General features: G+C 69.9%; 39 protein-coding genes and 2 pseudogenes (1 of these 41 running past the window's edge). 21 read left to right on the plus strand and 20 right to left on the minus strand.

Going from position 1 to position 57671, the window contains the following annotated elements:
• Nucleotides 1-392: 392 nt before the first annotated feature.
• The gene (locus D457_RS0122355) at nt 393-956 is read right to left on the minus strand and encodes an ATP-binding protein (RefSeq protein ID WP_017582905.1); all 564 of its coding nucleotides are present in this window, start codon (nt 954-956) and stop codon (nt 393-395) included.
• 225 nt (nt 957-1181) lie between these two features.
• On the opposite strand from D457_RS0122355, the gene D457_RS0122360 reads away from it, so the two are divergent.
• The gene (locus tag D457_RS0122360; RefSeq protein ID WP_026116911.1) at nt 1182-2042 is read left to right on the plus strand and encodes a helix-turn-helix domain-containing protein; all 861 of its coding nucleotides are present in this window, start codon (nt 1182-1184) and stop codon (nt 2040-2042) included.
• Entirely contained in the window at nt 2042-2284 is a 243-nt protein-coding gene (locus tag D457_RS0122365; protein WP_017582907.1) for a DUF397 domain-containing protein, read from the plus strand. Before D457_RS0122360 ends, D457_RS0122365 begins: the two co-directional genes overlap by 1 nt.
• Before the next feature lie 71 nt (nt 2285-2355).
• Here the strand turns inward: D457_RS0122365 and D457_RS0122370 are convergent, their stop codons facing one another.
• Genes D457_RS0122370 through D457_RS0122380 form a run of 3 tightly spaced genes read right to left on the minus strand, consistent with a single transcriptional unit; the run spans nt 2356 to nt 3981 of the window.
• Entirely contained in the window at nt 2356-3237 is an 882-nt protein-coding gene (locus D457_RS0122370) for a helix-turn-helix domain-containing protein (RefSeq protein WP_017582908.1), read from the minus strand.
• Nucleotides 3234-3764 carry a DUF6879 family protein gene (locus tag D457_RS0122375; protein ID WP_017582909.1) on the minus strand — a complete coding sequence of 177 codons (531 nt, stop codon included), beginning with the start codon at nt 3762-3764 and terminating at the stop codon, nt 3234-3236. Before D457_RS0122375 ends, D457_RS0122370 begins: the two co-directional genes overlap by 4 nt.
• Nucleotide 3765: 1 nt before the next feature.
• The gene (locus tag D457_RS0122380; RefSeq protein WP_026116912.1) at nt 3766-3981 is read right to left on the minus strand and encodes a hypothetical protein; all 216 of its coding nucleotides are present in this window, start codon (nt 3979-3981) and stop codon (nt 3766-3768) included.
• Nucleotides 3982-4169: 188 nt separating this feature from the next.
• Here D457_RS0122380 and D457_RS0122385 point away from each other — a divergent pair, with 188 nt between their 5' ends.
• Both D457_RS0122385 and D457_RS0122390 read left to right on the plus strand, forming a co-directional pair.
• Entirely contained in the window at nt 4170-5279 is a 1110-nt protein-coding gene (locus D457_RS0122385) for a HesA/MoeB/ThiF family protein (protein WP_017582911.1), read from the plus strand.
• A complete protein-coding gene (locus D457_RS0122390; RefSeq protein ID WP_017582912.1) occupies nt 5276-5764 on the plus strand; it encodes an HIT family protein in 489 nt (162 codons plus the stop codon). Before D457_RS0122385 ends, D457_RS0122390 begins: the two co-directional genes overlap by 4 nt.
• A gap of 476 nt (nt 5765-6240) precedes the next feature.
• Here the strand turns inward: D457_RS0122390 and D457_RS0122395 are convergent, their stop codons facing one another.
• From D457_RS0122395 to D457_RS33130, 6 genes are all read right to left on the minus strand, one after another.
• Nucleotides 6241-6786 (minus strand): NUDIX hydrolase, encoded by a 546-nt coding sequence (locus D457_RS0122395; RefSeq protein WP_017582913.1) that lies wholly within the window; start codon nt 6784-6786, stop codon nt 6241-6243.
• Between the two features lie 368 nt (nt 6787-7154).
• Nucleotides 7155-7622 carry an NUDIX hydrolase gene (locus tag D457_RS0122400; RefSeq protein WP_017582914.1) on the minus strand — a complete coding sequence of 156 codons (468 nt, stop codon included), beginning with the start codon at nt 7620-7622 and terminating at the stop codon, nt 7155-7157.
• A 118-nt stretch (nt 7623-7740) separates the two neighbouring features.
• Complete coding sequence (locus D457_RS0122405) at nt 7741-10434, minus strand: DUF4132 domain-containing protein (RefSeq protein ID WP_152514325.1); 2694 nt, start codon at nt 10432-10434, stop codon at nt 7741-7743.
• A 2-nt stretch (nt 10435-10436) separates the two neighbouring features.
• Complete coding sequence (locus D457_RS0122410; protein WP_026116914.1) at nt 10437-10832, minus strand: hypothetical protein; 396 nt, start codon at nt 10830-10832, stop codon at nt 10437-10439.
• A gap of 519 nt (nt 10833-11351) precedes the next feature.
• Complete coding sequence (gene pglW, locus D457_RS0122415) at nt 11352-15620, minus strand: BREX system serine/threonine kinase PglW (RefSeq protein ID WP_017582917.1); 4269 nt, start codon at nt 15618-15620, stop codon at nt 11352-11354.
• Nucleotides 15621-15792: 172 nt separating this feature from the next.
• On the minus strand, nt 15793-17373 hold the full coding sequence (locus tag D457_RS33130) for a sigma-70 family RNA polymerase sigma factor (RefSeq protein ID WP_083926830.1): 1581 nt from the start codon (nt 17371-17373) through the stop codon (nt 15793-15795).
• A 108-nt stretch (nt 17374-17481) separates the two neighbouring features.
• Here D457_RS33130 and D457_RS0122425 point away from each other — a divergent pair, with 108 nt between their 5' ends.
• Genes D457_RS0122425 through D457_RS34995 form a run of 3 tightly spaced genes read left to right on the plus strand, consistent with a single transcriptional unit; the run spans nt 17482 to nt 23656 of the window.
• Complete coding sequence (locus tag D457_RS0122425) at nt 17482-20682, plus strand: helicase-related protein (RefSeq protein ID WP_017582919.1); 3201 nt, start codon at nt 17482-17484, stop codon at nt 20680-20682.
• Entirely contained in the window at nt 20679-22544 is a 1866-nt protein-coding gene (gene drmB / locus D457_RS0122430; protein ID WP_017582920.1) for a DUF1998 domain-containing protein, read from the plus strand. The genes D457_RS0122425 and drmB overlap by 4 nt, the downstream gene beginning before the upstream one ends.
• On the plus strand, nt 22541-23656 hold the full coding sequence (locus tag D457_RS34995; protein WP_017582921.1) for an AAA family ATPase: 1116 nt from the start codon (nt 22541-22543) through the stop codon (nt 23654-23656). The genes drmB and D457_RS34995 overlap by 4 nt, the downstream gene beginning before the upstream one ends.
• A 207-nt stretch (nt 23657-23863) precedes the next feature.
• Here the strand turns inward: D457_RS34995 and D457_RS37220 are convergent.
• Both D457_RS37220 and D457_RS0122445 read right to left on the minus strand, forming a co-directional pair.
• Nucleotides 23864-24232 (minus strand): annotated as a pseudogene (locus D457_RS37220) (DUF6879 family protein); the annotation flags it as partial.
• A 109-nt stretch (nt 24233-24341) separates the two neighbouring features.
• Nucleotides 24342-25013, minus strand: coding sequence for a DUF429 domain-containing protein (locus tag D457_RS0122445; protein WP_017582922.1), 672 nt, complete (start codon nt 25011-25013; stop codon nt 24342-24344).
• An 822-nt stretch (nt 25014-25835) separates the two neighbouring features.
• Here D457_RS0122445 and D457_RS37225 point away from each other — a divergent pair.
• The 8 genes from D457_RS37225 to D457_RS0122485 all read left to right on the plus strand — a co-directional run bounded on the left by D457_RS37225 (nt 25836) and on the right by D457_RS0122485 (nt 37834).
• Nucleotides 25836-26105 (plus strand): hypothetical protein, encoded by a 270-nt coding sequence (locus tag D457_RS37225; protein WP_026116915.1) that lies wholly within the window; start codon nt 25836-25838, stop codon nt 26103-26105.
• On the plus strand, nt 26098-26709 hold the full coding sequence (locus tag D457_RS0122455; RefSeq protein ID WP_017582924.1) for a DUF6879 family protein: 612 nt from the start codon (nt 26098-26100) through the stop codon (nt 26707-26709). The genes D457_RS37225 and D457_RS0122455 overlap by 8 nt, the downstream gene beginning before the upstream one ends.
• Entirely contained in the window at nt 26699-29137 is a 2439-nt protein-coding gene (locus tag D457_RS0122460) for an ATP-binding protein (protein WP_017582925.1), read from the plus strand. Before D457_RS0122455 ends, D457_RS0122460 begins: the two co-directional genes overlap by 11 nt.
• Before the next feature lie 867 nt (nt 29138-30004).
• Nucleotides 30005-31423, plus strand: coding sequence for a GntP family permease (locus D457_RS0122465; RefSeq protein ID WP_017582926.1), 1419 nt, complete (start codon nt 30005-30007; stop codon nt 31421-31423).
• A 233-nt stretch (nt 31424-31656) separates the two neighbouring features.
• Nucleotides 31657-33195: a plasmid pRiA4b ORF-3 family protein gene (locus D457_RS34215; protein ID WP_017582927.1), complete on the plus strand. Its 1539-nt coding sequence runs from the start codon at nt 31657-31659 to the stop codon at nt 33193-33195.
• Nucleotides 33196-33263: 68 nt separating this feature from the next.
• Nucleotides 33264-33668, plus strand: coding sequence for a hypothetical protein (locus D457_RS0122475; protein ID WP_017582928.1), 405 nt, complete (start codon nt 33264-33266; stop codon nt 33666-33668).
• 316 nt (nt 33669-33984) lie between these two features.
• Complete coding sequence (locus tag D457_RS0122480; protein WP_017582929.1) at nt 33985-35607, plus strand: SWIM zinc finger family protein; 1623 nt, start codon at nt 33985-33987, stop codon at nt 35605-35607.
• A 118-nt stretch (nt 35608-35725) separates the two neighbouring features.
• Nucleotides 35726-37834 carry a plasmid pRiA4b ORF-3 family protein gene (locus tag D457_RS0122485; RefSeq protein ID WP_017582930.1) on the plus strand — a complete coding sequence of 703 codons (2109 nt, stop codon included), beginning with the start codon at nt 35726-35728 and terminating at the stop codon, nt 37832-37834.
• Nucleotides 37835-37862: 28 nt separating this feature from the next.
• On the opposite strand, the gene D457_RS33145 is transcribed toward D457_RS0122485, so the two are convergent.
• Together D457_RS33145 and D457_RS0122495 are read right to left on the minus strand one after the other, a co-directional pair.
• Entirely contained in the window at nt 37863-38606 is a 744-nt protein-coding gene (locus D457_RS33145) for an SWIM zinc finger family protein (protein WP_017582931.1), read from the minus strand.
• Entirely contained in the window at nt 38606-41842 is a 3237-nt protein-coding gene (locus D457_RS0122495) for a DEAD/DEAH box helicase (protein ID WP_239646184.1), read from the minus strand. The genes D457_RS33145 and D457_RS0122495 overlap by 1 nt, the downstream gene beginning before the upstream one ends.
• Nucleotides 41843-41954: 112 nt before the next feature.
• On the opposite strand from D457_RS0122495, the gene D457_RS0122500 reads away from it, so the two are divergent.
• The 5 genes from D457_RS0122500 to D457_RS0122520 all read left to right on the plus strand — a co-directional run bounded on the left by D457_RS0122500 (nt 41955) and on the right by D457_RS0122520 (nt 50822).
• Nucleotides 41955-43502, plus strand: coding sequence for a TIGR02677 family protein (locus D457_RS0122500; RefSeq protein WP_017582933.1), 1548 nt, complete (start codon nt 41955-41957; stop codon nt 43500-43502).
• Entirely contained in the window at nt 43499-44842 is a 1344-nt protein-coding gene (locus tag D457_RS33150; RefSeq protein ID WP_239646185.1) for a TIGR02678 family protein, read from the plus strand. The genes D457_RS0122500 and D457_RS33150 overlap by 4 nt, the downstream gene beginning before the upstream one ends.
• Nucleotides 44839-48957 (plus strand): TIGR02680 family protein, encoded by a 4119-nt coding sequence (locus D457_RS0122510; protein ID WP_017582935.1) that lies wholly within the window; start codon nt 44839-44841, stop codon nt 48955-48957. Before D457_RS33150 ends, D457_RS0122510 begins: the two co-directional genes overlap by 4 nt.
• Nucleotides 48954-50255 carry a TIGR02679 family protein gene (locus D457_RS0122515; protein WP_152514326.1) on the plus strand — a complete coding sequence of 434 codons (1302 nt, stop codon included), beginning with the start codon at nt 48954-48956 and terminating at the stop codon, nt 50253-50255. Before D457_RS0122510 ends, D457_RS0122515 begins: the two co-directional genes overlap by 4 nt.
• Nucleotides 50256-50486: 231 nt before the next feature.
• Nucleotides 50487-50822, plus strand: coding sequence for a hypothetical protein (locus D457_RS0122520; RefSeq protein ID WP_017582937.1), 336 nt, complete (start codon nt 50487-50489; stop codon nt 50820-50822).
• 15 nt (nt 50823-50837) lie between these two features.
• Here the strand turns inward: D457_RS0122520 and D457_RS0122525 are convergent, their stop codons facing one another.
• The 4 genes and pseudogenes from D457_RS0122525 to D457_RS35005 form a co-directional block, all read right to left on the minus strand.
• Nucleotides 50838-52097, minus strand: a complete 1260-nt coding sequence (locus D457_RS0122525; RefSeq protein WP_039831751.1) for a DUF5685 family protein — start codon at nt 52095-52097, stop codon at nt 50838-50840.
• A 143-nt stretch (nt 52098-52240) separates the two neighbouring features.
• On the minus strand, nt 52241-52999 hold the full coding sequence (locus tag D457_RS0122530; RefSeq protein WP_017582939.1) for an SEC-C metal-binding domain-containing protein: 759 nt from the start codon (nt 52997-52999) through the stop codon (nt 52241-52243).
• 37 nt (nt 53000-53036) lie between these two features.
• The gene (locus D457_RS0122535) at nt 53037-55208 is read right to left on the minus strand and encodes a hypothetical protein (RefSeq protein ID WP_239646186.1); all 2172 of its coding nucleotides are present in this window, start codon (nt 55206-55208) and stop codon (nt 53037-53039) included.
• A gap of 178 nt (nt 55209-55386) precedes the next feature.
• Nucleotides 55387-55551 (minus strand): annotated as a pseudogene (locus D457_RS35005) (aldo/keto reductase); the annotation flags it as partial.
• 146 nt (nt 55552-55697) lie between these two features.
• Between D457_RS35005 and D457_RS33155 the strand changes: the two are divergent.
• Complete coding sequence (locus tag D457_RS33155) at nt 55698-56453, plus strand: hypothetical protein (protein ID WP_204367467.1); 756 nt, start codon at nt 55698-55700, stop codon at nt 56451-56453.
• A gap of 331 nt (nt 56454-56784) precedes the next feature.
• Here the strand turns inward: D457_RS33155 and D457_RS33160 are convergent, their stop codons facing one another.
• A complete protein-coding gene (locus D457_RS33160; RefSeq protein WP_017582942.1) occupies nt 56785-57243 on the minus strand; it encodes a MerR family transcriptional regulator in 459 nt (152 codons plus the stop codon).
• A gap of 67 nt (nt 57244-57310) precedes the next feature.
• On the minus strand, nt 57311-57671 hold the 3' portion of the coding sequence (locus D457_RS0122560; protein ID WP_017582943.1) for a TetR/AcrR family transcriptional regulator. The gene runs 314 nt beyond the window's last position; 361 of the gene's 675 nt are visible here — the last part of the coding sequence; its start codon lies beyond the right edge, outside the window — the gene reads right to left on this strand; it ends in the stop codon at nt 57311-57313.

A 57671-nucleotide genomic window follows, 5' to 3' on the forward strand; every position in this document is an offset into this window, starting at 1 on the left:
GCAGGTCTTCCACCTCCACTCGATCTCGTGGCGCCTCGTGGCGCACGGACTCCCCAAACCACACGATCAGCCCCGGGTGGCGGGCCTGGATGGAGGCGGCCAGCGCGTGTTCGCGGGTGTACTCGGCCAGGTGTCCACCCAGGCGAGGTAGACCCTGGGCGCGACGTCGGCGGCAGGAGGGGTGCGAGCAGGACACGCATGCGGGACCGACGAGCGGCCCGCGCGGCGGGAGCGGCCTGTGGAGCGGGTCGCTGGAGGGGCGTGGTGCGGGGATAGGATGCGTCATCGATCCTGACTTTCTGACATGTCGCAGTGTGGATTTTCAGGGTTGTGTTGGGGCCCGGGAGAGCGCGGCAACGCTCTCCTGGGCCCTCTGTCGTTTCCGACGGGTGTTACTGCAGGGTGTTCCAGGGGTTGGCAGTCAGGTCGTAGGCCAGGAAGAACCAGACGCTGCGGTGGCTGGGACGGCCGTTGTCACCCCAGTCGGTGGCCAGGGCGTCGACCAGGGCCAGACCGCGCCCGGCCTCGGCAGCCGAGTTCAGACCGTTGGGATCGGGGGCCAGGTAGGCGTACTCGCGGATGGACAAGCGCGTTCCGGCCAGGTCGCCGTCGTCGCGGCAGGTGAGCTTCAGTCCGTCGCGGTGGCGTTCGGCCAGGAGCGAGTAGGTGCGCCCGGGCAGGCTGGAGCGGGAGTGGCGCAGAGCGTTGTTGGCCAGCTCGCTGCCGAGGAGGGTGAACAGGTACCGGTAGTCGGCGTCCTGCTGAATGGCGCAGGTGTTGAGGTAGGCGCGCACTAGCGGCATGTACTGCGGGCTGGAACCGAAGTCGTAGCGGCGGGTGGTGTAGTAGGGCCGGTCGGGGCGGCCGTTGAAGTAGTGCCGGTAAGTGGGCGGGACCAGCTCGTTGAGCGGGACGGTCACCTCGGGCAGGACCGGCACGGGGGCGATCGCGGGCATGACGGATCAGGCTCCTTCGCATGCGTGGAGGAAGACGGGGTTCGGTGTGCCCGCTGGGGGAGCTGTCGCGTTTCCCGGACACCAGGAAGGGGCACGGCGTAGCCTGACCTGCGTGGACCCTGAGTGAGACCCCAGTCACTGGCTACATCTTCAAGTTAATAGTGAATCTCACTCAAGTCAATATATCCATGGGAGATTCACTCATTCTGCGGCTACACTGTTCCCATGCAGCGTCCTCACAGCCCCACCCTCCGCCGTCGGCGCTTGTCCGCCGAGCTCAAACGTGCCCGCAGTGAAGCGAATCTGACTACCACTCAGGTGGTAAAGAAGCTCAAGTGGGCTGCTGGCAAGCTGAGCAAGATCGAGAACGCCGAGACTCAGACGGTCAAGGCCACCGACCTCGACAAGATGATGGACCTGTACCAGGTCACTGACCCTGCCAAGCGTGAAGCCCTACACGCATTGGCGAAGGATGCCAAGGTCAGGGGCTGGTGGTCCAAGTACCGGGAAGTGTTCGGACCTCAATCACTCCCTGACTTCGAGGCCGAAGCTTCAACCATCCGAACCTTCGAGTCCTCCGTTATCCCCGGGTTGCTACAGACTCCTGAGTACACGTCAGCCCTTCTCCAGGGCGGACGCTTTACAGAGCCGGAGGCCATCTCCCGACGTGTTGACGCCCGTGTTGAGCGCCGCCAGATCCTCACCCGGTTCTCACCAGTTCGGCTGCGTGTAGTCATGGACGAAGCCGCACTACGACGGCCGATGGGCAGCAGCGAAACCATGGCCGAGCAAATGAATCATCTGCTCTACATGGCCAAGCTGCCCAACGTCGATGTACAGGTGCTCCCGTTCTCTGCTGGCTCACATGCCGCGCTCGTCGCGTCTTTCAGCATCCTGGAGTTCCCAGAACCCTCAGATCTCCCCATCGTGTTCATCGAGACCGCCACCGGAGGTCTGTTCCTGGAAGACGTAGAGGAAGTTGAGCAGCATAGTGTTACCTTCAGCGATGCTCAGGGCTCTGCACTCAGCACCACCCAGTCCGCCAAGTTCATCGCAGACGTTCTGAAGCCCTTAGAGAGTGAATGATGATCAACGAGCTGGTGTTCCGGAAGAGCAGCTACAGCGGCCATGGCCAGAACTGTGTGGAGGTCGCCCACGTCCCTGCGGGCTTCCGGAAGAGCAGCTACAGCGGCCAGAGCCAAAACTGCATCGAGGTCGCCGACCTTCCCTGCGGTGCCGCCGTCCGGGACTCGAAGAACCCCGCCAAGGGACACTTCCCATTCCCCGCCGACGAGTGGACCGCTTTCCTCCACTCCGCCCGCAGCTGACCCCGCCACCACGCAAGACCTTCACCGACGCTGGTGCCCTACCCCTCCTCGGGCAGGGCACCAGCGTCGCGTCATGCTCGGGGCCCTCCCCCGGCGCTGTCACTCCCCGAAGCCGTCTCAGCAGCAAGCCCCCGCCGGACGCACTCCACCAGTCGTACGGCCTCCACACCCCACACCGCCGATCGGGCGAGCTCTCCGAACACCTTCTGGTAGTGCGCGACCGCGTCGGCGTCGGTCAGGCAAAGCTCCGCACCGATCGTCTCCACCAGCACCTGACTGTCGTCGTAGATCCAGAAACCGTGCATCGGCGACACGGTGAGTGCCGCTGCCAAGGGGACGATGCCGATCCCTCCCCGGCCTCTCCTGATGGAACCGGTCAGGTCATCCAACTGCTCAACGAGCACACTCAGCGAACACTGTCGCATGCTCAACGCGGGCTCCCAGATCAGCGTTCGGAACTCCCGGGTCCGGTCGTCCAGGATGCGGCGCCGCTCCATCCGTTTACTGACGCCCTCCGCCACGTCCCCTGGGCTCCCGTAGAGGCTGGCCGCTCGTTGGATCATGGATCGGGCGTAGGCCGGGGTCTGGAGCAGCCCGGGAATACAGACGGACTCGAAGATCCGGAAGCTCCTGCTGCGATGTTCCAGGTCCACGGCGTTCTGCTGGCGTGCCTGGTTTCCGCCCGAAAGCCGACGCCGCCAACTGGTGTAGTGCGTCTCCAGGGAACGCCGCTGCGCGATCAGCCCTTCGGCCGCTTCCGATCGTCCACACAGGTCGGCCCAGGTACGCAGGTCCTCCACCGACGCGGTCTGGTTGCCGCGCTCCAACCGGGACACCTTCGAGGGATGCCACCCCGCGCGTACCGCCAGCTCACGCCCGGACAGCCCGGCCTCACCCCGGAGTTCACGCAGACAAACTCCGAGGGAGACACGGGCGGTCTGGTAATCGGTCATACGGCTCGGGACGCCATGTACTCCGTGAAGGTCAGCGCGTGGTGCCAGGCCGCGTCCCGGGCCTGCAAGGCAGCGAGCACCTCTTTCGGCTCTTCGGTCAGAGAGGCGCCGAGCACCTCACCCTTCTCATCGAACTCAAGACGAGCGACTCGACGGCTGTCGAAGACCCAGAAGTCGAAGTCGGGCAGTTCCGCGACGATGGGGTGATCACGCGGCAGGTACCGGATGTCCTCGCCCACGCCCAGGTTGTAGGGGGTGCCCCACAGCTCCCATCGCAGGTAGTCCGAGGGCGGATCGTCGATCAGCCGCACTCGCTCCATGCGCTTGCCAGTAGCGAGCTCCTTGCTCATCATCCTCAGCCACGGCTGGAACCAACTGATGTCTGAGTCATCGCCGACCAGCCACCTCTGGAACGGTTCGTTCTCCTCCAGAACCCCGTAGAAAGTCCTGGTCTCCAAGCGCCAAGCGGTGTGGCGGTACTCGCGGAAGAGGTCGTTGAACCCTTCACCGGTGACGAGTTCGGTCACGCTACTCCTTCGTCCGGGGGTCCTTGGGGGCGAAACGGGTCAGGAGCTCACGGGGCACCACGACGAAGTCCTCGTGCGGAAGGACGTCAGCCAACTGGGACAGGGCCTCGGGGTCGGTCAGGCGATCACCCTGCACGACGATGTCACCCGAGTCGGTTTCGTACAGCGTCGGACAGTTCCCACCATGGGAGGTGGTACCGAGCATACGGAGCTTCAAGCTCTTCTCCTTCGGTAAGGGGGTACGCGGACCCAAGTATGGCGAACCGAACCGTTCCAGCGGCAGGCTTCGGCCCCTCTCCAGCCGCAATTTCGAGCAATCTCCTCACGTGCCGTCAGGACCCTGCCTACGCTCGCGCTGAACACCCCGACGAACTCGTCGCAGCGACGGGAAAGGCGGTCGCACCCATGAACCTCCCGAACGGGGCCATCGACGCCCCACGTGTCCTCGCCCCCTACGTCCGTATCGGCGTCCAGGGCGAGACGCTCTACCTGGGTTTCGGCTCCCTCCAGCAGGCCGTCAACGACCGGGCGCTGTGGCGTCCCCTGGTCCGGCTCGCCGCGTACTTTCGCCAACCCCGCACCCGGGACGAGGCACTGGGCTTCCTCCGTGATGCATGCCGGGTACGGGAGCCTGTCGCGCAGGCGCTGCTCCTCACCCTGGAGAGCGGCAACTGCCTGGTCCGCGCGCACGCCTACGACCCGGCGGACCGGTACAGCAGGCACGCCCTGTTCTACGAACTGTCCGGCACCGAAGCCGGACGGGTCCAGCGGCGGCTCGCCGAGTCCCGGGTGCTGCTGCTCGGCTGCGGCGGAATCGGCAACCTGGTGGCCGCGACCCTGGCCACCGCCGGGGTGGGGGAACTGGCCCTGGTGGACGGCGACCACGTGGAGCTGAGCAACCTCACCCGACAGTTCCTGTTCACCGAGGCCGACGTCGGTCTGCCCAAGGCCGAAGTGCTGGCCCGCGAACTCCAGCGGCGCGACTCCGGCTGCCGCGTCCGTCCGATGGTCGCGAACGTCCCTGACGCGGAAGGCCTGCGTGCCCTGCCGGAGGCCGACCTGGTCCTGGTCTCGGCCGACTCGCCGGGTATCACCAGCCTGGTCAACGCGCACTGCGTGGCCTCGGGGCAGGCCTGGCTGAACGCCTGCTACGTCAACGACATCGCGGTGTGGGGGCCGCTCGTGATCCCCGGAGAGACCGGCTGCTGGGACTGCCGACCACTCACCGCGCACCCGCCCGTGGACGATCCCGAACTCGCAGAGCTGATCAGCGGTGTCAACAGCCGCTACCAGGCCCCGTCCAACAGCCCCGTCAACATGCTCGCCTCCTCCCTGGCAGCGCTGGACGCCCTGCGTCACCTGGGCGGGTTCGGTGTCCCCGCCGCACGGAACCGGCGCATGGGTGTGTGGACACACGACCTGACCCTCGACCGGCAGAGCGCGGAACGCGATCCCGCCTGCCCCACCTGTGCCGACGTCCGACCTTCCGCACCCCGACTCCAAGGAGCACATTGAGCACCCCACCGCACGCCCCGGAGTGCGTCTTCTGCCGAATCGTGGCGGGTGAAGCACCCGCACACCGCATCTGGGAGGACGAAACGCACCTGGCGTTCCTGTCGATCTTCCCCAACACCGAGGGCTTCTCCGTCGTCATCCCCAAGGCCCACCGCACCAGCTACGTCGTGGACCTGGACCCAGCGGAGTACACCGCCCTGCACCTGGCCGCTCGCGGGGTCGCCCGCCTGCTGGACGCGGCCTTCCCCGACGTGGCGCGCACCGGGATCATGTACGAGGGCTACGGCGTCGACCACGCGCACGCCAAGCTCTTCCCGATGCACGGAACCACGGGCAACGCGGGCGAGAACTGGCGCGAGGTGGCCTCTCCCATCGACGGTTACTTCGACCGCTACCAGGGCTACCTGTCCTCCCACGACCACCACCGAGCCGACGACGCCCGGCTCGCGGCCCTCGCCAAGCGCATCCGGGAGGCCACTCCCTGACCGGCATCGCCGGTAACGCCCACGCGAAGGGGCAGGGAAGGCATCGCTGTCCTTCCCCGCCCCTCGTCACGTCAGGTCACCGGTTCAGTTGTTGCCGTCGTCGTTCATCGCGGCCTCCTCTGCCGTAGGGGGTCGTGTGCACGAAGGCCAGGTCCGGGCCCGGGGTTCACCCTGGCTTCGTCATCCATCAAAGCCCCGGGTACCGGCTCCTGCCAACGGCATTGCTCGACATTGCTCCCGATCCGGTGTCAGCAGACGGGGCGGTCTCAAGCAGCGGCTGCTCATCCAGAGTCCGGGCCGTGGGCAGTCAGCGGAGGGGGCCATGCCGCTCCCGGTTGGGAACCGGCTGTTCAGAGGGCAATCGGGGACCTCCTGCGAGTTCGGGAAGTGGTCTTTGCGCTGGGGCTCGAACGCGCTGCGGCCAGCCGATCCGCCAGCGTTCCCGATCGGCCCGCTTGCTCAGGCGGAGCACCCTGTCAGGAGGCGAGCAGGTGGAGCAGGGCGACCAGGGTTCCCGAGCTCTGTACGCGCCCCTCGGCGATCAGGCTGCGGACCTTGGCCAGGGGCACCCACTCGTAGGTGCCCTCGTCGAACTCCGTGGGTTCCGCGACGAGCTCGGCGTCCCGACCGACGAACACGTGGTGCGGGCTGCGGACGGTGCCGATCATCGGTTCGAAGGTGGCCACGTGTTCGACCGAGCCCACTCGGTGACCGGTCTCCTCCAGCGCTTCGCGGACCGCTGTCCGCTCCGGGGACTCCTCAGGGTCCAGGAGCCCGCCAGGCAGTTCCCAACCCCACACGTCGGGCACGAACCGGTGGCGGTAGCTCATCAGCACACACTCGCCGGACCGGCCCAGGATCGCGATCACCGCAGCCGAGGGCAGCGCGACGGTGTGGTGCTCGAACCTGTTTCCCGAGGGTGTGGTGATGTCCGCCTTGCCCAGCCGCACCCACCGGTTGTCGTACAGGGTGCGCTCACCGTGCACCACCCAGCGTCCCTGGCCGTCCTCACTGCTGTCCATGCCCCGAAACTACCGACCCACCGCACACAGCAGATGCCAAGGCGAGATTCCGGGAAGTCGGTGTCACGCGCAGCGCCGGACAGTGGAGGGGCCGCCGCTGCGGGGAGGCCGTCATGGACGCCCTCCCCGAGGACTTCGCGGGTGCCTCCGCGTTCGACTCCTCCGGTTGAGGGCCAGTCCCCTTCACTCTGGAGGCGGTGGCAGGGCTCGCGTGCGGGCCCTGCCACCACCTGCCGTCGCGCGAAAAGTCCTCAGCCGTCCAAGCCGCGACGGGTCTTCCCGGTGATGCTCTGCAACCGTGGAACTCCCCAGCGTCCCGAGCCGGGTTCCCCTCGCGGAACCCGGCTCGTCATTCGGTGGCTCCTGGATCACCCGAGGTGGGGAAGCCCGCCCTTGACCGCGTGGTCCACGCGCAACCGCTGGGTGTGGTGCATGGACAGGCCGTCCAACTCCGCCGAGGTGAACCAGCGCACCTCGTGGGACTCCCCGCTCACCCTCAATTCCCCTCCCACCAGTACCGCGCGGAAGCAGATGTTGAACTGGCGGCGCACCTCACCGTCGCTGTAGGCGATGACATGCCGAGCGTCGGTGTAGGTGCCAATAAGGCCGGTGACCTGCACGTCGAAGCCGGTCTCCTCCCTCACCTCGCGTACGGCGGCCTCGGGCAGGCTCTCGTCTATCTCCATCCCCCCGCCCGGCATGGCCCACAACCCGTTGTCGGTGCGCCGCTGCAGCAGCAGGCGCCCCGAGTCGTCGAACACCGCCGCGCTGGCCGCCACCACCAGGCTGTTCGGTACCGGCGCGGCCGGGTCGTCGTAGTACTCAGTCCGAGCCATCGGGGACCACTCCAGTCAGGGGGCGTTCGGCGTATATCTCTCCATCGACGCGGTAGACCGCGCTGCACGGCGCGGTCGCGTGCCGGAAGACAGGCCCCCGAACACCGCACCGGTTCCGCTACCCGTCCAGTCCGCGACGGATCTGCCCGGTGATGCTCTCATCCTCGATCGCGCCGTCCCTGGCCAGCATCAGGGCCTTGGACAGGATCACCGCCAGGCGCCCTCCGTCCTCCTCGAAGGGCAGGAACACCCCCGGCCCCTTCGCCTTCCCCGACGGCACCACGCACAGGTAGGAGTCGTCCGGTTCCATCAGGACGTTGGCGCTGCCCAGGTGGATCCGGTAGGAGCGCAGATCCCCGCGTACCCGCAGGAAACGACCGTCGATCTCCAACCGGTCAGCCACCCTCAGCCTCGGCAGCAGCCGCTCCAGCGCCTCGCGCCGCACGAGGGCGTTCTCGGTGAGCTCGCCGAAGGCCGCGTCCCGCCAGTAGCCCACGTGGGCTCGCTCGCCCCGGTCGACCCACTGGGGGTCCGCGGCGATCGAGGTCACCCCCACCGCCAGGTCCACGTCGCGCATCGCCTCGGACAGCACCATCGCCGGTACCTCCGCCAACGGAGCTGGCTGCCGCTCCCCCGCGCGGAGGAAGCGGACCTGGTCGGTGCCGCAGTGCCGGACGGGGTCGAACTCGTCGTCGGTCAGGGCGATGTCGAGGTGGACGGTCCAGGACGTGCCGCTCCCCCGGTCGGTGAGGAGGCGCTCGGCAGTGCCGTGTTCACCACCATCCCAACCGCCGAGTTGGTGGACGCTCCACCCCCGCCCCTTGAGCAGCGCCTTGGCCTGCCCGTACCTGAGGATGTGGGCGGCGAACCGGTTGGAGTAGACCCGAGTCGTCTCCTCAGCCGGGGTGAGGAGGTAGATCTCCCGGTACACCTGCTTGAACGGCTGGGCGATCTCCCTGCCCGTCAGGTGCTCCCGCCACCGCTGCACCGTCTCCGGCCGACTCCGCACGGGGTGCCACAGCCGCACCCGCGCGCCGCCGTCCAGGGTCGACGTGTGCGCGGTCTCCGTCCCGGCCGGGTCGACCAGGCGCCAGCGGTCCGCGTCGGCCTCCGGCAGCCCGCACACCCAGGTCCGGCCGTCGTCGCTCACCTCCCACAGCAGCCGCCGGGCCAGCGCCCCGGTGACCGGAAGGTCGAGGTAGTACCGGGCCCAGGAGGCGGCGTCCAGCACCCGCCCCTCGGCCAGGATCGTCTCCAGTCGCGCCCGCTCGGCCGCCACCGCCTGGCGCAGCTCCTTGAGTTCGGCCCGCAGCGCCTTGACCTCGTCGGGGTGCGAGGTGCGCAGTGCGGCGGGCGGACTCGCGGTGGGGCGGCCCTTCGCGGAGACGAACCCGAGCGCGGCGCTGCCGTCCGCCGCCAGTTTCAGCGTGACCGGCTGCTCGCCCAACCCGGTGGTTCGGTTCCCGTCCCGGTCCAGACCGAAGTCGGGGACGGAGCGCTCCAGCAGCTCCTCGCCCGTGATGCCCAACCGGTCGGCGATCCTGCCCAGAGCACTGTCGATCATCCTCAGCAGAGTCTTCTTCCTGACCCTGGCTCGGATGCGGGCGAGGGCGGCGACCTCCTCGTCGGTACCGCGCGCCACCAGAATGCGCACGCACGCCGAGGCCGTGCGTTCGGACCTCAGGACCTTGGAGCCGCCCGGCCCGGTCCCGGTGAAGACCGCCAGCCGTTCGAGAAGGGGCGACGACCAGGTGTCGGGCTCGGCGGCCAGCTCCTCCACCGCCCACACCAGACCGTTGACGATGTTGTGGACGTGGAGCGGGAAGTAGGCCGAGCCTCCGGCGTAGTGGTGCCTCTCCTCGGCCCGAGGCGTGCGCAGCACCACCCCGATCAGGCGCCGCACCGTGTCCTGCGCGTCGGAGAGGGCGGCGAGTCTCGTCCGGAGACCCTCGCTCCAGCCACGCTTGGGCCGGGCACCTGGCGGGACGAGCAGGAAGACGAACAGCTCCGCCAGGCCCGGGCGGTCGGCCAGCCCGGGCTCTAGTGCGCGTAGCGCGTCACCGAACGGATCCCCCTCGGGCAGGACGTAACCGGTCTCCAGGCGGGCACCCAGCCTGAGCAGAAGCAGCAGGGTGCGGCCCGGGGTATCGGGCCAGGCGTGCTCGAAGTCGAACAGGTGCATCCCCCGCTCCTGGCAACGGGCCCGGTAATCCTGCAACTGCCGCACACACGGACCCAAGGCGTCGTCCGACACCTGCTCGCAGACGTCCATGTGGATGTCCTCGTTGACGAGTCCGTGTGCCTCCGCGTACAGAAGCAGGGAGAGCGTCGGAGCGTCCCAGCGCAGGGCCTCCCCGGTCAGGGTTTGGACACCGTGACCGTGAAGACGCGAGAAGTACCGGCTGGGATGCCCCTGGGGGTCGACCGCGTTGGGGCGGGGGTGGACCGCGTTCAGCATGAACCACAGCGCCAGACGTGTCCGCAGTTCGCCGTCGTGGCGGTCGACCACTTCGCGCAGCAGGGTGCCCTCGGCCAGCAGGGAGATCCGCTCCAGGTTCCGCCACTCCTGGTCGGGGGCGTGGTCGAGCGCGAGCCGGTCGCACTCCCCGATCAGTTCCGGTAGGCCGGGGGCGTACAGGTGGCCCAGGAACTCCTCGAACGGCTCGGTCCGCGTCAGCCGGTGCGGAAGGAGCCTCTGGTCCAGGGCGGCGATGCCCCGGGCGAATTCCTCGGTGGTCCGCTTCGCCCACTCCACTGCGTCGGAGGACGGGGTGAGAGCGGCGTAGGGCGGTGCCGTGGTGGTCTCGGTCACGGTCACCCACCCACCAGGGGGACGAGCTTGACGAATACGAGCTCGGGCTCACCGGTCAGGTCGACGTCCTCGTCCAGGGACTCCACCTGACGGTCTCCGACAATGAGCACGAACCCCTGTTTGTCGAAGGCCCGTTCAGCCAGCTCCGCCTGCTCCTCCCAGTCCACGGTCGACCGCTCCCTGCGGCGCGACCCGCTGTTGAGTCTGCGCTCGGCCTCGGTAGGCGTCACCAGACCCTGGAAGGGCAGGGCCCCGTTGAGGTTGTACCGGGTGACCTCCTCCCGCACCTGGGCCCGGATCAGCTCTCGTACGGTGATCCGGTCGGGGAGGTCGGGCAGTTCGAGGGCTGGGCCGCCGGCACCCAGAGGGCTCTCGACCCGGGGAAACACTCGGGGCATGGGGGTGTGGTTCCTTTCGGAGCGTCGCGTGCCCGGCCACGCTAACGGAGGAGGCCGACAGACCGACGCGAAGGCCGAGTCCCTCGGGCTCCACGGCTACACGGTCGGTCCGCGGAGTGGCTCACCCGGACGCGGGGCGTGTCCGTGACGAACGTCCTGGGACGCCGCTGCGGGGCCTGAGGCCCTCCTCACCCTGCTACGTAAGTCCCAGCGGTCCCCGGCCAACGACAGGTCAGCGCTTCGTCATGGTGTGTGCTGCACCCTCCCAGGGCACACCCGGGCGGGGACGATACCCAGGACCTCGACCTCGTACTCGATCGTGCTCACGGCGCCCTCGTTCCTCTCGCCTCGAACCCGTCGCCTGGTCCGGGGAGCCGTATGACATATGGGCCCGTTGAGGACTGAGTTGGGCGACAGGTGTGTCGTGCACCCACCGCGCGAGGGCGCGGGGTCGCCGCACCGCTGAACGGAGCGCGGGTGCCGAGCCCTGTTCCCCGCGCTCCGATGTCAGGGGACGTCTCACCCCACAGGGACGGCCTCGGGGGCGCTGAAGCCTCGCGGAAGCAGCACCTGCTCGCTGTCGGCGATGATGCCGACCGGCTGTCCGTCCAGGGTGGCGACGTGGTGGGGGCCGCGCATGGGGCACAGCAGCCACAGGCCGTGCGGGGCCCGGTCGGCTTCGCGGGCCTCCTGGACCAGGGTGCCCAGCAGGGAGCGGCCCGCCTCGTAGCGGGCCAGCGGGGTCGCCCGGTACAGCAGCACCGCGCCGACGCCCGTCGGTGCCTGAGCGCTCGCCCCCCGCACCCTCTCCCCCAGCCTGCGGAACACCTCGTCCAGCATCCGGTTGAACGGCTCCGGCCTGCTGTTGTCGGCCTCGGCGAGGATGTCCCAGTTCAGAGCGCCGCCCATCCCCTCCATCACCTCGTCGACCACCTGGACGAACTCGGCGGAGACGTCGAAGGGAACGGCGCCCGGCATGCGTGCGAGCATCACGGCGGAACGCTCAGTGTCGGGCAGCCAGGTCTTGACCGCCCGGAAGCCGCCCTGGCGCACCGCACGCTCCAACCGCGCCCACACCTGCGCCGAGGCCTCGTCGGCCCGGCTGGGCCCCTGCTGGTGACCGGTGTGGGTGGAGGGCTGGTAGGTGGTGAACTCCGGCTCCAGATACCAGCAGACGGTGTCTCGGACCGGCTCCTGCTGGAGCTTGGGGTGGCGCTTCTTCAACAGTTGGTAGAGCTGGTCGCGGCCGGGTTCGGGCAGGGCCGGGAACCGGGACCGGACCCGGTCGCGGATCTGCTCGGGGGTGATCCCCGGCCTTCCCAGGTAGCCGATGGCCTGGGTGATGCGCAGGGCCCGCTCCAGGTCGAGGTCGACCGGGTACAGCTCCAGGCGCGGCGTCGCCTCGGCCCGCTCGGAGGCGGCGGCGGCGATCTGGACCAGGGCGAGGTCGGAGAAACGCTCCATGCCCTCGGGGGCCTCGACGGCGCGCAGCGCGTCCCGGACCACCACAGGGCCCGGCAGTGCGTCGGTGTCACTGATGGCGACGAGTTCGTCCGCGCGCCGCCCGAGCAGTTCGGCGTAGTCGAACAGGTCGCCCTCGACCGGGGCGAGCGGGTCGTTGTCGACGACCTGGGCCGCGATCACCCGGCGGTCGTAGCGGCGCACGACGAAGCGCTGCTCGGTCAACCGCTCCTCGTACTCCACCACGGCGCGCACCGCGGCCAGTGCGTAGACCAGCCGCTCCTCGGTGTCCAGGGTGGAGCCGCGCACGGAGAGCAGCTCCGAGGCGATCTGGCGCACCTCGCGCACGCGGTGGTTGCGCTTGAGGACGTCGACCACGTCGTCGCGGACCGAGCCGAGCAGGGAGGCGTTCTTGCCCCAGTGGGAGGCCGCCTCGGCCAGGCTCTCCTCCACCCTGCCCGGGGTGATCTCCAGCCGTCGGGCGACCTCCCGGTAGGTGGGCCACCAGTCGAGGTGGCCCCGCCGGTCCTCGGGAAGCCCCATGAGTTCGCGCACGACCCTGACCCACCACCGGTTGGCGTCGGTGGTCTTGGGCAGGAGCTGGCGGATCACCTGGTCGACCAGGGCGTTGCGCTTGGTCTCCTCGTCAGCGCCACTGGGCAGTTTGGCCTTGGACGGGACGGCGTACTCGGCCACGTCCAGGCGCTTGCGCCAGAACGCCGTGGCCTGGCGCAGCTCGTTGCGGATCACCCGGGTGGTGCCGCGCATGTGGGTGATGTCGCGGACGGGCCTGCGCAGCAGCTCACCCACGGTCTCGCAGCGCAGGACCCGCTGGGCGATGTCCACGGCGAGCGGGCTGAGCCCTGACAGGTGGATGGGCGTCTCCACCGTGGCGCTCTCCCGGTTGCGGCGCCGGGTGTCCTCGTCGTCCTCGGGCGGCTCGGTCGCGGCACCGGAGAGGAAAGCCGCCTCCCAGGCCGTACGCATCTCCTCCAGGGAGGCGAAGCGCTCCCCGGTCCGGCGGTGCAGAGCCCGGTGGAAGAACGACACCAGCGCGGGGCGGCTTTCCTTGGGGAAAGCCTCCTCCGTCAGGCGGGGCGTCTGTACGTCCTGGGCGAGGAACTCCGGATCCACGCCGTCCTCGTCCCAGACCGGAAGCTCACCGGTGGCCATCTCGTGCAGGGTGGCGGCCAGGGCGTAGCGTTCGGCGAAGTCGTCGTAGGGCCGGTCCTCGGAGAGGAAGGGGTCGAGGTAGCCGCGGGTGCCCGCGGAGGTGTTGTCCAACGGGTTCGTGGACAAGGAGAAGTCGAACAGCACGAGGGCCCTGGCGCGCTTGCGGGTCTCGCGCACCCCCAGGTTGGCGGGCTTGATGTCGCGGTGGAGGACCTCCCGCTCCTCCAGGTGCTCGACCGCCTCGAACAGGTGCAGCCCGAAGGTCCGCAGCTCGCCGCTGGTCAGGACGCCCTGGCGGGACAGGTAGTCGGCCAGGGTGGTCTCGCCCGCGCGCTCCAGGACCAGCACGGCGCGGTCGCCGATCTGCTGAAGACCCGGTTCGGCGCCCTTCTCGACCGAGGCCATCTCCACGATCCGGGGATGGGAGCCGATCTGGCGCAGGACGCCGGCCTCGCTGCGCACGGCGCGGACCGCGGAGTCGGAGCCGAGCGCGACCTTGAAGACCACCTCGCGGTCGGCGGCGGGGTTGTGCATGAGCAGCGCCCGCGCGGTGCCGCCCTTGCCCAGGACCTCCTGGACCTTCCATCCCTGGGTGACCTCGTCCCCGCGCCTGGCCACCAGCGGGTCGGTGGTGACCTCGGGGAGGGTGAGGCGCTCCTCGACCTCGTCGAGCATGCGCAGGAAGGCCTGCACGGTCGCCATCCGGTCGCTGGGAGAGCGCTGGGTGCACTCGCGCACCAGGGTGTCGAGCTGGGGGATGATGTCGTCGCTGGCCTCGGCCGGGGTCAGGCAGTCGTGCTGCTGGATCTTGCGGCCCAGTTCGGCGCGGTCGGTCGCCGGCGGCTTCCCGGTGAAGACGAGATAGGTGAGCGCCCCCAGACCGAAGAGGTCCTGGGCGGCGGCACGGCCGGTGAAGTCGGGGAACTCCGGTGCCAGGTAGGGGGCGGCCGCCTTCTCCACGTGCGCGGCCAGCGCTCGGCCGCCCAGGGCGGCCTCCAGGTGCTGGGTGGCGCCGCTGGTGGTGGTGGTCGTGCCTCCGCGCAGGCGCAGGCTCTCCCGGGAGGCCACCTGCCAGTCGGCGATGTACAGGCGGGGGTAGTTGCCGTCCATCTCCACCCACACGCTGCGGGCGGCCAGTGCGCGGTGGTAGAGGCGGTTGCGGTGGGCGTGGTTGACCGCCTCGCCGAGCTGGCGGACCATCACCATCCGGGTGTCGACGTCGAGGTCCTCGCCGTGCTCGGCCATGAAGTGGTCGAGGCGCTGCCAGGACTTGTGGTGCCGGAAGGCGATGGCGGGCCCGAGGTCGGCACCGCCCTCCTCGATGAGTCCGAAGTACTCGGCCTTGACGATGCCCTCGTGGGAGATGCCCTCCAGGGACATGTACTCGCGTTTGGCCGCGCGCTCCACCGAGCGGCGCTCGTCCTCGGTGGCCTTCTCCCCGTAGTGGTAGAGGCGGACCCGGCTCTGCCCGCCCAGCCGTCGGTGCTCGGCCTTGAAGTCGGTCCAGGTGGGGCCGCTGTCGAAGGACCGCTTCTCCAGCACGTACTCGCCCAGGTGCAGGGCCCGGTCCATCGGCATGATGCCGATCTTCGCCATGAGCCGGGTGACGTGCCGCAGGAAGCCGGGGTCGACGCGGCGGTGCGGGGCGTCGATCAGCTCGTCGGACACCCCTGGCAGGCCGGTCTGCTCCTTCAGGCCGTTGCGGCCGTAGACGTTGGCCTTCTGGACCTCGTCGAATTTGCATCGCAGACCGGGGTCGGAGAGGAAGACTCCGGCTTCGATGAACGGAACCCTGACGTCGAGGCCGAGTTCCTGCACCGCCCACTGGAGGCGGTTCTTGAGTTCCTTGGCCTTGAGGTCGGTCAGGTGCAGGGGGTTGCTGAAGGTTCGGCGAATCCCGTCGCGGTCGGTGAAGGTCCAGTCGGATCCGCGGTTGGTAGCGCGTCCGGGGTGGCTCTTGATCTCGATGAGGTAGGCGCCGGTGGGGGTGACGGCGAACAGGTCGCACTCACGGATGCGCTGGTTGCGGGCGGTGAAGGTGAAGCCCGCCCAGGCCCGGTAGTTGCCGGTCGTCGGGAACTTCTCCCGGATGTGTTCCAGGGCGGCCTGCTCCCATGGAAACTCCGAGGGTTTGCCCCACCACCGGTTCGACATCCGATCCGCTCCCTGTCCAGTTCCCCACGCGACTTCCCTGCACTGCGTGAGCGCCCGTCCAGCATAGGACTCCCGTGCAACAGCAGGGGTTGTCCTCAAGGCAGTCTTCCCGTTCACACCCCGGCACCGAGCCTCCGACCACGCCAAGCTCGCCATCACGGGGCAAGCCTGCTCAGCCGGTCGTCTCGGTCCTGCGCGGCCGCCTCTTCCTCCTGCGCTTCTTCTTTCCCTTGCCGGGGACGGACACGGGGTCTGCGGTGGACACCGTTTCGCGTACGTGTATCTCACGCAGGGTGTCCAGGGCCTTCTTCTCGATCTGCCGAATGCGTTCCCGTGTCACCCCGAAGTGCTCCCCGATGGTGTCGAGGGTCTGCCTGTCCCCCGTGGTCCACCCCATGCGCCGTTCGATGACCTCACGTTCCCGGTCAGTGGCCAGACAGGAGAGCATCCCTCTGACTTCCCTACGGTGCTCGTCCTCCAACACCTGGGCCTCCGGCGAGGGCAGAGCGCGGCTCACATCCTCTCCCACCAGGGTGAGCAGCGTGGTGTCCCCCCGTACCTCGCGGTCCAGGGAGTCGGTTCGGTAGGTGAGGCGGCGGACCTGTTCCACCTCGTCCACCGTCAGGCCGCTGTGCACCGCGACCTCAGCCGCACCGGCACGCCTGCCTCGGATGCTGAGTTCGCGTTCGGCGGCCCCGACCTTGATCACCTTCTCGTGAAAGTGCACCGGAAGTCGGATCAGCGCTCCTTCATCGGCGATCGCTCGGGTGATGGCCTGACGGATCCACCAGATGGCGTAGGTGGAGAACTTGAGACCGCGAGCGCCGTCGAACTTGACGGCAGCGTGCATCAGGCCTCTCATACCGTGCTGGAACAGGTCCTCCCTTTCGATCCCCCTGCCCTCGAACTTGAGCGCGAGACCGTAGACGAGCCTCTGGTTGTGCAACACCATCGCGTCGAAGGCCCGACGGCGTTCGTCCGAGGGCTCCAAGGCCGCGAGGTCAGCCTCAGTCAGGGTGGAACCCAGCGGTTGGTCCCCCCTCATCAGAGCCGCCAGACCCACCTCCGCCTGCGCGTCAAGGAGGTCCTTCTCCGGGCACTTGTTCCAGCGGTCCCGTTCCAGGACCCTCCGAGCCGTCTCGACCGCCTTACCCAGACTCGAATTCTTCGGATTCGCACTCGCCCGAGGGAATTCGACCTGCGTCTCGGAAGCACCCGAGACCGCCATCCCCTCGTGCGCAGGCACCTCTCCCGAGGTCAATTCTGATTCTAGCTCCCCAGCCTCAGAAAAACTCGAACACCCGATCGATATACCGAGCTCTCGCAGACCTTTTGAGAACTCCTCGATTTCCTTCCCTTCGAGCCCGGAGATGCGGACAACACCATCAAACGCCACGGGGGAGATCGTTCCCGCGTTGGCGTAGCGCCGAGCCATACGCACGATCGCGGACACCCGGGGACTCAGCTCCAACTGCTGCCGCAGCACGGCCGATACTCGCTCACCAACCACAGATTCGGGACTTTCGACCCTGGACGGCTTCGTCTGACCAGCCAGGGCCAGCCCCAGCCCCGGAAGCGCGGCCTCGATCCGACCTCGGGCCACTTCCCCGATACCCAGCTCTTCGCATAGGCGTTCGAATTCGTCGCAATCAATCCGTCCGTCGACGGCCCCGGAGCGCATTCTCCTGAGGACAACTTTCGCCAGACCCTGCCGACCGGAATCCGACTCTGGTGAAGGGGATAGGTTCGCCATGGTGCAGATAATGTCAGCTTCCACTGACAAAATGCCTTCGCGTATCCGGCAGGAACAGATCACCGCCAGACCACCGCCCCAGTGGTCCCCAACCAGAACAGGCCATGGATGTCCGATCGCTCTACCCCGCAGGACGAGGTCGCGGCCCGCCAGCTACTCGTGACCGCTCTGCGGCGACAACTCGTCGGCCCCGCGGAGGGTGCGCAGGAAGTGCTCACTGTGCCGCCGGACCGCCGCTACCTGATGGGCACGCTGTACCCGCAGGAAGCCGACCTGCACTCACGCCTTCTGGCCGCGGGCGAAGAGGCCGACAGTGACGGTACCGAACCCGCCTGCGAGGAGAACACCTTCGCGGACGACCCGACCTCCGATGCCAACGCCTGGCTGCCCTCCTCGCTGGGTTTGTCCCTGTTCACTGACGCGCCCAGCCTGAGCATCGTCTGCCGCGGTTCCAGGTACGTCACCGGACGGGCTGCGGGGCTGCGCAGCTGGGCCCGCGCCCCTTTGCAGGCCGAAACCGTCAGTGCCTTCGAGAGCGCAGACATCCCCGTCCTCGAGGGCCACGCCCTCCTTCGCGTGCGCCGCCGAAACTACGCGGGCGCGTCACTGGTCACGATCGCCCTGGTCAACGCGGCCGTCGCGGAACCTGTGGACTCCGCTGAGAGAACCGGCCGCCCGATCCGTACCGACTGGGACCGGATGCTCTTCCAGACATCGTTCAGCGTGGAACCGCTCGGCGGCACGTTTCTGGAGTATCCGAACGTCCTTCTCACCAGCCGCGACCCGGAGGAAGAAGAACTGCGCCTGCAGTACCGCCACGTGCGGACCTTCAGCATCGGCCACGGTTGCGCGGTCGAGGAGCAGTGGTCGGGCTCCACCGCGGAGGACGCTCCTCCCGACCAGATCAGCACCGAGGTCATGCCGACCGAGGAGGTCCTGAGGGTCCGGCACTCCGGCCCCACCGACACACACGCGCTGAAGCTGTCCTTCCTGGGTGACACGTCCGTTCCCGCTCCGGAGCTCGCCCGCGAGCTGTCCGACTTCATCCGCGGCTACCGGGACTGGTACGAGCAACGCGTGCAGGAGGCCGCCGCACAGGTGCCCCCGTGGGGAAGGGAAGCTGCCGGGCGCATCCTGGAACGCATCAGCACGGCCATCGACCGGATGGAGGCCGGGGCGCGCCTGATGTGCGCAGACCCCGTCGCTCTGACGGCCTTCCGGACCGCCAACCAGGCGATGGCCCTACAAATCCGCCGTAGCTCCAAGGACCTGGCCGGCACTCCGCGGACCCGCCATGATCCCCTGCCCCAGGACACCGGCCCCGAGGACACCTACTCATGGCGTCCCTTCCAGCTCGGTTTCTTCCTGCTCTGCGCCAGCGGCCTGGTCGACCCAGCCCACCCCGACCGAGAGGTCGCCGACGTCATCTGGTTCCCCACTGGCGGCGGCAAGACCGAGGCCTACCTCCTGCTCTCCTGCTTCGAGATGGTCATGCGGAGGTTGCGGCACGGCGCCCGCGGCGGCGGGACCGCGGTGCTCAGCCGCTACACGCTCAGCCTGCTCACGACACAGCAGTTCCAGCGGGCGGCCACCACTGTGTGCGCTCTCGAGTATCTGAGGCAGGCTTCTCAGGAGCAGCCGCACCCAGGACCGGATCTCGGAACCGAACCGTTCTCCATCGGCCTGTGGGTGGGTGAGGCCACCACACCCAACACCTACGACCGAGCCCATGAACTCGCCGGACAGCAGCGGGAAGCGGCCCAGCCGACCGACGCCTTCATCCTGGATCGCTGCCCCTGGTGCGGCACCCGAATCATGCCCGCGAACAAGTCGTCGGACCTCAGCGACTACGGTGTGCGGACTTCGCCGAGCTCGTTCTCGTTCTACTGCCCACGCGACGACTGCCGCTTCCACGGAGAGCTGCCCGTGCGGGTGGTCGACACACACCTGTACGACCGTCCGCCCTCGTTCCTCCTCGGGACCGTGGACAAGTTCGCACGTCTGGCCTGGGAGCCCAGGGCCGGACGGCTGTTCGGCAACGGTGGGCAGTTGCGGCCCTCACTGGTGATCCAGGACGAGTTGCACCTGCTCACCGGTCCGCTCGGCACCACGGTCGGGCTGTACGAGTCCGCGATCCTGCAGCTGTGCTCCTGGAGCGGGATGGCCCCCAAAGTGGTGGCGTCCACAGCGACGATCCGGCGGTCCGGCGAACAGGTCCGCCGGATGTACGGCCGAGACGTCCAGCTTTTCCCTCCGCCCGGGTTGGACGCCCGCCACTCCTACTTCGCCGAGCCCGATGAAGACTCCCCCGACCGCCTCTACGTGGGTGTCATGGCCCAGGGGCACACCGCTGGCCGTGCCACCGTCACCACCGCGGCAGCTCTCCTGCACGAATCGGCCAGACTCCCTGAGAAACACCGGGACGACTACTGGACGCTGGTCGCCTACCACCACAGCCTCCGCGAACTCGGCCGAACCCTGACCGCGGCCCGGGACGACATCCCTGCCCAGCTCATCGGCATGGGCGGGGACGCCCGGGGAACCCGGGAGCTTACGGAATCGTCAGTCCAGGAGCTCACCAGCAACCTGGACCGCGAGGAGCAGCCGCGCCTGCTGGCGCGCCTGGACGAGGGTTGGCCCTCACCCTCCGCGGTCTCCTTCCTCGCCTGCACCAACATGCTCTCCGTCGGCGTTGACATCGACCGCCTGGCCCTGATGCTGATGCTCGGCCAGCCCAAGGCAGCAGCCGAGTACATCCAGGCGACCAGCCGGGTAGGCCGCGACATCGTCCCCGGACTGATCGTGTCGTTCTTCAACGCCACCAAACCGCGGGACCGCTCGCACTACGAGACCTTCGAGGTGTTCCACCGATCGCTGTACCGACATGTAGAACCCTCGAGTGTCACCCCGTGGTCGATCCCTTCACGCAAGCGCGCCCTGCACGCCGCCCTGGTCATTCTCGTCCGACACGGTCACGGGTGGAGCGCTGAGGATGGTGCGTCACTGATTCTGGACCGCCCGGAGGTCGTGTCCGATGCCGTCACCCGGATTGTTTCGTGGGTGGAACGAGCAGATCCCGTTTCGGCTCCCGAAGCCGCCGCGGAGCTGAAGGAGCTCGTTGACGACTGGAGCGACGCGGCAGCAGCGGCTCGGCAGGCCAGGGCGAATCTCTACTGGAGCGGTCAAGGCCGCTCGACACGGCACGTCCTGAAGAACTTCGACCGCAGGAACGGCCTGTGGGAGACACTGCACTCGGTTCGTTCCGTGGACCGCGAGTGCCAGATCACCGTGAAGGGGGCTCGCCCATGAACCGGAAGCTGCGTGTCCGCCAGGCCCAGACCATCGTGCCGTTCGGAGTCGGGGCCATCGTGGAGACCCGGGGCGAGTCGTTCGTGGCCGCTGACATCTCTCACTGGCCGTCCTCCAGCCCCTGGGTCGACTCCCCAAGGCTCGCGGAACGGCTGAAGGTCACAGGTTTTCGGAGCCTTCCCCCGGCGACCAATGACTTCTTCGACTCCCCCGACGGCGACGGGGCTCCCTGTGTCCGGTTCCCCTCCTGGCTCTTCTGCGCCTCCTGCCGCCGGATGAAGCGATGGGCCACCGCGGACGAGCAACCGGGTTCCGCACCGTTGTGCCCGGCATGCCCCACACCACAGGTCCTCGTACCGATGCGATTCGTCCAGGTGTGCCCGGCCGGGCACATGGATGATGTCGACTGGTGGTGGTGGGCGCACAGTCGGTCTGGCACCGCCAGCTGCGAGCGCTCCCAAAACCGGCTGTCCTTCCTGGTGGACCGTTCGTCCATCGGTTTGGAGGCCCTGTCCGTCGTCTGCCGCGCCTGTGAAACCATACGGAACCTGCTCCAACTACTGGACCGCGGCCGCACCCGCTGCACCGGGCGCCACCCCTGGCAGGAGCGTGGCCAGGCAACCAGCTGCACGGAGCAGGCCCGCGTCGTCCAGCGCAACGCGGGCAACGTCTACTACCCGGTCACGATCTCGGCACTGGACATCCCCAGCTCCGTCGGCTCGGGGCCAGACGAAGTCGCCCCCCGGATCGCCTCCCTCATCAGAGAGGACCCACTGTGGCCGGGCCTGTGCCGCCTCCAGGACTCAGTACGTACACAAGCGGTCACCGAGATGATCTGCGACGCCAACGAAGGCGTCACTCCTGAGGATGTGGCGGCCCTCCTACGCCTGGAAACGGGTGCGGACGCCCCCGCGCCGAAGCCTACTCCGGCCGAGGACACCCCACCGGCCACAGACCTGAGCTGGGAGGAATGGTCAGCGCTGAACACCTCCACCGCTGTGAGCCAGCGCACCTTCTCGGTTCGGCCTGTCAGCACGGTTCCGCCGGCAGGGGCATCCGAAGCCGAACAGCTGTTGTGGAAACGCATACAACGGGTCGTTGTCGCTGATCGGCTGCGCGAGGTACGTTCCCTGCGCGGTTTCCACCGGGTACAGCCTTCCCCACAGGGCATGGTGGGGGCGGACGCGTCAGGTCGCCGCAACTGGCTGCCCGCGATCGAGGTCTTCGGTGAAGGGGTGTTCCTGTCCTTCGACGAACAGGAGATCGCACACTGGGAATCGCACACCGGGGTACGGGAGCGCGTAAGAGATCTGGAGCAGGACCTGGACGCCGCGTTCCAGAAGGACCGGCTCCACGGAACGGTCGGGGGCCGCTTGCTGCCCCGCCTGCCGCTCCTGCACACGTTCTCCCACCTCCTCATCCGGCAGCTCTCCTTCGAGAGCGGTTACGGGATCTCCTCTCTGTGCGAGCGGGTATACGCACGCCCCGGCCAGGACCGGCACCAAGCCGGGGTCCTGGTCTATACGGCCGCCGGTGACGCGGAAGGCACCCTGGGCGGACTCGCCCAGCAGGGCTCCTCCGAGCGGTTGGCGGAGACCCTGCTCAGGCTCCTGGAATCCGGGGCCTGGTGTTCGGCCGACCCCCTGTGTGCCGAACACGGGGCCCGAGGGTTCGCCAACCTCAACCGGGCCGCCTGTCATGCCTGCGCGCTACTCCCCGAAACCAGCTGCGAAACGGGCAACGCCCTCCTTGACCGGATCCTGCTCATCGGCGGCCCGGGGGTTCCCGGGTTCTTCGAACCGGTCATCGAATCCGCCCGTGACCAGGCAGCACGCATCGCACGAGGTGAGGAGTCCCCATGAATACCGCTGTCAACAACTCCCTCCGGGTACTGCGCTACTTGGACCTGTCCGAGGAGCAGCAGCGGGTACTGGACACCCTTCCCTTCGATGGAAACCACCTGGTGTGCGGCCCGGCAGGATCAGGCAAGAGCGTACTCGCGGCGCACCGGTCGGCGATGCTCGCCCTCACCGATACGCCCTCCACTCTGCTCTGCCGGTCCAACCTTCTGCGACAGCACGTGGAACCGACGGCCACCGAGCTGGGGCCGCAGGTGCGGGTGGCGACTGTCCACAGCTGGGTGGGGAGCTGGTACGCGCGTGCGGTAGGCAGCCGTCCCCCCACAAGAACACCCGGCGGGTTCGACATCGATTGGCCCGCGCTGCTCACCGAGGCCATGGGGGTCACGGAACTCCCCGCTCCCGAAGCACTGGTGGTTGACGAGGGACAGGATCTTCCCGTGGAGTTCTACCGCTTGTGCCGACTGGCGGGAGCCCGGGTGACCGTCCTGGCCGACGAGTACCAGACCATCACCGAGTCCAGGAGTACAACCGCCGAGATCAGGAACATCCTGGCCGCGGCGGAGATCCACCTGTCGGAGAACCAACGCACCACACGGCCGATCGCGGAATTGGCCGAGCACTTCCATTTGGGTGAGCCCGCACCCGCCCTACCGCAGCGCGAGGGGCCGACCCCGATCATGGCCAGGTACAGGGCGTTCACGGAACTCACGACCGAGCTGCGCGCGCATGTCCGGCACCACCCGGAGCGCAGTATCGGCGTGGTCGTCCGGTTCCGTGAACTCCAGATGCGGCTGCTGGAGGCGTTCGAACGAGCCGGCGTTCCCGTCCAGGCCTATGTCGGCACCGGACAGGGCCGGTACCGGAATATCGACGCCAGCCGACCAGGTGTACACCTGGTCACCCGTGCCAGCGTGAAGGGATTGGAGTTCGACACCGTCTTCGTGCCCGACTGCCACCGAGACACCGCTGACCCAAGCGACCCGGACCAGCGGATGATGTACTACGTCCTGTGCACCAGAGCCCGCCACGAGCTGCGGTTGGGCTTCGCGGGTGACCGCCCTCCCGCCCACCTGGACGCGGTCCCCCGCGACCTGTACCAGCCGCAGCCTTGACCGAGGCGGGTGCTCGACCGCTCTCTGGGACGCGCTTTCGAGGATGTCGGCAGCGTCACCGACAACGGGTTCCGCTACATCGATTCCGCCTGCGGCTTCGGAGGCTTCCTCCTGGGTGTGTTCCGGCGAGTTCTGGCAAAAGTCCGCGCGGAGCAACCGGACCTTCCCAGGGACGAGGCTCTCGCACCACGCGCTGACCTTCACGGAGTACATGGCGTCCAGAGCCCGCAAGGCGCTGAGGACCAGGTCGGATTCCTCACTGAGGGTCGCCCCGAGGAACCGGTCTCCGTCGAACTCCAGGCGCGCGACGGTGGTGCTGTCGAAAACCCAGAAGTCGAAGTCGGGCAGCTCGGCCACGACGGGGTGTTCGCGCCGCAGATACCTGCTGTCCTCGCCCACGCCCAGTTTGCAGGGGGTGCCCCACAGCTCCCAGCGCAGGTAGTCCGAGGGCGGGTCATCGATCAGCCGGACCCGTTCCATGCGCTTTCCGGTGGCGAGCTACTCCCGCATCATGCTCAGCCACGGCCGGAACCAGCTGATGTCCGTGTCGTCTCCGACCAGCCATCTCTGGACCGGAGTCACTTTCGTCGGTTCCCATGGTTCCGGGACAGGCATCCGCGGTACCGCCCTCCGGTGCGCCGCAGAGCAGCGGGACAGTCACGGATCCCCACCGGGCAGAGCGGGATCAGTACCACATCGCGATCGGCTCCCCCTGCGCGTCGCGTTCTGTGGGGTCGGGACAGGGCACGGCCCGACCAGTGGCGATCCGGTGCCCGGTCCAGGCCGCCGCAGCGGCGTCCAGGACGTCATCGGCTGCCACGTTCCCGTCCGGGCCGAGGTCCTCGGGAAGTCGGACTCCGGTGTCGGCGAGGAGGCGCTCGCGAAGCCGCTGCCCGTTCCAGGTCTTCTTGGCGAAGGCCACCGGCTCTCCGGCCATCGTGCGAAACGACAGCTCGGGATGGACCTCGTACAGCAGGTGCGTACCGGTACGTCTGAGAACGTCGGCCTCAAGGACCTTGGGAAAGAGGGAGTACGTCTGGCGGGAGAGACCCTGACCCGTGACTTCCTTGCACAACGCGTTGGCCGCATCGAAGCCGGCCGTCTCCACCACGCTCCTCGGCGGGAGCCGGAAAACGGTGTTCCGGCGCGGCCCGAGCATCCGGGGCACGCGCAGATCGCACTCGCGCCAACCGCTCCGGACGAGCCCCAGGGGGATGTCCACGGTCACGGCCGCAGCCGCGACCACGTCGACGGCCTGCGCCAGACTCGGGCACAGCCGGAGCCGATGGAACATGCCGTCAACCAGGTGGACCGCCACCCAGCCCTTCTTGCATCCGTCAACGCCGACGACCTCCATACGCCCATCCTCACACCGCCGTGTCGGTAGAGGAAAGCCTTCCTTCCAGGTGAGACGGGAAACGGCGGCCCGCCACCCCCATGCCTGGCCCGAACGTCATTCAGCTACTCTTCGCCGCATCCAAGACATGAAGAGCGATTCCTGTAGCTGATTCAGCCCTTCTGGCGGAGCCGGGCCCGGTCCTGCGCAGGGCCGGGTCGGTCGTGCGACGCGGCCGCTTCCGATCCGGCCGAGGCACACATGAACGCGCGCCGGCAAGCAGACACGTGACGAGCGGTCAGGCCAGCAGGAAGCCCTCACCGCACGCACGGAAAACCAGTACCTCCGAGTGACCGAAAACGGTCACACTCAAGGGCATTTGGCCCCTGTTGCGCACCGCTGCTTCTTCGGTATATATCCCAATGATCGCATCACCAACTCCTTGCATCGAGGCTTTCTTTCGCCTGCTCCGACCAAGACAGCAGGACAATCGCTCGCTCTCTCAGACTTGAGGCAGGAGGAAGTTCGGATCAGCGCTATCGAACACTCTTGCGTCGCACTCGCCACACCACCAAAGACAGTCACAGTTCTCCCGACTGATTCGGCTAAGAGCCCCAAGAAAACCGGACATCGGACCATCGCCAACCCAACCCCACACCCTCCCATAACCTGCTATTTTCACGCAGGCAACCGACCGGCTGACAGATCCCTCAGGCCCTGTCGACAGGGGGAAGCCGCCCTCAGATCTCCCATAAAAAGACTGTCCTTGGCCGAAAACCAGACCGTGTTATTTTTGCTTGTAGACGCACTCACCCCCCTGTCGGAGTGCGCGGGAGGGAAACCATGCCAGCCCCCTGGGAAGCGGACTCGTCAGCGGAAATGAAGCACAGGCTCGGGGCATCACCGGCCGAACTCGGCAACACCAATGACATCGGCAGATGCCCGGACATCTGGGAGCTCGACAACGGTGACACCGCGGTAATCGGTCGCGATCTGACTGACTCCTACGCTCCACGCCTCCCTGAGGGTGTGGCCATCTCAGAAGACGAACGGCTGGTCATCATCCCCCGTTCCACACTCATCTCAGCGAAACCGGACATCGCAGATGCTTAACTCCGTCAGCTCACTTCCCGGCGATCACCTGGGCCTCTCCGAGTACGACGACGACTTCGGGGAGCGTTTCCGGGCGCTCCGCAACGGTGACGTCTGGAAACTCGAACGGCAGCAGGTTTTCCACGAGCCCGAGAGCGAGAGCTGGATGGCCTTCCTCCAGGGCCGCCGGGAGGAGTCCCTGCGTCTGATGGAGGCTGACCGCCCCGCGCTACGCACACTGTTCGAAGGTCTGACCCAGGTCGGGTGCGGGGTTCGACGGGTCCGGGCCGTCGAGAAGCCCTTTTCGACCTACCTGCTGTGGGAACTGCACTCCGCGCGGATCCGGGCCCAGTGCGGCGAGGACATCCGGGTCATCACCCCGGAGGCACTCTCGGCCTTCGAACAGGAAAACCCTGTTCCGGAGATCGTCATACTCGGCGATGAGGTGACCTACCGGATCCTCTACGACGCTCAGGGCGAGGCCGAGGGGGCGGTTCGCTACACCGATCCCGCTGTCCTCGAACAGTGCAGGGCCGAAATCGCGGCCCTGCACGAGCAGGCCGAACCGGTGGAGGAATACTTCGTCCGCGAGGTGGGCGGCGTGGAAGCACCCCGTGCCCGATGAACACGCGCCTCTTTCGGGCGAGGAACCCGAGGAGGGGGTGACCGGCGGCAACCAGGCACGGATGTCCGATGTCTCCGGACGCGCGATCCAGGCGAGGGACGTCCGTGGCGGGGTGCACTTCCACGGAGAGGGACCGCAGAGCCCCGGCGCCCCGGTGCCCCGGCAGCTCCCTGCAGACGTGCGCGGCTTCGTGAACCGCACGGGTGAGCTCGAGGTGCTCAGCAATCGCATACCCGGTCCCCGCCAGGACGCCGGCGGGCGAGCAGAGGCCGCGATGCACGTCATCGTCGGCACAGCCGGGGTGGGCAAGACCGCCCTGGCACTGCACTGGGCGCACCGGGTCCGCGACCGCTTCCCCGACGGACAGCTCTACGTCGACCTCCAGGGGTACGGCCCCGGGTTGCCCCTGGCCCCGGACCAGGTGCTGGAGCGGTTCCTGCGGGCGTTCGGGGTCGCCACCGACTCACTTCCGCCCGACACCGACAGCAGGTCCGCCCTCTACCGCTCATATGTGGCTGAGAAGCGGGTGCTGATCCTGCTGGACAACGCAGCGAACGCCGCCCAGGTACGCCCTCTCCTGCCCGGTTCCGCCGACAGTGCGGTGGTGATCACCAGCCGCGACCGGCTGTCCGGACTGGTCGCCAGGGACGGGGCACAACGCCTCACCGTACGCACTCTGGACACGGAGCAGGCGGTGGAACTCCTGGAGTACGTGACCGTCCACCACCGTCCCAAGGACGACCCGGGCGAGGTGGCCGAACTCGCCCGCCTGTGCGGGCAGCTCCCGTTGGCCCTGCGCATCGCCGCCGAACGCGCGGCCAGCCGTCCGCACATGCCCCTGGCCGACCTCATCCAGGATCTGCGCGACGAGTCCGGACTGTGGGACGCGTTGGCCACCGATGACGAGGAGGAGGCGGACACCGTCCGCTCCGTCTTCGCCTGGTCCTACCGGGTCCTGCCCCGGGAAGCGGCACGCCTGTTCCGGCTCCTGGGCCTGCACCCCGGAAGGGACTTCGACACCGGAGCCGCGGCAGCCCTGGCGAACCTTCCGGTGCGCCGGAGCCGACGCGCCCTGGACACGCTCGTCGGTGCCCACCTGCTGGAGCAGACGGGCACGGACCGCTACCGGTTCCACGACCTGCTCCGCTCCTACGCGACGGACCAGGTACGTGACGAGGAAGCTCCCGAACACCGGACAGCGGCCCTGGAGCGCCTCCTGACCTGGTACCTGCGTACCGCCTACGCCGCGGCACTGGTCGTGGACTCCAACCTGCGCCGCCCCGAACCGGACGAGGTTTTCGCAGTTCCGCCCTCGGGGCCGCTTCTCACCGACAACTCGGGCGCGCTCCGCTGGTTCGAGCTAGAGGAACCGAACCTGAGAGCCGCGGCGCAGACGGCTGCCGAGCACGCCTTCACCGGCCTCACCTGGCGGTTCCCACACGTGCTGGGGCACTTCCCCGTCTACGGCGAACCATGGATCAGGATGCTCGAGCACGGCCTGAGAGCGCTACGGACAGAACGTCACCCCAGGGCCGAATCCGACCTCTGGGAGCACCTCGGCATAGCCCACCTCCAGGCCAACCGGTACGAGGAAGGCATCGAGCACCACACCCGCGCCCTGGAACTGAGGCGGCAACTGGGTGACGAACAGGGGGTCCTCATGTCCCTGAACGCCCTCGCCCTGGCTCAACTGCGCGGCCGCAGACTCGACCAGGCACGCGAGAACTTCGAGGGATCCCTCGAAGCGGCCCGGAGCCTCGGCGACCGGCTGTGGGAGGGGATCGCCCTGGGAAACCTGGTCCGCTGCCTCCTGGAACTGGGGCAGCGGGAGGAAGCGGTAGCGCTGGCCGAGCACGCTCTGGCGATCCACCGGGAGACCCGAGACCGAACGAGCGAGTTCGCCTGTCTGACCGTCCTGAGCGCGGCCCGGCGGGAAACAGGACAGGCCGAACTGGCCCTGTCCCTGACGCAGAAAACCCTGGAGATCGCCCACGACCTCGACCTCACCACCTACGAGGGCTTCGCTCACCTGGAACTCGGCCGGGCCTACTCGATACTCGACCGCCACGAGGAAGCCCTGGCCCACTTCCATGAGGCGGCTGGCCTGCACCGCTCGATCGGCGAGCACGTCCGTGAGTCCGAGTCCTTCGAGGGCGTGGGTGGGGTCTACCAGGCCCTCGGCCGCCTCGACGAGGCGGCAGGCTTCTACCGCCAGGCCGCCAACGGCTACCGCCGCAACGGCGCCCGCTGGAACCTGGCCCTCTGTCTGAACCGCCTGGCCACCGTCATCACCCAGAACGGCGAAGAAACAGCGGCCGACGCGTACTGGCGCGAGGCCCTGGAAGCAGTCGAGGACTTCTCCGACCCCAGAGCCGAGCGCCTACGCGAACAGATCACCGCCCGCATCAGCGACGCGACCGGGGGCTGACCGAGCGCTGAGGCGCCGGAGGCGTCGAGGACCTCCTCCGTGATCAAACGCATCACTCATGTCAAGAGCTTTCGCTGCTACCAGGGCTGGAAGCAGCACCCCAGGCCATCGGCTTCGAGAGACTGAACATGGTCTACGCGCCGAACGGCACGGGGAAGAGCGCTCTGGCCATGCTGCTCAGCGGGGTCCCGGAGAACACCGAGTGGGCACACGGGTTGAAGGTGCTCCTCCAGTCCGACGGGGATGTTGTACCCGAGACTGGCAGAGAGGGGAGAGGGAGGGCACGAGACGGGGCTCGTCCCTCAACTCTCGGCTCACGGCACCCCGCCCGCGACGGCCCGGCGCGCACCTGTGGACAAGCCCCACCGCTGTCGACCGTGCCCGGGCGCTTGAGCGCTCGCGTGGGAGTCGTCCCCCACCCTGTCCCATGGTTTCAGATCGGGCAGCAGGGGCGGGATCACGTCCCTCGGTACGGCCGCAGAAGCCTTTCACCGAGGGCACACACCCCGCCGGTCGCACAGGAGACCGCGGACACCCGGCCGTCGTTTCCGGTGAGCACGAGTCGCTCATGGTTGGTACGGACAATATGACTGCCCCGACCTCACCTGGGCTCCTATACCGCAACCGGTCCCGCCGTTTCAACCTCCGAACACCCCACAGCTTCGTGTGTTTTACCCCACTGTTCACCATTTCCCCCGCGTTCGCTTCAGCGCGAGGATTGCCGACGTGTTCGACCGCCTGACCGGCGGCGACGACCCCACCGAGACGGCACGCCCCCATGCCGCCGGACGAGCGCACCGGGCCCCGGCAACCGAGCCGTCCCCTGCGAGAGCCCGGCACGCGTTGCCCCGACCCCCGAGGAGTCCCATGGCGCTGGGAATCATAGGCATCATCACGTCCCTGCTCCTGCTCATCACCCTCGCCTACCGCGGTGTCCCCGTCATCCTCGCCGCACCCCTGGCCTCGGTGGTCGCGGTGGTCTTCTCCGGGGCCCCGATCCTGGCCTCCTACACCGAGATCTTCATGCCGGCGATGGCCGCCTTCGTCGGCAGCTGGTTCCCCGTGTTCCTGTTCGGCGCGGTCTTCGGCGTCCTGATGACCGTCACCGGCTACGCGGAGAGCATCGCCCGCACCGTGACGGGCCTGGTGGGCTCGCGGAGCGCGATCGCGGCGACGATCGTCACCTCGGCCCTGATGACCTACGGCGGCATCAGCCTCTTCGTCGTGGCCTTCGTCATGTATCCGCTGGCCCGCGAGCTGTTCCGGGTCGCCGACATCCCCCGCCGCCTCATTCCCGCGACCATCGCGCTGGGCATCTTCACCTTCACGATGACCGCGCTGCCCGGCAGCCCGCAGGTGCAGAACATCATTCCGGGACAGTTCTTCGGCACCGGTTCGTTCGCCGCCCCGGGCATCGGGCTGGTGGGCGGCGCCCTCATCTTCGGCCTCGGCCTGCTGTGGCTCGAGTACCGGCGCACGGCGCTGATCCGCAAGGGTGAGAGCTTCGACAGCCCCGAGAGCGCGCGTTCGGCCAACGGGTCCACCGACGCCGGTACCGGGGACCAGCAGGTCACCACGCTCGAACCGGCGAACCGCGTCGTCCCCTTCCTGCCGCTGCTCACGGTCTTCGCCGTGAACTTCGCGTGCACCCTGATCGTCTTTCCGGCGCTGGACTGGTCCTACCTGGCGGAGGAGAAGTTCGGCGGGGTCGCCTTCGAGCAGCGCGTCGGGCTGTGGGCTGTGCTGCTGGGGATCATCGCGGCGATCCTCGTCCTGGTCGCCCTCAACTTCCGTAACTTCGCCACGTTGTGGGCCGGGTCCGTCGACGGCGCCAAGCGGTCCATGTTCCCGATCTTCAGCACCGCCTCCGAGGTGGGCTACGGCGCGGTCGTCGCCTCGGTCGCCGCCTTCGCCGTCGTGCGCGACTCGGTGTTCGGGCTCGGCCTCGGCGCCCTGTGGACCTCGGTCTTCTCCGTGTCCATCACCGCCGGTCTCACCGGCTCCTCCTCGGGCGGTATGACGATCGCGCTCAACGCCCTGGGCGAGGACCTGCGGGCCATGGCCGAGCAGGAGGGTATGGCCACGGAGGCGATGCACCGGCTCACGGCCATGGCCGCGGGCGGGCTGGACACGCTGCCGCACTCGGGTGCCGTGGTCACCCTGCTCATCGTGTGCGGGCTCACCCACCGGCAGTCCTACAAGGACCTCGGGGTCGTGACCCTGGCCATCCCGGTCCTCGTGGTCATCGCGCTCGTGAGCCTGGTCTCCGTCGTCGGGTCGTTCTGAGCGGTGTGCGGGTGCGGGCCCGGTACTGACACCCACCGGCGTCCGGGGCGGTGCGGATCCGTTCCCCGCACCGCCCCTCAAGCGTGTTCATCAGCGCTTCCCTCAGCCGCCGCAGCCGGGCCGGGTGATCGTTCGGACTTCGGGCGGGTGAAAGCGTTCCCGGGCGGGGCGTGTAGGAGGTAGGAAGTGAGGCGAGCACGTTTGGTCCGCGCGATGAGAAGGCAGGTTCGACGATGGCACCCCGAGAACTGGCGGACCACCGGGTGTACCGGTTGAAGATCGTCTTGGAGGGGACCGAGCCGCCGGTGTGGCGGCTGGTGGAGGTGCCCGCCGATCTCGGTCTGAGCCATCTGCACCTGGTCATCCAGGTGCTGCTGGGCTGGGAGCACGCGCACCCGCACGCCTTCGAGTTCGGCAGGCGGCGTTACAGCGAGGCAGGCGGGGTCGGCGCCGGTGACCTGGACGAGTTCGAGGCCATGGTCGGTGAGGTGCTCAGCCGCAAGGGGTCTAGGGGTGTCTACACCTACGACTTCGGGGACGACTGGCGGCACCTGATCACGGTGGAGGCGACCGGGGAGGCCGAACCCGGCACGTTCTATCCGCGGGTGCTGGACGGCCACGGCGGCGGGCCGCCGGAGGGCTGCGGCGGGGTGGGCGCGTTCGAGCGCCTGCGCCGCTTGCGCGACCACCCCGAGGAGCTCGGGCGCGGCGACCACAGCGTTGCCGAGGAACAGCTCATGTGGGTGGAGATGCTCGAACCCGACGAGTTGGACCTGGCGAAGATCCGGGAGGAGCTGCGGGAGCTGTTCGGCGGAACAGCTCTGCACGAAGGGGGCGGGGGGCTGTCACCGGCCCGGCCGGTGACCCTGCCGCCGGAGGAGGAGCTGGCCGCCGCGGCCCTGGAGACCTCTCCCCTGCGCGAACTGCTGGCGCTGACCCGGTGGGTCTCGTACGGCATCAAACTGACGGGGACGGGGGTGCCCCGGCCCGCGGACATCCGTGCGGCGGTCGGTAGGCTCGACCTGTGGCCGCACGCCTGTGAGGCGGAGGCCGAGGAGCGTGCTGAGCGGGTACGGAAGTTGCGTTCCGGCAGGGATCTACCGGAGTTCCTGGACCTGTGGGACACCGCCGTGGCCCTGGGGCTGATCGAGGTCGGGTCGGCGAGGGCGTACACCTGCGCCGAGCTCCTGGTGTCGGGGCCGACCCCGGGCAGGGTTCTGGAGTGGTGGACGGAGCTGTTCGGGTCCACCATCGAAGGGTCCTTCGGGGGCGAGGGAACGGGTTCGGGCGGGGGCGATCCCCTCTGCGGCGAAGTCGAGCTGTTCTACCTGGCCCTGCGTATGCTCTACGAGGCCCCCGACGGGTTCGAGGCCGATCTGGCCTACCTGGGGCGCACGGTGGCGGCGGGCGCCGAAGCCGACCTCGAGGATCTCGACCTGGCCGGGGACCTTGCCGCCGCAGAGGTTTTCGGGGACACCGGAGCCGCGTCGGAGCACGCTGCCGGACACGACGGCTTCCTGAGCGAATCCGTCCTTGAGCCGCTGTACCTGATGATGCACGAGGTCGCGGAGGTCGGCGCTGTGCGGCTGGTCGACGCCACCTCCGCCGAGGTTCGTGAGGCGGTGCTGGACCAGAACCCGTTCGGGCCGAGCAACCGGAGCGACCAGCCGGGCCCGGCCATCGACTGCTTGGCCGTGCTTACCCCGCTGGGCCGCTACGGGGTGCGCCAGTACCTGCTCGCCACCGGTATCCCGGCCCCGCTCACCGAATAGGTGGCCGCTGCCGACGCCGCCGGGCTCCTCGACACGCTGAGCACCACGCCCCGGAGCTGCACCCGGCCGTGACCGCACCCTGGTTGGCCGCGCGCACCCCGGAGGAGGCGGTACGGGAGATCGCCGAAGCAGCCGCGGACCCCACGGGACTCGGACCACTGAGCCGCGCCCTCGGTTCCGGTGTTCTGGCCTCGGCCGGGGAGGAGGTCGTACCGGAGCTGCGTGCTCTGCTCGGTTCGGACCCGCGCACAGTGGCCGGGCTGACCGCCGGTGCGCTGCTTTCGCGTCCGGAACTCCCCGAGGAGGAGGCCCGGGCGCTGAACGACGAGTACGGCCTCTGGTTGGCGATCGACCGGATGTCGGGACCGTTAGAGCTGGGTGAGGACAGCTTCGTCGACCTGCTCGGGCTGGACAGTGAGGAGGGGGCGGGGTTCATCGAGCAGTTGCTGGTCGACCGCGCCGAGCAGCTGTGAAAGGTCGACCATCCGGCGACCGCCGAAGTCCTGACGGCGCTGGGCCGGCTGCACCCCGACGAGAAGGCGGCGAAGGCGGCCCGGCATGCAGCGAACAGGGCCCGTAGCCAGAGGTGATGAGGGGTACAGAAGGTTCCCCGCCGCAGTGAGGTCAGGCGTACTCCGTGCCTCCGGTACCGCGTCTGAGCCGCTCGTACATCGGGGCCGGGCCGGAGGCCACGGCCGGGGTGGCGCCCTCCCGATGGAAGAGGGCGGGGGAACCGGAAGAGTGCCGGAAACCGGACGCGGGCCCGGTTGAGGGCGGTTCAATGGACTCATGCCCTCCTACACGCGTGAAGACCTCATCCATTTCGCCGGTGCGAAATCCTACCACCGGGGCGTCGGCTACGTCTCCCAGGTGAGCGGGGTGACCTTCGACGGCAGGACGGTGCGCGGCACCGTCACCGGTACGCACGTCTACCGGGTGGAGCTGACCCCCACGAGCCGGGGCATGGAGTGGGACTGCGACTGCCCGTGGGCGGAGGAGGGCAACTTCTGCAAGCATGCCGTGGCCCTGGGGTTGGTGTACCTGTACGACTCCGAGCACGCGGTCGAGGTGCCGCGGGCCCCGGACCTGCGCTCCTACCTGGACTCGCTCGGCAGCGACGAGCTCGTGGAGCTGGTGTTGGCGGCGGCCGACGACGATCCCGGGTTCCGACGGCGGCTGGAGTTGAGCGCGGAACTGGCGGGCGGGCTCTCCGGGGGTACCGGGGCGCGTGCCCGGGTGGAGCGGGCGCTGCGCATCGACGACTTCGTGGAGTACGGGCAGGCGCGGGAGTACGCGGGGACGGTCCACCAGGTGGTCGGGGAGCTGGAGGGCCTCCTCGAACGGGGGGAGGCGGCCGCTGCCGAAGAGCTGGCACGGCACGCGATCACGGCCCTGAGCGGGCAGGCGGGCATGGTCGACGACTCCGCCGGGCACGTGGGCGGGGCGGCGGCCGAGCTGGTCGAGGTGCACGTGGAGGCCTGCGCGGCCGCGCGGCCGGACGGCCAGGAGCTGGCGGGGTGGCTGCTCGGGCTGCAGGTGGAGGGGTCGGGGCTTCCGGAGCTGCTGTTGGATCCCTATGCGGAGGCGTTGGGCGAGGAGGGCCTTGAGGCTTACGGTGAGCAGCTCTTGGGGGGCGGTTTCTCCGCGAGTGAGTGGACGGCGCGCTTCCTGAGGTCGGAGTACGCGCGGGTCACCGGCGATACCGACCTCCTGGTGCGGGTGTACGGCCAGGGAGACCGTGTGTACTACGCGGGGATCGTCGAGGCGCTGCAGGGGGCGGGGCGGGCCGAGGAGGCCCTTGAGTGGGCCTTCAAGGGGCTGCGCGAGCCGGGGATGCCGGACCCGCGGGTGGTCGACCACCTCACGCGCGCTTTGAAGGGGCAGGGCAGGACGGAGGAGCTCCAGGCTGTGCGTTGGGAGGCCTTCGAGCGCTCCCCTGAGCTGGGCACCTACCGGGCCCTGCGCGAGGACACACCGGAGGAAGGTTGGGCCGAGGTACGGGAACAGGCCTTGGCGCTGCTGCGTCGCGCCGCCGCCCGGCGGCGCGCGCCCCACTTCCCCTGCACGCTGGTGGAGGTGCTGCTGGACGAGGGGGACGCGGACCTGGTGTGGGCGGCGGCCGCCGAACACGGCTGCAACGAGGGCCAGTGGCTGCGGGTGGCCGCCCTGCGGGAGAAGACCCACCCCGAGGACGCGATCGGGGTGTACGCACCGATGGTGGCGGCGAAGGTCCGCCCGGCCAACACCGGCCTGTACCCGCAGGCCGCCGAGCTGGCCCGGCGGGTACGTGACCTGTACGAACGCCTGGGCCGCGCGGAGGAGGCCCGCGCGTTCACGGCGGGGTTGCGGTCCGAGCACCGGCGCAAGCGGCGTTTCCTGGCCGAACTGGACCGGGTGGGGCTGGGCGGCTGATCTCCGGCGGGCACGCCTGCCCTCCGCCGGTTTCCCTGGCGGCTGAACCGCTGCGGAACGGAGCGTCAAGCGATATGAGTGGTGCCGGTACACGGATCCAGAACAGCGGGGAACAATGATGGTGCAGAAGACTCTCGGGAACCGGGTGCACCGGTTGAAGATCGTGTTGGAGGGCACCCGCCCGCAGGTGTGGCGGCGGTTGGAGGTGCCCTCGGTCACGGGGCTGGGCGACCTGCACATGCTCATCCAGGTCGTCATGGGCTGGAATGACTCGCACCCGCACTCGTTCGAGTTCTCCGGGCTGCGCTACAGCGGGAACGAGGGGCTGGGTCTGGGCCCGCCGGACCGGGACGAGCACGCGGCCCGTGTCGGTGACGTGCTGCGGCGCAGAGGTTCCAAGGGTGTGTACACCTACGATTTCGGCGACAGCTGGGAGCACTCGATCACCGTGGAAGCGGTCGGGGAGGCCGAACCCGACACCGTCTACCCCCGGCTGCTGGACGGTCACGGGGGCGGACCGCCGGAGGACTGCGGCGGGGTGTACGGGTTCGAGCACCTGCGTCACCTGCGCGACCACCCGGAGGAGCTCGGGAAAGGGTTCCACGCGGACGCCGAGGATCAGCGGAACTGGGTGGAGATGCTCGAACCCGACGACCTCGACCTGGAGGCGATGCGGCGGGAACTGCGGGAGGCCTTCGGTTCGCTTCCGTTGACGGAAGAGACCGTGCCCGCGCCGGAGCCGAGCGGATCCAAGAAGGGCCTCGAACCGGCCCGGCCGGTGTCGCTGCCCCCGGAGGAGGAGCTGGCCGCCGCCGCGTTGGAGTCGTCCCCGCTGCGTGAACTGCTGGCGTTGGCACGGTGGTTCGGGGAGGGAAAGGCGCTGACCTCGACGGGGATGCCGCGTCCGGCTGACGTGCGTGCGGCCGCGGCCGAGCTGGACCTGTGGCCCCGCGCCTCGGCCCGGCAGGCTGCCGAGCGCGCGGACCGGCTGGGGCGGCTGCGCGCCGCCCGGGACCTGCCCGGGTTCGTGCCCCTGTGGCGGTGGGTTACCGAGCTGGGCCTGGTGCGGGTGGAGGCCAAACGGGTGTCCGCGGCCCCGGAGGTCGTGGGAGAGCTCACCGCGGACAGCGCACTGGAGGCGTGGTGGGAGCTATTCGACGCCGCGGTCGAGGGTGACCCCGACCCCGAGGGGCTCCTGGGCACCGACCGGTACGAGGCCGACCTGTTCCCGCCGGTGCTGCGGTTTCTCTACGAGGCGCCCGACGGCACGGAGCTGGTGCTGGGCGACCTGGCGTCGGAACTGGCCGACCATCTTCTCGCGGCGGGCGCCGCACTGCCGGACGAGGCCGGGCAGATCCGTCTGTCCATCCTGACCACAATCTACCGTGGGCTGCACCACCTGGCGGAGATCGGAGCGGTACACCTGAGTGACCGCACCGAGGAGGCGACAGCCGAGCGGTACCGGTCAGGGTATTCCGTCGGAGGGATCCTGGTGGGCCCCGGGCCCGACACCCACCACCCCCAGGAGGGGGAGGTCGACTGCTCGGCCGCGCTGACCCCGCTGGGCCGCCACGGGGTCCGCCGCGTCCTGCTCCGTGAGGGGGTTCCGGCACCGCTCAGCGGAGGACTCGCCGGTGCGAGCGCCGCCGAGCTCCTCGACTCGCTGATGACAGTCCAGCCTGACCTGCACGAGCCCGAAATCCTCCCGTGGCTGGCCGGGCGCGCCACTGAGGAAGCGGTCGTGGAGGTCGTCGAGGCGGCCTCGGCCCTGGACGGGACCGGTGCCTTCCGGCGTGCCCTGGCGCTGCGGGTGCTGGAGTTCGCGGGTGAGCCCGCGCTGCCGGTGCTGCGCGGGCTGCTCGACTCGGACCGCATCTCCGTGGCCGCGCTGGCCGCCGGGGCGGTACTGGCCGCAGCGGACCTGCCGGAGGAAGAGCACTCCCGGCTGTCCGAACGGTATGGGCCGTGGCTGGCGATCGACATGGTGGCGGCGCCGCTGGAGAGGGGCGAGGACCATCTGGAGGTTCTGTTCGCACTCAACACGGGTGCGGGCTCCGAGGGGCCGGGGCCCATCGGGCAGCTCCTGCTGGATGGCGGGGGCGACCTGTGGAAGGTCGACCACCCGGAAGCCTTCCGGGTGCTGGAGGCGGTAGGGCGGCTGCACCCGGACAAGAAGGTCGCCAAGGCGGCCCGGCGGGCCGCGCACAAGGCCCGCAGCAGGAGCTGACCCGGTCGGGGTCGGAGCAGGCGGGGTCTCACTCCTGCGGGGCGGCGCCTCGGGTGAGTGCGGCGTACATCGGGGCCAGGCCGGAGGCCACCCCCAGGGTGGATCCCTCCCAGTGGGAGAGCGGGTCGAAGGGGCGTGGCCGGGCCAGCGGTGTGAGGTCACCGCCCGACCAGAAGTCGGTGGCGCTCTCGGACAACGGCACTACCTCGACGGCCAGCTCTCCCTCGGAACCGGCGGGCGCCGTCGATTCCAGTGCGTCGAGGACCTCCTCCTCGGTCCGACCCAGCCAGGCGAACAGCAGGAGGGGGTTCTCGTCGAGCAGGGACGCCCAGGCGAACATGGCGGCCGCGCCGTGTTTGCAGGGGTAGCCGCCGCGGTCCGGACAGGTGCAGTGGATGTCGATGTCGTCGACGGAGTCGGGGAAGAGCGCCAACCCGTGGCGGGCGAACACCTCTTCGGTGGCTTCGGGCAGTTCTCCGGCAAGCAGGTCGGCGGCGGCGTCGGGGTCCTGGGCGAGGTCGTCCAGGAGGTGTGACCACCGTGTGTCGTCGATGGCCGGGTAGGCGACGGACACGCGGTAGGGCCGTCCGCGTGAGCCCTGGACGAAGGCGATGACCTGGATGTGGTCGGCGTCCACGGTGATCTCCCGCACCGCTCCCTGACGGTAGTAGGTGCGGCCGCGGGACAGTCGGCCGATGTCGCCGTCGGAGATCCCCTGCAGGAGCCGGGCCGACCACCAGCTCTCACAGACGGGACCGTGCACGGCGGGCATCAGGCCACCGCTTCGGGGGCCAGGCGGATGACTTCGCGCAGCTCATCGACGCTGAGGTCGGTCAGGGCGTTCTCTCCCTGGCCCACCACGGCTTCGGCCAGGCTCTTCTTACGTTCGATCATCTCGTCCACGCGTTCCTCCAGGGTGCCCACGCACACCATCTTGCGGACCTGCACGTTGCGTTTCTGGCCGATGCGGAAGGCCCGGTCGGTGGCCTGGTCCTCCACGGCCGGGTTCCACCAGCGGTCGAAGTGGACGACCTGGTTGGCGGCGGTGAGGTTGAGTCCGGTGCCCGCCGCCTTGAGGGAGAGCAGGAACAGTGCGGGCTGGTCGCTGTTCTGGAACCGGTCGACCAGTTCCTCCCGCTTCTTACGGGAGGTACCGCCGTGCAACCACAGCACCGGCATGTCCAGCTTGCCTTCGAGGTAGGGGGCGAGCCGGTGGCCGAACTCGGTGTACTGGGTGAAGCAGAGCGCCTTGTCACCCTCGGCGGCCATCTCGGCGAGGAGCTCCTCGAGCCGGGCCAGTTTGCCCGAGCGCCCGTTCAGGCGGGAACCGTCGCCGAGCAGGTGGGCCGGGTGGTTGCAGACCTGTTTGAGCTTGGTCATGGTCGCCAGCACCAGGCTCTTGCGCCGCATCCCGGTGGCCTCGTCGATCCGGGCAGTCATCTCGTCGACGGTGGCCCGGTACAGGGAAGCCTGTTCCTTGGTGAGGGTGCACCAGGTCCGCATCTCGTTCTTCGCGGGCAGGTCGGTGATGATCGAGGTGTCGGTCTTGAGCCGGCGGAGCACGAAGGGCGCGGTGACCCGGCGCAGGGCGGTCACGGCCTGACCGAATCCCTTGCCGGAGCTCTGACCGGGGTCCTTGCCGAGGTCGCGGTGGACGCGCGCGGCCACCCCCTTCTCGAAGGCCTCGCGTGAACCCAGCAGCCCGGGGTTGGCGAAGTCCAGGATCGACCAGAGCTCACCCAGGTGGTTCTCCACGGGGGTACCGGTCAGGGCGACCCGGGAGGCGGCCGGAATGGTGCGCACCGCCACGGCCTGTTTGGTACGGGAGTTCTTGATGTTCTGGGCCTCGTCGCACACCACCCGGGCCCAGGACATCTCGGCGAGCGCTTCGGCGTCGCGGGCCATCACCCCGTAGCTGGTGAGGACCAGGTCCGACTCCGGCACCTCACGGGCCAGGTCCTCACCCCGGGGCCGGGCGGGACCGTGGTGGAGGAGGACACGGAGTTTCGGGGTGAACCGCTGCGCTTCCCGGCACCAGTTGCCCAGGACCGAAGTGGGGCACACCAGGAGCGTGGGCGCCGGGCGCCGCTGGTCCGCAGGGGTTTCGGTGCGTTCGTCGGCCAGCAGGGCAAGCAGCTGCACGGTCTTGCCCAGGCCCATGTCGTCGGCGAGGACCGCGCCCAGGCCGAGCCGGTCCAGGTAGCGCAGCCATCCCGCGCCGCGCCGCTGGTAGGGGCGCAGTTCGGCGTCCATCCCTTCGGGTTCGGTCATGGGGGTGAAGGCGTGCTCGGCCTGCCCTGCCAGCAGCGCCCCCAGCTCCCCGTCGGCGTCGACCCCCTCCAGTTCGGGGTCCGCGGGGTCGGGGAGTAGTGCCATCCGCACCGCCTCCCCCAACTGGACGGTTCCGCTGGCACCGCCCGCCAGGTAGGCGGCGACCCGGCGGAGCTGTTCGGGGTCCAGCCTGGCCCACTCGCCGCGCAGCCGGACGAGAGGGCGCTTCAGACGGGCCAGTTCGGCGATCTCCTCGGGACCCAGATCCAGGTCGCCGACGGCGGCCCGGTAGTCGAAGTCGACCAGGGTCCGGCCGATCCCGGTCCCGCCTTCGGCCTGGTGCGGTCCGGGGTCGATGTTGGTGGACAGGGTGAGCCTGGTGCCCACACCGATCTCACCGAGCCAGGGCGGCAGGAGCACCCCGAAACCGGCCTCTCGGAGCGCGTCAGCGTGCCGGGACAGGACGTCGAAGGCCTCCTCGGGGGTCAGTTCCAGGCAGCCGGGGGCGTCGGGGGCCAACCCGCGGACCAGTACCGGGCAGGCGCGGGCGGCCTGGGTGAGCGCGCGGTGGACGGGTTCGGCGGGGTCCCGGGGCAGCCAGTCCGCGCCCTCACCCTCACGCAGGTCGTCCAGAGGGACCATCAGGGAGGGCTCCTCGACGGACTGGACCCAGATCTGCAACCGCCAGGGCAGGTCCGCAGGGATGTGCAGCCCGTCCTCGGGTTCTGTTCCGAGGGCTTGAGGGTCGGCTCCGCTGGGCTCGGCTGGCCATCCCTGAGCCAGCTCCGCTCCGTCCGGTTCCCCTTCCGGTTCCGGCAGGGCAGCCGGTGCGGGTGCGGGCTCAACCAGTCGAAAGACCAGGCGGATCGCGCCCGCGTACTGGTGGGCGGCGGTGAACCAGTCCTGGATCTCGTCGGTGAGCTGGTCGATGTCGGACCGCGCAGACCGAACCCCGTGGGGCAACGTGCCGTTGGCAGTGGCCAGGGCCGCCAGCCACTGATGTTGGGTTCGGGGGCGGTCGGGCATCTCGATGGTGTGGTGGGCCAGCCGCTCCCTGGCCACGAGGTCGGTGAACGAGCACAGCGTGCCCAGGGCGTCGGCCATGGCGTCGGCGCCCGCTTCCTCGGGGGTGAGGTCGGGGGTGTGCGCGGCGCGGGCCACCGGCGGGAGGGCGCGGACGTGGTCGCGCAGCCAGGCGAGGGTGGCGGGGTCCAGGAGGGGACGCCACCGTGCTTGGAAGGCGGGTGAGGCTTCCAGCAGGCGCGGGACGAGACGGCCGGTGTCGACCAGGGATGTGGCCGCCTCCAGGAGGAGTGCCAGGGCGGCGAAGGACGCGCCGAAGCGGATGGCGGCGGGGTCCGCGGTCGCCTGGCTGTGTCGGACGCGGCGGAGCAGGGTCGGCGCGTCCGGTCCGGGCAGGTCGAGTGTGGGAACCAGCCAGGGGCGGACGGTCACCTGGTCGGGCGAGTACCGCGGTGCGTCGGCCATGGTGGGCAAGCACGGCGGCGGGACCGGGTGGCGGGGCACACCGGGAAGGTTCAGGACTCCGTGGTCCGGGGTTCCGGAGCACGCGCCGAGGTCGGCCAGTACCTCAGCCAGTACCTCCGGGCCCAGGGCATAGGGGTGGGGTCGGATCCGTTTCCGCGAAGGGGTGGCGGCGGGCAGGCCGGAATCGATCGCCCAGACTCGGAGGCGGTCCGATTCCCAGAGGGCTTCTATGACACGCACACACCCCATTGTCCAGGTTGGGCGCGGTCGGGTGACACTTTCGGACAGTTCGACGGCCGGGCCCTGCCCACGTCCCGGTAGCTTGGGGTGAAGGGTTCGACGACGTACGGGAGGCATTGGGGTGCAGGGATTCGAGCGGCTTCCCGCACGGGTCTTCGACTTCACCTCCGGTAGCCGGCGCGACCTGTACTTCGCGATCCTGCACGTGTTCAACGACGCCAACGAGCGGTTGGAGACGGCGCTGCTGCTGGACCAGGTCCACGACCGGCTGCCGGGGACGGGGTTCGCCGAACCCACGGAGGAAGCGGAGGTGGAGGCGGCCCTGCGCCACCTGGAGTCGATCGGGCTGTTGGAGTCCGCCCAGAGCTACACGGCCGCCTACGCCACAGCGGCGGAGTTCGAGCGCAAGAACGTCCAGTACACGCTGACGGCGCGGGGTGAGGCCGAGTTCGCCGGGGTCCGGCTGGTGCTGGAGCGGTTGAAGGAGCGCGGGGCGCTGCAGACGGCCGTGCTGGACGCCGTCGCCGACCGGTTGGACGGGCTGCACGTGCTCATGGGCGCCGACGACCCTGCCCAGGACAGTCGGGTCTTCACCACCCTCCAGGAGTTGGAGGGGCATCTGGACTCGTTGCGGGACAACACCAAGCGGTTCAACAACGAACTCCAGCGGCTGCTGCGCTCGGGCGGCGCGGACCTGGACACCTTTCACGAGGTCAAGCAGGCGACGGTGGGCTACCTGGACGCGTTCGTGGACAACCTGGAGGAGCGGGCCCGCGGTATCGCCGACGCCCTGGCCAGGGTGGAGGGGCACGGCCTGGAGGAGCTGCTGAGCCGTGCGCTGGCCGGGGCCAACCTGCCGCCGAGCGCCACCGACCGGATCCGTGAGGACTGGCTGGCGGCCCGGCGCACCAAGTGGTCGGGGCTGCGCCTGTGGTTCGCGCCGACGGAGGACGGCCAGGAGGGGGTGCGCCGGCTGCACGAGGTGGCCCGCAGAGCCATCGGTTCCCTGTTGGAGGCTCTGGAGCGGATCACCGAGTCGCGGCGCCGGGCGTCCAGCACAGCCGAGGACCTGCGCGCGGCGGCCCGGTGGTGCGCGGGGGCGGGATCTCCTGAGGAGGCGCACCGTCTGTGGTCTGCGCTGACCGGGCTCTCCCCCGCCCGGCATGCGACGCTCGGGCACACCGACGACGAACTGATCGCCCCCGGAACGGCGTGGGCGGTGGCCGATCCGGTGCCGGTCTCGGCCAATCTGCGTTCCTCGGGCCGATCGGGGCGGGTGGCCCGCACCGCGCGGGTGCGCGATGTCGGGGAGACCGCGCGGCGGCGCCGGGAGCGGGCGCGGGTGCAGCGCGCCGAGGTGGAGCGGGCCCTGGGCCGGTTGGCCACCGACGGTCCGGTGCGGTTGTCCGCGTTCGGGGATATGGAGCACGACCTGTTCGAGCACCTGCTGGCACTGCTCGGTCAGGCGCTGTCGGAGTCGGTGCGCGGGGACGGCACCCGGCGGGCGCTGACCTCGGACGGGAGGATGGAGATCGTGCTCGTACCGCCGCCGGACCGGGGTGAGGCGAGGCTGCGCACACCGCGCGGGGTGTTCAGCGGACCGGACTACGTGGTGTCGATCAGTGTCCCCGGGGGCGCGGGTCCGCACTCGGAACGGGGGTTCGAATGAGTGGTCGTGTGCCGGTGCGCAACGCCAACCGCGGAGTGAGCCAGGCTCGGGACGAGATGGCGTCGGGTATCCAGGCGATGCTGGCCTCTCCCCTGCTGGTCCGAGAGCGGGACGAGGCCGCCTTCACCGCGGTGCGGCGCAGGCGCACCGAGCTGACCGCCTGGTTCGACTACTTCTGCGGCTGGACGCTCACGGTGGAACCCCGGCAGGGGTACGCGCGCCTGGCCAAGGTCCGCGCCGCCGACTCCCATGTGGCGGTGCCGCGTCCGGCGCTGCGGGTACGCGGGTCGGGTACCCCATTCGACCGTCGCCGGTACACGTTGTTCTTCCTGGTCGCGGCGGAGCTGACCGTGTTGAGCCGCACCACGGTGGGACTGCTGGCCCAGCGGGTGGCGCACACGTGCGCGGTGGAGGAGGGCGTACCCGAGTTCGACTCCTCGGTGCGGGCGGAGCGGGCCGCCCTGGTGGACGCGCTGCTGTTGTTGGAGGACTACGGGGCGCTGACCACCGTGGACGGCAGTACCGAGTCCTACGTCGCGGGGGCGGACGCGATGGTGCTGTACAAGGCCGATCCCGCCCGGTTGACCCGGTTACTCAGCACTCCGGTACCGCCCTCCCGGCTGGGCGGGGCCCACCCCGACCTGTCCGAGCTGTTGGCGGAGGAGCGGTACGGACCGCGGCTGGATGGTTCCGGGGACAGTAACGGTGACGACGGTCCGGACCAGGGTCCGGGTGGCGGACCCACTCGCAATCAGCGATTGCTGCTGGCCAGGCACTCCCTGATGCGGCGACTGCTGGACGACCCGGTCGTGTACACGGCGGATCTGAGCGCGGGTGAGGCGGAGTACGCGAACACCCTGACGGGGAGGGGCCTGCTGCGACGGGCCGCCCAGGAGGCCGGGTTCAGGTTGGAGGAGAGGGCCGAGGGCTACCTGCTGGTGGACGTCCGCGGGCGCACCACCGACGACGTGTTCCCCGGGGAGGGCAACGTGAAGCAGACCGCGCTCCTGCTGCTCGACGTGCTGTTGACGGCGGCCGGACCGCTGTCCCTGCTTTCGCTGACCGGTGAGGTGGAGGGGTTGTTGGAACGCAAACCGTCCTGGGCGCGGAGCTACCGCGGAGAGGGAGGGGCGTCGCAGTTGACCGAAGCCGCGCTCGGGGTTCTGGTCGGGCACGGTCTGGCCAGGCAGGAGCCGGGCTCGGAGCAGGAACTGGGACCGCGGGGCGAACCGCGCTACCGGGCGTTGCCCGCGGCACACCGCTACGCCGTGGACCGCGCGGACTTCGGGGACACGGGGTCCGGGAAGAAGGAACAGAGTCAGGAAGGCGGTCGGGCATGACCCAGGTCCCGGTGGAGCAGACCCCCGACCGGTGGCACCCAGCGCGGGCGGGCATCCTCAATGTCTGGCGCTACTACCAGGAGGTCTTCACCTTCCATCAGGGCAGATTGCTGCTGCGTGGCCGCAACGGCACCGGAAAGTCCAAGGCCCTGGAGCTGCTGCTGCCGTTCCTGCTGGACGCGAGCCTGCGCCCCAACCGGCTGTCGACCTTCGGCGGCAACGAGCGGGCCATGCACTGGAACATGATCGGGCACGGCTACCCGGGGGCGACCCGGGTGGGGTACGTGTGGTTGGAGTTCGAGCGGCCCACCGCCGAGGGCAGCGAACACCTGACCTTGGGTGCCCGGCTCCAGGCCACCCGTGACGTCTCCTCGGTCACGCCCACCTACTTCACCTCCTCGGCGCGGGTGGGTGAGGGGCTGTCCCTGCTCACCCCCGAGAAGCAGCCGCTGACGGTCAAGCAGCTCAAGGAAGCGCTGGAGGGCACCGGGCTGGGCACCGTCCACGCGGGGCCGAAGGAGTACCGCTCAGCGGTCCGCGGGCTGCTCTACTCCCGCCTGGACCAGGCCCGCTACGACGCGCTCATCACCGCGCTGCTGCAGTTGCGCACCCCCAAACTCTCGGAGCGGCTGGACCCGGGGTTGCTGTCCTCCCTGCTGTCCAGCGCGCTGCCGCCGCTGGGCCAGGGGGAGCTGGCCGACATCGCGGGCGGGTTCGAGCGGCTGGACCGGCACCGGGAGCAGCTGCGGGACCTGGCCGAGGAGGTGGCGTCGGCCAAGGTCCTCGCCGACCGCCAGCGCGTGTACTCGGCCCGGATGCTGCGCGGTGCCGCGGCGGAGCTCACCACCGCCACGGCCGAGATGGGTCGGCGCTCCGAGGAACTCCGCGAGGCGCAGGGGGCGGCGGAGGGTGTCGAGGCGGAGCTGGCCCGGCTGGGCAAGCAGGAGGAGGAGCTGGGCGAACAGTCCGAGACGGTCTCCGGTGAACTACGCGGGCTCCGGGACAGCGAGGCCTACCGGGCGGGGAGCGGGATCGAGCTCCTGCGGGAGAGTGCCGGGGCCGCCACCGAGGAGGAGAGCAGGTCAGCCGCCGAGGCGGAGCGGCGCCGGGGACTCGCCGAGCGGGCCGAACAGGCGGCTCAGCAGAGCTCCGAGCAGGTGGCGCGGGCCGAGCGGGGAGCCGCCGGGGTCCGGAGCAAGGTGGAACGGGCGGCGCACCGTTCGGATCTGGTCGGGGTGTTCGAAGAGGCCGAGCGGGTTCTGGAGGCGCAGGGGCTCGAGGGGGTTCGGTCCGCCCGCCGTCTGCTGCGGGCGGCCGTGACCCACCGCGGGGAACTGATCCATGAGGTGCGGGCCTCGCTGGACCGCCTCCGTGAACTGCTACGGCGCCGGGAGGAGCTGGAGGCCGACCTCGGGACGATGGAGGAGGAGCTCGGTTCGGCCGAACTGGCGGAGGCCGGGGCCGAGTCGGCGCACGAGGCCCGGTTGGCCCAGTTCAGCGAGGATCTGGTGGCCTGGGCGCGTGCGTGCGTCGAACTCCCGCTGACGGCTCTGGAGGGTCCCGGCGGGCGGGGAGGCCCGAAGGGGCTGGACGCGTTGGACGTACTGGTCCAGGGGATCGATCACGAGACCGGGGCCGGCCCCCACACGGAGGTGGCGGCGGCCCGGCAGAGCGCGGGTGAGGAGTTGGCCGCCCTGCGACAGCGGGTCCGGCAGCGCGCTGAGGAGCTGGGCGCGGAACGGGCTGCGCTGGCCGACCGGATCGCGGCCCTGGACGCGGCGACCGTGGTGGAGCCACCGGTCCCCCACACCCGCACCGCCGACCGCTCGGCGCGCGCCGGAGCCCCGCTGTGGCGTTTGGTGGCCTTCACCGACGGGTTCCCCGAGCCCGCCCGTGCTGGGGTGGAGGCGGCGTTGGAAGCCTCCGGTCTGCTGGACGCCTGGCTGGCACCGGACGGTTCGGTGTCGGGGGTGGCCGGTGACACGGTCCTGAGCTCCGGGGTCGCGGCGGTCTCCGGGCCCAGCCTGGCGGACGTGCTGGTCGTGGAAGAGGGGGTCCCGGTACCGGCCGAGCACGTGCGCGCGGTACTGGCGGGGATCGCGTACACGGCGGTGGGAAGCGGTGGCGCCGCGGGCACAGGTGACGGTGCGGACCGGCCCGACGTTCCTGCACTGGTGGGGGCCGACGGCCGGTGGCGGCTCGGTCACCTGCACGGACAGTGGCACAAGGAAGCACCCACGCACGTCGGGGCCCACGCGCGCGAACGCAACCGGGCCCGCCTGATCGCCGAGCTCACCGTGCGGCTGAGTGAGCTCGACGACGCCCTGGAACTCGTGGCGGAGGAGGAATCGTCTCTGGCCGAGCGGCGTCGGCGGTTGGACGCGGAGGTGGCGGCCGTTCCCGCCGACACCGCGACGCGAGGCACGGCGCGGGGTCTGCGTTCGGCACAGGATCTGGTGTCCCACCGGCGCGGAGCGTTGGAGCGCCAGCGAACACGCCTGTCCGAGCACGAACCCCTGGTGGCGAAGGCCGATGGTCAGCTGCGGACGCTGGCCGCGCGGCACCGGCTGCCCGCCGACGGGGAGGCTCTGGAGACCGCCCGGTCAGCTCTGGGATCCCTGGGCGAGGCTGTGGAGGTCTGGCTGGACAGCCGGGTGGAGCTGTTCGGGCTCGTCGGGAAGCGGGAGCAGCACCGGGAGAGCGCCGAGACCGCTCGGGCGGAGGCGGGTCTCGCCGCGCGGACGGCCGCGGGGGCCGCTCGGGAGGCGCGGGAGCTGAACGCGCGGCTGGCCGCGGTGGACGCCACCGTGGGGGTGGAACACCGTAGGGTCCAGGAGCGCGTCGCCCTGGGTGAGCGCCGGTTGAAGGAACTCCGCGACGCCCTGGCCACGACCCGTTCCGAGCAGAACACCGCCCAGGTAAGGCGAGGCGAACTCCTCGCCGACGTGCGGGTTCTGGAAGAGCGGAGCGGCGCCGCGCTCGCGGCCCGTGACACCTCGGCCGACCGGTTCCGGGCGTTGCTGGACACCTCCCTACTGGAGGATTCCGGCCTGGCACCACCCGAATCCGACCTGGCCACGGTGCGCGGCGCGTTGGACGCGGCCAGGGCGATCGCGGCCACGTCCGCGCGGTCCGACCACTCCCCGGAGCGGATCAGCGGGGCGCGGGCCAAGGTGGCCGAGGCCATGCACGACGCCCGGGAAACGCTGGCCCGGCGGGCCTACCTGGAGCTGTTGACCGACGGCGTCGACGGCGAGGTTCAACGGGTCAGCGCCCTGTTGGACGGGGTGCGGGTGGGCGCCCGCGGCCTGTATGAGGCCCTGGTGGAGGAGCAGCGGGTCCGGTCCGCCGACCTCACCGGTGAGGAGCGCGAGCTGTTCGACCGGGTACTGACCGGGGACACCCGCCGCCACCTGGCCGAACGCATCCGGAGGGCCACCGGTCTGGTGGCGGGGATGAACGAGCGTCTGAGCCGGGTGCGGACCGCATCCAGGATCTCGGTCCGGCTGCGCTGGGAGGTGGCCCCGGACGCGCCCGCCGGCACGGAGAAGGCCCGTGAGCTTCTGGTCAAGGACCCCAGGATGCTGGGCGAGACCGATCGGACGGCCCTGCACGCCTTCTTCCGGGAGCGGATCGACGACGCACGCGCCGAGGACTCGGCCGCGGGGTGGGAGGAGCACCTCACCCAGGTCCTGGACTACACCTCCTGGCACCGGTTCACCGTAGAGCTGGACCGCGACGACGGCAGGGGCTGGCAGCGACTGACCCGGCGCGAGCACGGTGGGCTCTCAGGAGGCGAGAAGGCGATCGCCCTGCACCTGCCGCTGTTCGCGGCGGTGGCGGCGCACTACGCCACCGATCCCGAGGCTCCGAGGTTCATCCTGCTGGACGAGGTGTTCGTGGGGGTGGACTCAACCAACCGGGGGCAGATCTTCGCGCTGCTCGTGGATCTGGGCCTGGACCTGGTGCTCACCAGCGACCACGAGTGGTGCACCTACACCGAGCTGGACGGGATCGCGATCCACCAGCTGGTCCCGGCGGACCCGGACGAGGACGACGACGCGGTGACCACCGTCCGCTGGGTGTGGACCGGTTCGGCGCTGGAGGAGGCGTGAGCACGGACGAGAGGCCGACCGGGAGCGCAGGCGGGAGGGACCCGGAGGGGTGCTCGGGGCGTCTCGGTGTTCCGGAGCACCTGGGCCGGAAGGCGTTGCTCCCACTGTGGCGGGCGGTGCACGACCGGTTGTCCTCGGGTACCGCCGTGCGTTCGGTGACCGTGCGGGGCCTGGACGAGGAGGAACAGGCGGCCCTGGCCGATCTGCTGGGGCTCGTCTCCTACCCGGGTGCGCGGACCAGTGTCCGGTTGAACCGGCTGGACCGCGCGCTGGCCCCGTTAGGGCTGGACGCCCGGGCCGTGGCGAGCGAGGTGGTCGGACCGATCGACGACCGGGCCGCGCATCGGGTGCGGACTGCGGAGGAGCGCGAGAGGCTGTGGGCCTGGCTGGCCTCCCACCCGCTTGTCTCGGCGCAGCCCGCGCTGGCGCGGTGGGTGGATCTGATCCGCGCCGACCGGGTACCGCGAGGTGACACGGAAGGGCTGCGGCGCCGCCTGGAGCAGGCCCTCGCGGTGCTGGCCGCCCTCCCGCTGGCGGACGGTCGCCCGTTGCCGACCCTGGCCGCCGAGACGACCGGAGACCCGCACGCCCTGGACGGCACCAAAGCAGTACCCGGTCTGGTGCTGCGGGCGTTGGCCGTCCTGCGTGACGTCGACGCCCCCGCGAACGCACGGGAGCGGCGTGCGCTGTGGGGTGATTTCGGGGTGGACTGCGATTCCCATTCCACCTCCGTCCTGGTCCTGGGGTTGCGCCCGAGTGGCGCTGGCCCGCTTGCCTCAACCCTTCGGATGTGGGCCGATACCGGGCGGGCGGCCGTCGTGACCCTGGACCAGTTGTCCGCGGTGTCCGACAGCGCTGAGCTGGCGCAGCCCTGCCCGGTGGTGTTCGTGGTGGAAAACCCGTCGGTCCTGGCGCACGCCCAACGGGTTCTGGGCTCGAACTGCCCGCCGCTGGTCTGTGTGTCGGGTTGGCCGAACAGCGCGGCGATCGCCCTGTTGCGCACGCTCTCCGAAGGCGGGGCCGAGCTCCGCTACCACGGGGACTTCGACGGGGAGGGGCTACGGATCGCCGCCCACCTCATGGCCGTGGCCGGTGTGGCTCCCTGGCGGATGGGGGCCGACGACTACCTGGCCGCGCTGCCTGGGGTTCAGGAGGCGCCAGCACCCGGGCGGGTCACCCCCGCGCCGTGGGACCCGGACCTGGCCGACGCCATCACCGCCGAGGGGGTCGCGGTCCACGAGGAGAGGGTCGCCGACACCCTGGTGGCCGATCTTCGGGCCGCGGCCGCGAAGCTCTGAGCACGCGGCGCCCCGGAACGTGTTACTCGGGGGCCGCGCGGTGAGTGAGGGGTGTGTCACCTTCGGGTGGGCTCGGGGGCCCTCTCAACAGGCGGGACGCAGGGCGGGGCTGGAAATCCGAGGTGAGTTGGAGGCGTGGGAAGAGGACTTCCGGGGAAGGTTTATTTTTTTCGTGGCGCGTTAGGCACGAAAAGTTGCCCAATCGTCACTGAGTGGGTGCACTGTAGGAGAATGAAGCGCTGCGATTTCTGTGAACTCCCCGTCGGTGAAGGCTGCGCCTGTGCGCTGCCCCGTGACTACATCGGCAGCTGCGGGACGGGCACCCCGTTCTCGACCGTGCGGCTGCACCCGGCCGGTGACGCGATCCTCATCTCCCTGCGCGGTGTGGCCCACCGGCTCGGCTGCTCCTACCATTCCGACTCGGATGTGAAGGCCCCCGTGTGGGGTTGGGTCAACTACCCGGACCCGCAGCTGTGGCGGCGGATCAGTGAGAACTCTCCCCTGCGGGCTACCGGGGGCAACACCAAGCGCGCGGCCACCCGCCGGTGCCGCAGCTGCGACCGCTGAGGGCGCTGCCCCTGATCAGGGGCAGCAGGGGCAGCAGCAGCAGCTGTCGCAGCAGTCGCACGTGTCGCGGCACCCAGTGCAGCACTCGCCCACGTCGCAGGCACACATACAGGGATCGCACACGGCGTGCCGGGGCTTTCCCGACCAGGGCCCGGGGTGCGGGTCGCGGCAGCAGAGCTGGCAGGTGCAGCACATGAACAGCGCCGTCGCGCATCCGGCCAGGAGCCCCCGGCTGCGCGGCGGCTCCTCCAGGGCGGGGATCGCGCACCCGCAGGCGGAACAACAGCCGCCTCGGGCAGGTGGGCTCTCCCCGCCGTCAGCGTCCTCGTGATCGTTCTCCCGCTGGTCCCCGTGATGGTGCGCGTCGTGCCGGTGTCCCTCGCTGTCCGCCCCGCCTCGGTGGGCGGACGGGGTCGGGTGCCCGGCGTGCGCGAAGACGCGTTCGACCGCCTTGCGCAGTTCCACCACTAGCAGGACGCGGGTCAGGCGATCATCGACGAACTCGGCCTCGCGAAGGGCCAGTCCGACACCGAGGACGGCGCCGTCGCAGAGTTCGCGGGCCCTGCTGACCGGTGTTCCGGTGGCGGTGAGCGGGTTCCAGGCGCCGTTGGCCAGATCCTCCTCCTGGTCCTCCACGGCGTCCAGCAGGTGGGCCGCCCGGCCGAACAGGCGGCCGGCCTCCCGCAGGGGGTCGGCGTTGGCCGGCACACCAGCGAGGACCGCGGTGTGCGCGAAGGCCTCGCCGGTGGCCTTCTCCGTCGGCCGGGTCACGGTGAGCACGTCGGTGCCCTCCCGCGCGGAGAGCTCGGCCTCCCGCTGGCGGTCGACCACGGCCGCCAGCTCGGCGCCGTCCAAACCGAGTCCGTCGCCCGACTCCTGTGCGCCGCGTCGCCACCGTGCGGCCACCCTCCCGGCGACGGCGCGCACGCCTGGACGGGCGTAGAGTCCGTCACCGTCAGCGATGTGGTCGCTGATCTTGGCGGAGGCGAGCATCAGCGACACCGTGGAGGCCAGGCGTGCCCCTGAACCGTCGGCGACGTCGGCCCCGCGCATTCCGCGCAGGGGACAGCGACCGGCCTTTCGGGTTCCGGACTGTTCCTCGGACTGGGCGGCGGTCAGGACCGACAGGACAAGGCCGTCGTAGTTGGTGGCGACCCTGGAGGCCTGGCCGTGGTCGTCGCGCAGCGACAGGCACAGCCCGCACAGGTGGGACATCCACTCCCTTGCCAGATCCTCGGACAGGCTGTGTCTGCAGGGCCTCAGGATTCCGAACACGAACCGACACCTCTTCCCCGGTGCGCCCGTCGCGCACTGACGCGGGATGTGACTCCTTCGCCTCTGGTTTGGTTCCGGCCGATTCCGGCCGGGCGGGGGGCGGCGCTCACGCGCGGGGCTGTCGGACGCGGCGGCTGCGCGGCTCAGCGGGCCAGTGGGGAGCCGCAGCACTTCTTGAACTTGCGGTCCGAGCCGCAGGAGCAGGGGTCGTTGCGTCCGGGCGGCGGCGGGGTGGCGCGCTCTCCGGGGCCGGTCCGGGTGGGGAGGTCACCGGGGAAGGCCTGCTGCGGGGCGCTACCGTTGGGGCCGCCGCCCTGGAGGTCGGCGAGGTTCTCCAGCGGGGGCAGGTAGGCGTCGGTGGAGCGGGTCGCCAGGTCGTGCGCGTCCGGGGCCATGCCGAGCAGTTCGCGCATGCGGGCGCGTCCCAGCAGCGGCATCAGGCCGAGGCGGTTGAGCTCGGCGACGGTCTCCGGGGGTTCAGCGAGGATGCCCCGGCAGACGACGTTGTAGCAGTGCAGGGCCTTGTCGCAGGCGCCCTGCCCGGCGAGGTCCTCGGCCAGGAGGAGGGCCACGCCCCGTTCGAGCCCGGGGCGCATGAGCTCCTCCAGCAGCGCGTCCGATTCCTCGGTCCGGCCTTCGGCGCGCAGCATCGCGGCGAGCTGGTTGGTGGCGAACTGGCGGTGCCCCGGGTGCGGGGCGTGCTCGCGCAGGGCCTCGGCGAGCGTGCGCGCGGCGCTGACGTCCCGCTCGCGGAGGGCGTCCACCGCGTCCAGGAGGATCTCGCCTGCCTCCTCGGGGAAGGAGGTCAGGTCCTTCAGGTGCTGCTTGGGCAGGTCCAGGCCGCGGACGGCGTCCCACAACGGCTGCGGAACCGCACCGGGGGCCGGGGAAATGTCGGTCATCCTCCCAGGTTAGGGCGTGTTCGGTGGGTGCTGCCCGTCACAGTGGCCACCAGCTGGCGGAGGTGAGAGGACTGGTGAGAAGGGCCAGGAGACCGAGGGTGTCCAGACCGGTTCCCGCTCCGATCTGCAGGCCGACGGCGAAGACCGCCGCGAACAGCACCAGGAGCAGGAGGACCCGGGGCCAGCGGCGTCTGCGTTCGGGGGTATCGGAGGTGGATTCGGAGTCGATCCAGGACTGGTCCAAGCGAGCGATCTCCCTGCGTAGTTCCTGGACCTCGGTGTGGTAGTGATCGCGCTCGTCGCGGACCCGTTGGAGTTCGGAGCGTTCGGCCCGCACGGCCGCGCGGGCGTCGACGACGTCGGTGTAAGCCCCTTCGGGGCCTCGTTTGGAGTGCCACCGCTCCAGACGGGAGAGGGGAAGGTCGACGTACTGGGTGGGCCAGTTGTCGTCGGAGTCCTCGGGAAACTCGTCGGTGTCGGGTTCGGTCTCGGCCTCGTAGTCGGGGGGTTCGGTCTCGGCGAGGGTCAGAACCGCGAGGGGCGGGGCGTCGGCGGGGGTGCGGGTCTCGGGGAGAGGGGCGGGTGCGGAGGGTTCCTCGTCGGGTGCTTCCGGGGGTGTGGAGGCGGAGATGGTCCAGGCCTCATCCGGCTCAGGGGGCAGCGGCGGGTCGAGGGGCTGCCCGGCTCCGGGGTCGGTGACGGGCTCCTCCGGCGGTTCCACTGCCGGGGGCGGGCGTCTGCCCACCCCGAGGAAGGTGTGCGGCCGCCCGCCCAGCGAGCCCGCCCAGGTCTCCTGTTCGGAGGTGTCCTGGGCCCCGTCCTCCGCGAAGGGGTCCGGGGCCTCCGTCAACTCGTACTCGGCCCCGCTCCGGCCCGTCGGGGGCTCGGTGGCCGCCCCGGGCCCGGGGGGTTCCGCGCTCGCCTCGGTTCCTCGCGGTTCCTTGAACCCCCTGCCCTCAACGGGCTCAGTCGGCTCCTCGACGCTTCGCGACCGCTGGAGCCCGGCAGCCCCGAGGGTCTCCCCCGCCCCGGATGCAGGATCCTCAGCGGACCCACGGGAGGTCTGGGGGTCGGGGGTCTCCTCGGGCTCACGGTGTGTCTCGGGCACGGAGGTATCCGTGGCCTCAGGAGCGCGGACGGCCTGCGGTGCCTCCTCGGTTCCTCGCGGGTCGCCGGGCTCGGCGGTATCCGTGGTTCCGAGGGTTTCCTCTCGGGTGTGGGGTTCGGGGGCGGGTCTGGGGCGGGGGTCGAACCAGTCGCGGAGGAGGGCCCGGCGGTCGGTGAAGTCGATGGTTTCCGGGATGCCCCGGGCGCGCAGGTGGTCGCCGAGGGCGTCGCCGCCCTCTTCGCGCAGGACGGTGACCAGGCCGTCGGCGATCTTGAGGTGGTCGCTCGGGGCCGGGGTCAGGAAGGGGGAGTCCGGGGTTGTGGTGGGTGGGCCGAAGGCCAGGTGGGGGCCGTCTTCGACGCCGAGGACGGGGTCGTAGGTGGAGAAGGACCAGTTCCAGCCCTCGGCGGGCAGGGCCGCGCGGGGGGTGAGGATGTCGTGCAGGATCCGGTGCATCCCCCACAGGAACCGCAGCTGGGTGGCCTGCCACAGGTCGGCGCGGTCGGGGTCCAGGGTGATGTGGACGGGCTTGTCGGGGTGTTCGAGGGCGCGGGCCACGGCTCCGATGAGGATCGGTTCGCTGTCGATCCGGGTTTCGGCGGCGCGGCGGTCCCGGGTGCGCAGGGCGCCGGGGGCGCAGGTGTGTTCCCAGGGTTCGGGGGCGGGCAGGGTGCGCATGGCGGCCCAGCCGGGGGTGGGGGGTCTGGTCGGGGCCGGGCGGGTGTTGGGGTTCTCGTGCAGGGCGAGGATCCGGGAGAAGGTGAGTCCCCGGGTGGGGCCGACGATCGCCCAGGCGTGGGCCTGGCGGACGTCGCCCGGCCAGCGGTAGACCAGGGCGCTCTGGCCGTCCGGGTAGTGGCGGGCCCAGAGGGTCTCGGGGTAGGCGGCCGGGTCGGTGTCGGGCAGTGCCGAGCGGTAGTCCGCGGTGAGGGCGGGGATCAGCCGGTCGCGCCAGGAGCGCAGGACCGGCTGGTCGCGTTGCGGGAGGGAGGTGGCCGCGGGCCCGGGACCGACGCGGCCGAGGAGGGTGGGGTCGGCCCAGGCGAAATGGATCTGGTGGAAGGCACCGGAGTCCGCTTCCAACGATGTGCTCTCGGGCAAGTGGCCCCTCCCACTGGTTCACGGATCCGCCGGTGCGCGCGGTCCTTGGTGACCGCGTCTCCCTAGGGAAGGTATCCGCCCGAAGCGACAGGAAACCGCGAAAGCGGGGTTATGCGGGCATTTGCGAGCTTTGCGAAGTATGGGGGTACCCGGGGTCGAGGGGCAATGCGGGAAGGGATCAGTGCGCGGCGGTGAGCCGGGAGTGCTGTTCGGTGGTGAGGGTGAGGTCGGTGGCCTCCAGCGCCTCGTCCAGCTGGGCGAGGCTGCTCACCCCGACCAACGGGACCACCCTGGGCTCGTGGTCCATCAGCCAGGCGAGGACGACCTGGTTGCGGGTGGCTCCGCACCCGCCACCACCTCGATGCCGCCCACCTCACCGAGGACCAGTGGCGCCAGCAATGGGAAGCCGAGCGCTGGTTCCTGCAGGCCGATGGTGAGTCGGGCAAACGGTTCGGCAACGAGACCATCCGCATCAGCCCCGACGGTGAGGTGTCGATCAGGCTCCCGGCTCCGCTGAAGAGGTGGGCGAACGCCCCGCACGGCCGGTACGTGCTCTCCGGCAAGGCGGCCTTCGCGCACCGGGGCGAGGAATGGGCGGATCGGGTGGAAGACAATCGGGCGGTGGCCTATCGCATCCACCTGGATGTGGAGCGGGGACGCTGGTATGTGAGTGCGTCCTGGCAGATCCCGGCCACCCCGGCGGTCCCGCTCCGGGCCGCGCTGGGGCAGGGGGTGGTGGGGGTGGACACCAACGCCGATCACCTGGCCGCCTGGCAGCTGGACACCCACGGCAACCCCATCGGGGATCCGCGCCGCTTCGACTACGAGTTGTCCGGCACCGCTTCCCATCGTGATGCCCAGGTCCGCCACGCCCTCTCCCAGCTGTTGCGTTGGGCCCAGGCGTGCGGGGTCAAGGCGATCGCGGTAGAGGATCTGGACTTCACCGACGCCAAGAGTCGGGAGAAGCACGGCCGCAGGAAGCGGTTCCGGCAGCTGATCTCCGGGATGCCCACCGGCAAGCTCAGGGCCCGCCTGGTCAGCATGGCTGATGCCACCGGGATAGCGATCATCGCGGTGGATGCGGCCTACACCTCCCGGTGGGGTGCCCAGCACTGGCAGAAACCCACCACCAGCAAGAAAAGGAAGACTTCCCGCCCGCGATGCGGCCAGCATCGCGATCGGGCGGCGCGCTCAGGGGTTTGCGATCCGGCGTCGGACGGCACCGCCCCGCACCCACCGGAGTGATGGGTGCGGGCCTCGGACCCTCCAGACCGAACCGGCAACCCCGGGGCGTGAGGGACCCCGCCACTCCGGCCCGGAGCGCGCACCCGATGCGCGCACCCGGGCCGAGGGCACGAGAACGCGGGGGACCAGCGCACCCAAGACCGTTCGGGGCGCGCGCAGAGCTCGGGAGTGGCAGCAGCTGTCACTCCTGAACACTGTTCAGGAACGGTGACGTGCATGTGGCCCGGGGACTCCAGGGCGGCGGAGGTGTCGGCGTCGGTCGTGCTGCCGAACTGCATCGCGTCCAGACACAGGGCGCTGACCGTGCGGCCTCGGATGGTCGTGTAGCGCATCAGAAGCTTTCCTTCGCGGTGGCCGCGACAGCCGCCGCGTCGGAGGCGGAGGTGGCGCCCGCGGGAGCGGACCGCTCGGCGAGGCCGGGGTTGTCGGCGAGCACCCCGAGGTAGTAGTCGATCTTGTGCTGGATCGTGTCCTGGCGCTCGCGCAGCTCGGCGATGCGCGTGTTGAGGTGGTGCTGGTGGCTCTGCAGCACGCCCAGGCGGTCCGGGATGGTGTGGTCGCCGTCGCGGACCATTTCGGCGAAGTCCCGGAGCCGGGCGATGGGCATGTCGGTGTCGCGCAGACAGCGGACCAGGTAGAGCAGGTCGACGTCGTCGGTGCGGTAGCGGCGGTGCCCGCTGGGGGCGCGCTCCACCCGCCGGAGCAGGCCCGCCTTCTCGTAGTAGCGCAGGGTGTCCAGGGTGAGGCCGAAGCGTTCAGCGACCTCACCCGGCGTGTAGTAGTCCTTCATGCACCAAGCATGCGACCTGGAGTGCACTCCAGGTCAAGCCCGCAGAGAAGATCGGGCGCTGATCCGGTCAGGTTCCACTGCCGCGGATGGCGCCGACCACGGCCGAGGTGAGGTCGTCGATGATCTCCGCCTCGCTCACCTCCGGGTGCTCCAGCCACCACTCCCCCGCCGCCTGGACCATGCCCACGATGGCGTGCGCGGCGATCTGCGCGCGCAGCCGGCCCCTGATCCGGCGTTCGCTGATCAGCAGGTCGGCGAGTTCCTCCCCCAGACGGCGCACCATGAGCCCGAGGTCGCTGCGGGTGCGCACGTCCTCGGAGGTGGCCCGGTCCATGAGGAAGCGGTACAGGTTGAGGTTGCGCGAGATCATCGACAGGTACGCGCCGACCGTGGCGCGGGCCCGCACCTCGAATTCGGTGTGCTGGTAC

It is taken from the genome of Nocardiopsis valliformis DSM 45023 (assembly GCF_000340985.1).
GTDB classification, from domain to species: Bacteria; Actinomycetota; Actinomycetes; order Streptosporangiales; family Streptosporangiaceae; genus Nocardiopsis; species Nocardiopsis exhalans.

Coding starts and splice junctions, on each gene's coding strand:
- D457_RS0122355 (WP_017582905.1), bottom strand. CDS start 956: ATGCCCGCGATCGCCCCCGTGCCGGTCCTGCCCGAGGTGACCGTCCCG.
- D457_RS0122360 (WP_026116911.1), top strand. CDS start 1,182: ATGCAGCGTCCTCACAGCCCCACCCTCCGCCGTCGGCGCTTGTCCGCC.
- D457_RS0122365 (WP_017582907.1), top strand. CDS start 2,042: ATGATCAACGAGCTGGTGTTCCGGAAGAGCAGCTACAGCGGCCATGGC.
- D457_RS0122370 (WP_017582908.1), bottom strand. CDS start 3,237: ATGACCGATTACCAGACCGCCCGTGTCTCCCTCGGAGTTTGTCTGCGT.
- D457_RS0122385 (WP_017582911.1), top strand. CDS start 4,170: ATGAACCTCCCGAACGGGGCCATCGACGCCCCACGTGTCCTCGCCCCC.
- D457_RS0122395 (WP_017582913.1), bottom strand. CDS start 6,786: ATGGACAGCAGTGAGGACGGCCAGGGACGCTGGGTGGTGCACGGTGAG.
- D457_RS0122400 (WP_017582914.1), bottom strand. CDS start 7,622: ATGGCTCGGACTGAGTACTACGACGACCCGGCCGCGCCGGTACCGAAC.
- D457_RS0122410 (WP_026116914.1), bottom strand. CDS start 10,832: ATGCCCCGAGTGTTTCCCCGGGTCGAGAGCCCTCTGGGTGCCGGCGGC.
- pglW (WP_017582917.1), bottom strand. CDS start 15,620: ATGTCGAACCGGTGGTGGGGCAAACCCTCGGAGTTTCCATGGGAGCAG.
- D457_RS33130 (WP_083926830.1), bottom strand. CDS start 17,373: ATGGCGAACCTATCCCCTTCACCAGAGTCGGATTCCGGTCGGCAGGGT.
- D457_RS0122425 (WP_017582919.1), top strand. CDS start 17,482: ATGTCCGATCGCTCTACCCCGCAGGACGAGGTCGCGGCCCGCCAGCTA.
- drmB (WP_017582920.1), top strand. CDS start 20,679: ATGAACCGGAAGCTGCGTGTCCGCCAGGCCCAGACCATCGTGCCGTTC.
- D457_RS34995 (WP_017582921.1), top strand. CDS start 22,541: ATGAATACCGCTGTCAACAACTCCCTCCGGGTACTGCGCTACTTGGAC.
- D457_RS0122445 (WP_017582922.1), bottom strand. CDS start 25,013: ATGGAGGTCGTCGGCGTTGACGGATGCAAGAAGGGCTGGGTGGCGGTC.
- D457_RS37225 (WP_026116915.1), top strand. CDS start 25,836: ATGCCAGCCCCCTGGGAAGCGGACTCGTCAGCGGAAATGAAGCACAGG.
- D457_RS0122455 (WP_017582924.1), top strand. CDS start 26,098: ATGCTTAACTCCGTCAGCTCACTTCCCGGCGATCACCTGGGCCTCTCC.
- D457_RS0122465 (WP_017582926.1), top strand. CDS start 30,005: ATGGCGCTGGGAATCATAGGCATCATCACGTCCCTGCTCCTGCTCATC.
- D457_RS34215 (WP_017582927.1), top strand. CDS start 31,657: ATGGCACCCCGAGAACTGGCGGACCACCGGGTGTACCGGTTGAAGATC.
- D457_RS0122480 (WP_017582929.1), top strand. CDS start 33,985: ATGCCCTCCTACACGCGTGAAGACCTCATCCATTTCGCCGGTGCGAAA.
- D457_RS0122485 (WP_017582930.1), top strand. CDS start 35,726: ATGGTGCAGAAGACTCTCGGGAACCGGGTGCACCGGTTGAAGATCGTG.
- D457_RS33145 (WP_017582931.1), bottom strand. CDS start 38,606: ATGCCCGCCGTGCACGGTCCCGTCTGTGAGAGCTGGTGGTCGGCCCGG.
- D457_RS0122495 (WP_239646184.1), bottom strand. CDS start 41,842: ATGGGGTGTGTGCGTGTCATAGAAGCCCTCTGGGAATCGGACCGCCTC.
- D457_RS33150 (WP_239646185.1), top strand. CDS start 43,499: ATGAGTGGTCGTGTGCCGGTGCGCAACGCCAACCGCGGAGTGAGCCAG.
- D457_RS0122510 (WP_017582935.1), top strand. CDS start 44,839: ATGACCCAGGTCCCGGTGGAGCAGACCCCCGACCGGTGGCACCCAGCG.
- D457_RS0122520 (WP_017582937.1), top strand. CDS start 50,487: ATGAAGCGCTGCGATTTCTGTGAACTCCCCGTCGGTGAAGGCTGCGCC.
- D457_RS0122530 (WP_017582939.1), bottom strand. CDS start 52,999: ATGACCGACATTTCCCCGGCCCCCGGTGCGGTTCCGCAGCCGTTGTGG.
- D457_RS33160 (WP_017582942.1), bottom strand. CDS start 57,243: ATGAAGGACTACTACACGCCGGGTGAGGTCGCTGAACGCTTCGGCCTC.